The organism is Lactococcus sp. KTH0-1S (assembly GCF_052544945.1).
Genome location: NZ_CP195165.1, coordinates 461,371 through 519,041 on the forward strand (window position 1 = coordinate 461,371; position 57,671 = coordinate 519,041).

Consider the following 57,671-nt stretch of genomic DNA (forward strand, 5'->3'; position numbering starts at 1 on the left):
TATGGAAGCAGGAAGTATATATCTTGTAATAATGTCACTTCTTATCTTTGTACTATTCGTTGGAATGAGAAAGATACTTGGTGGAAAAGAAAAAACATGGGTATGGGTAAGTATAATTGTCGTTGTTCTTATATCAGCACTACTATTTGGGATTGGCTTTAATTTATCAAGATAATCCTGCGCCCTCCGGGGCGTTTTTCTTTTGCCATTATTATGATATAATTTTCGTAAAGAGAGGAACAGCTTATGAAAAAAGGTAGTGATGGATTAGGAATCGAAACAGGTTTGTGCTTAGGGGTGGCATTTGGGATTATTTTTCATAACTTAGCTATGGGTATTGGTATCGGATTGTTATTTGGTCTTGCTTTTGATTACAGGAAAAAGAAATAATATTGGCTCTAGGGCGTTTTTCTTTGCTCTCGTTAAGAAGTTTGCTATAATTAAATTTCTAACACTGATCCCCCTTAATTGGGGGTCTTTTTTTGTTAATAAATGTTACTGTTTTTCTTAAGATAAATTAGTATAATACCCTTATCGTAAATGCTATTCCAAATACAAGTACAAATAACTAAGTATTTCGGGAGAGATAAAGCGCCCTTTTCCAAAGCGAGGGCGTTTTTCTTTACAACGGAAATGGAAAGTTATATAATTTTTATATTCCAAAAATATACTTTTTCATAAAGACTCCTAAGCGTTCCTCTCCTAACTGGGGCGCTTTTTTCTTGACAAAAAATAATGATAGCGCTATAATAAATCATCCTGATATTTTATTTCCTTGAGCTTTCTTCATCCATGAGAAGCTTGTTATAAAATTTTTCTTAAATGCCTCTTCCCCCTTATGAGGCATTTTTTATATCAAAAAAGCACTAGCATAAGCCAGTGCCGAAAAGTGATTAGAGCAAGGTATGAATAATATAGTATAAAACTAGATTAACTTGCAATAACTTTTATAATATTATCAGAAAAAATAACAATAGTCAAATTTTTGAATACGTTTACCTATAATGTATTAAATCTATAATATGCTATAATATAAATGTCTCCGTTTAGTGTCTTAGCAAATATTTAAAGGGAGAAATCCCCAAAAAAGATTGAAACAGTAAATGTTGATCCCATTATAATTGAATAGGTAGTGAAAAAGTTCAAGGTTAAGCTTGATAACTTCACTAAGTTATCAAAAGCAAAATTTATGGGATTGGAATTATAATAAAACTTTACTACATAATTAGGTAATAAGGAGAGAAATTTGATGGATGATGATGATGTAAAAAGAAATATAATAGTATCAATTTTATTTTTATTTTTTGGTGTGGCATTTATTATTGTTGATATATTTTATTTAGATTCTACCGTAGATTTTTATCAATGCCTGGTGGTGTTGTGTGCAATGGTTATTTTCGGTCTCCTCTTAATAGAATCTTTTAAACAAAGAAATAAGAGAAGAAAACTTCTTCAAGAGCTTGATGATGAATTAGAAAATGCAAAAGAAAGTGATCAATAATACAGAGATTTGGTTCTTTAGCTCAGTTGGTCAGAGCTAACGGCTCATAACCGTTTGGTCGCTGGTTCGAGTCCAGCAAGAACCATAAAATAAAAGGGGCACAAAAGGGGCACAAGTCTTAAACTTCTATATAAATATGACGTTTTTTTGAAAATGTTCTAAATCTATTAAGGCTTATGTATCAATGTTTTAGGATACTTTATGAAAATCAAATATATTTATATCAGAAAGACGCAGTTAAATAATTAGAGCTATTAAGCATTAAACACCGTATTTTTACGGTGTTTTTTTCTTGTCTGTCATTAAAATAAAAAATATATCCCGGCATATGCTTTTTTAGATTTCCTTTGTAAAAAATGATTCAGTGATAATTTCCCCTAAATTTCCTTCCTTAACAATTCCTGTGTCAGAAAAACCAAGTTCCTTGTAAAAGTGAATGGCATTTTCATTGCTACTTAGTACCCACAGACCAACTTTTGGATAATTCTCTGTTGAAAGTTCTTCTAAGGCGAATTCAAGCATTTTTCGACCTATTTTATGCTTTTTATAGGAGTCAAGTAAGTATATTCCGTGAATTTCACCAAAGTTTTCTTCAAAAGAATTATTCCGAAGAGGACCCCAGCCGCAAAAACCAATAATTCTGCCTTCAACAATGGCAACCACTGTATTTGAACAAAGATTATTTTTAAAAATATTAATGCTTGATTCAAGCGTTCTGTTTTTTAAGAAACTTTCTGGGAGAAGTCCGGTGTAAGTTTCTAACCAGGCTTTATAATGAACAAAAGCAATTTGCTCATAATCATCTGGGAGTGCTTTGCTTAGTATTGCTTTCATTGTCAGACCCTTAATTTATTTTTTAATATTATATCATTTATCAAGAATGATATTCAAAAAATGAAAAAGCCAAATAGTGATGTTTTCTGCCTTATTTTTTTGTTATACTATTGAATATAAAAAGTCGGAACGAAGAGGAGGGAAAAATGTTAGCTAAAAAAAACTATCAGTCACCTTTAGGAGAAATAATGCTTTTAAGTGATGAAACTTTTTTATTAGGAGTGTGGTTTAAAGAGCAAAAATACTTTGCGGCCAATTATGATTTAAATCAGGCAAAAGAGGATAAGAGTCTTCCAATTATTAATACTATAGAATGGTTGGACGCTTATTTTAAAGGAGAAAACCCTGATTTTAAAAAAATAAAATTGAAACCAGAAGTAACGGAATTTAGAAAAAAAGTACTCAAAATATTAAGTGATGTTCCCTATGGTAGTCTAATTACTTATAAAGAAATATCAAATCTCCTTCAGACCAATGAAGAGAAAAAAAGAAATATGTCACAGGCAGTTGGTGGAGCAGTTGGACATAATCCACTTTCAATCATTATTCCTTGTCACCGAGTTGTGGGGACCGATGGTTCCTTGACAGGATACGCTGGTGGACTGGAGAAGAAAAAAGCTCTTTTGACACTTGAGCAAGCACATTTTAAAAAATAATTGGAGTTTTCATTTGGAAATTACTGACGAAACTTGGAAAATCATTAAAAATAATGATAAAAACTTTGATAATAAATTATGGTATGGCGTAACAACGACCAAAATATTTTGTCGACCTTCCTGTGTCTCTAGACTACCAAAAAGAGAGAATATCAGTATTTTTCAAGCAGCCGAGCAAGCCTTAGAAGAAGGTTATCGTCCTTGCAAAAGATGTCGACCAATGGATAAAATTGTACCAAATGAGGTTTGGGTAGAAGAGATTGATTTACTTTTAAAAAATCATTATGATGAGGATTTAAGTCTTGAGGAGCTTGGACAAAGACTTCATGGTTCTTCGTCTTATCTTCGCCATATTTATAAAAAAATAAAAGGACTAACTCCACGGCAAGAACTGACAAGAATAAGACTTGAGCAAGCAAGAATGCGATTGCTTGAAGGAAATGAAGCAATCTCTGAAATTGCGCGTGCCGTTGGAATGATGAATACTCCTTATTTTATAAAATCTTTTAAAAAACGCTATGGACTTGCTCCCAATCAATACCGTAAATCTTATAATATAAATTCCAAAAAATAGGAGAAAAACTCTTATTTTTTTTATCCCTAAAATTGCTTAATTTATCCCAGACTTTTGGTCAGTACTTTTGATAGATTGAGTTAAAATAGCAATATGAAAATAAAAAATATAAAAAAATCCTATGGTAACAATCAAGTGCTAAATGATATCAGTTTTGAATTAAAAGCTGGCGATAAGGTTGCTTTATTAGGTAATAATGGTGCTGGAAAATCAACATTAATGAATATTATTAATGGAAATGTCAAGGCTTCTTCAGGAAAAATTGAATATGGCAAAATGAAACCGACTTCCAATAATACTGGTTATATCATGCAAAATATGACCTTACCTCCGGATGCTTTAGTCAGTGAAGTTTTAGCTTTGTTTTCAAATGATGAACAATCTAAAGAATATGGCTTAAAACTGGTCAAAGAATTTAAAATGGAATCCTATTTAAAGCAAAGATTTTCAAATTTATCTGGTGGTCAAAAACAAAAACTCTTTTTGGTATCTGCACTACAAAATAGTCCTGAATATTTCTTTTTGGATGAAATTACAACGGGTCTTGACAGTGAGAGCAGAGGAGAGCTTTTTAAATTTTTATCTTCAAATTTGAAAGTGAAAAATTCAACTTTACTTTTGGTAACCCATTATTTAGAAGAAGCATTGCAATTATGCGACCGATTTATCATTCTTAAAGATGGAAAAATTATTGCAGATTTACAAAAATCAGATTTAATTCAAGAAGAATTTTCTTTTGTTGAATTTTTAGTAGAAGTTCCAGAATTTGAAGCCTATAAACTAAAAGAAAAACAGTACAAATTACCAAAGAAATTGGGAGAACAAGCCATCATTGAATTCAATAAAGAACTTGTTTTATATCAAAAGACTTACCGTATCAACTTGGAGGAACTATTATCATGAAATTTCTAAAATATTTTACATTTGAACTCCGTTTACGCTATCGGAATCCTTCACAAATTTTCTTTGTGTTTATCTTTCCCTTATTTTTAATGTTTGCTTTTTCATCAAGTTTTGGAAAAAGCATACCACATTATATTGAAAATAATATTGCATCAATATTATTATATAGTGTTCTCTCAGCTAGTTTGACTTCACTGTCAGTACAAATTGCTGACTATCAGTCTGGAAAAATTTATCAGTTATTTGTCCAAAGAGGAATAAAAAAATTATTTTATATTATTGCACAAATTGTTAGTTTTATGATTATTATTTTTTGCTCAACGCTTGTTATTCTAGTAGTTGCTCATTATGCTTATGATTATGAGTTTCCTAAGTTGAGTTTATTAATTCTTTTTTATCTAAAACTTTATTTATATTCAATTCCATTTTGTTTATTAGCAATGATTATTGGACTTCTTGCTAAAAACACGGCAACAGCAAGTGCGATTGCTATGCCTCTGATGTTTCTTTCCTTCTTCTTTTCAGGAATGATGATTCCGTTAGCACAACTTTCAGGAGGAATTCGTAAGATTGCTGACAATTTTTTCCTCACTCAGTTACTTTCTGATTTAAACCATACATTAACTTCCAACTATACAGTCGTTCCAAATTGGTCAAGAATATCTTTAAGTGTCGGTTTGATTTGTCTCTTAGCCCTATTAGTTTATCGAAGAAAGGCCTAAATACTTTAGCTTTTGTCAGTTAAATAATTGTTTAAGTGAGTATTTATTTATATAATGAAAAAGTGAAATTAAAAAAACAAATTGACCCTAATATAGAAGAAGCGGAAATTGTCATTGTTGCTCGAAGGCAAGAAGAATTTTCGGCTATTGTAAAAGAATATCATTTAGAAGATTTGTCTTCTATAGATAACGAAAAACTCTATTTGGCAACAAATAAAGGTTTTGAGATTGTTAATATCAGAGAAATTTTATATTTAAAATCAGAAAAAAATTATCTAGATTTCCATATGACGGATGGAGTGATAAGAGTAAGATCTCCTCTCTATTTTTATGAGAAAAAATTGGCTTTGAATTTTATTAAAATATCAAGAAATACTCTGGTTAATTTTGAACAAATAAGGCGCTTGGAAACAGACTTTGTTTACGGAGTATTGCTTTATATTGGAGATGAAAAGTTGCCTGTCAGTCGTAGATACTTGGCAAATATCAACAAGAAGTTGAAAGAAGGAGCTAAAAAATGAAATATGTAATTTCGGGACTCAAAGGTGCCTTCATTGCTATAGTATGTGGAGTCTTGCTTACTTTGTATTTTGGTGGAAAAATTAATTTTGAATCAATGACTCTAATTCTTGTTTATGGTTTTGTTCAGGGGGCCATGTCTAAATTGATAGATGAATATGTCACAATTGCCTTGCTTGAATTTATTAGTCAAGTTTTAGCGAGTTATTTGCTGGCCTGGGTTTACTTATTAGTTAATGCTTGGATTCTCGACAGTTCGTGGCAACATCATATTTGGAGTTTTACTATTACTTGGTTGCTCATTTTTATTTTGGTATATCTTTATTCAATCGTCAGAAATCGGCGAATTGTCAAAAGATTTAATAGACAGAAATAGCGAATGTCAAAAGTTTTTTATGGTAATTTAATCATCATTCTTATATTTTAGTCAAACTTTTCGGTATTTTTTGTGTTAAAATAAGATTGATTTTTAAATATTAAGGATAAAAAATGATATATTTTGATAATTCTGCTACAACAGCAGTTAATCCAATGGTTTTACGAACTTATACAGATGTTGCAACAAAAATTATGGGAAATCCGTCAAGTCTACATGGTTTGGGGACAACAGCGACGAGATTATTAGAGGCTTCTAGACGACAAATTGCTGAACTGTTGGGAGTCGATTCACGAGAAATATTTTTTACAAGTGGAGGGACTGAAGGAGATAATTGGATTTTAAAAGGTGTCGCTTTTGAAAAGCGTCCTTATGGTAATCACATCATTGTTTCTAATGTAGAGCATCCAGCTGTAAAAAATACAGCAGAATGGTTAAAAACGCAAGGTTTTGAAGTTGATTTTGCACCTGTTGATGGGGATGGTTTTGTTATTGTTTCTGAGCTTGAAAAATTGATTAGAGATGAAACGATTTTAGTTTCAATCATGGCAGTCAATAATGAGGTCGGAACCATTCAACCGATTGACGAAATTTCTGACCTACTTGCTGATAAGCCAACAATTTCTTTTCATGTAGATGCAGTACAGGCCATTGGTAAAATTCCAATAGAGGCTTGGTTGACAGAGCGGGTAGATTTCGCGGTTTTATCTGCTCATAAATTTCATGGGCCACGTGGTGTGGGAATTGTTGTTGCAAAAAAAGGGAAAAGATTGACTCCGCTTTTACATGGGGGAGGTCAAGAGCATAATTGGCGTTCGACTACAGAAAATTTAGCTGGAATTGCTGCGACTTCTAAAGCCCTTCGGTTAGCTTTAGATGATGATGACTTTAAACGTCAAAAAGTACGAGCAATGAAGCAGGTGATTTTAGAAGAGTTAGAAAAGCATCGAAAAGTACATGTTTTTAGTAAAGTGGAGAATTTTGCTCCTAACATTTTGACCTTTGGGATTCGTGGGGTTAGAGGTGAGGTTGTTGTTCACGCTTTTGAACAACATGAAATCTATATTTCGACAACCTCAGCTTGTTCTTCAAAGAAAAATGCGGCGGCTGGAACTTTAGTTGCGATGAATGTCCCTTCAAAATTAGCAACAAGTGCGGTCAGAATTTCTCTTGATTCAACAAATAATATGGCTGAAGTTGAACAATTTTTGACTGTTTTTCGACAAATTTATCAAGAATTAGAAAAAGTAAGTGGTTAAATATTTTATAAAAGTGATTTGAAGATAATTTCAAATCGCTTTTCTTATCCAAATCTTAAATTGTTATTATTAAGTTATCATTAAATTTGAAGTGGTATAAGTAGATATGGAAAAAAGAACAAGAGATTATAAAAAAAATGGCTCTAAAAAAATGAGTAAACAAGGGAAAGGACTTATTCTAGCTTTATTAGCATTTCTAATTTTCTTTGTTGGCTTTAAAATATATCATAGTAAAGATGTTCAGGCTTCAACGATTAAATTGGTTAATAAATCAAATGAGACTTATGCTTACTCTGGGTCAAAAAAATTAACGGGTCTTCAAAAAATTAATGGGAATAATTATTATTTTGATTCAACAACAGGTGTGATGAAGACAGGTTTGATGACTTTGGATGGTGGAATGGTTTATTTCAGTCCACAAACGGGAAAAATGGTTTATGGATTACAAAAAATTAATGGTTATTATTACTATTTCACAAAAAAGACGGGTAAAGATGATGTGGTTAAAGCTTATGAAGCGGTGGCCAGCCAATTGAAATCTGATAATTCAGTGATTGAAAAAACAATTTCATCAGGAATGAAACTGGTTGGGAAAAGTCCATATGTTTATGGTGGAGGGCGCACTGATGATTCGGTAGCTGCCAATGAATTTGATTGTTCGAGTTTTATTGCTCAAATGTTTCGGTTAGGCGGTCAATCTTTGGTTTATCAATTTGCGGCTTCAACCTCTTTGCTAGCTCAAACTGGCGAGGCTGAAGATTGGTCAGATAAAGCGCGTGGTGATTTATTAATTACATCTGACGATGCAAGTGAGGATGAGCAACATGCGGCTATCTATCTTGGCGGAGGATTTATTCTACATGACTCAACAAGTACTGATGGAGTGAGCATTAGTCGTTTAAATCAGGTCATCAATAAGAAAGTTTTAGGAACAATGACTTGGGGACAACTTTTTGAGCCAGGACATGTTCGTCGTGAAGTTTAAAATTTACTGACAGAATAAAAAAATTTACTGACAAAAATCTGTCAGTAAATTTTTTTATTATTTAGTGATTTCAGCATGACGTAAATCAAAAATCATGGCTGAGTTATAAGTTGAAATTCCTTTAAGTTTTGGATTTAATAATAAAGAAACAGATTCAGTGGCTAAGGGATTGACATTAGCGGCCTCATATAGTGCATTTTCAGCATCTTTATAATGAGCATAACGTTTATCAGCTGACAGAACGTCAGGAGCTGTTGTCGCTGCTTGATAGGCTTTATCAAAGTTAGGGTTTTTGACTAATCCATGATTCATTGTACTTCCTGATACAAAATTCATCAAGAAATCAGAGGGTTCATTGTAATCTGCACCCCAACTTGTCAGTAGAATTTGGAAATTATTATTTTGAGCATCTTTTTGACGTTGAGCTGAAGAAACGAGTTTCTCATTAATGGTTAAACCTGGTAAATCTTTTTCGAGATTGCCTTTAAGATAGTCAACCGCGGCCTTGGCAAAGGAATTGTCATTTGCTCCTTCAAGTTCAAGAGTAATGGATGTTTTTCCTAATTCTTTTAGACCTTCTTTAAAAAGTTCAGCGGCTTTTGTGGCATCATATTTATAAGGTTGGGCAGCGTAAGTTGCGAAATCTTCTCCATTTGGTGCTTGATCTAATTTTTTAGGAGTCACTGTATTCGTAATTGAAAAACTTGGCGCCGCAATTTCTAACAAGTTTTTTCTATTTGTCGCTAAGTTTAAAGCTTGACGAATTTTTAAGTTTGAAAGTTCGGGAACTTTACCAGATTGATTGTATTCTAAAACATCAATTCTTGGTGAAGTTAGTGCTTTGTAATCTTTATTTTTCTTATTTGCAGAAACTAATTCCGGAGTGGCCAAATTAGCGACGTCAAGTTTTCCAGATTTGAAAAGATTAACAGCGGTGTTAGGATTATTTACAATTTGATATGTTGCTCCAGAAAGTTTAACATTTTTGGCGTCATAGAATTGATCATTTTTTACAATTGAAAAAGTTTCATTTGAACCAGTCCAATTATTTTTTCCTTTGACAAATTTGAAAGCACCATTATAAAGACTGGTGTCTGAACTTGTTCCGTATTTATTTCCCATTTTTTTAACGAAAGCTTCATTGACAGGATAATAAGCTGGAAGTGTTAGCAATTTATTGAAGTAAGGAGTAGGTGTTGCTAAAGTGATGACTAATTTTTTATCAGATTCAGCTTTAATTCCAAGAGTATCAACTGGCTTTTTGCCAGTCATTATTTCGCTGGCATTAGCAACAGGTGTTAAGGCATAGGCGTATTGCGAACCAGTTTTTGGGTCAACGGTTCTTTGCCAACCATAAACAAAATCAGCAGCTCTTAATTTAGCACCGTTTGACCACTTTAAACCGTCACGCAAAGTTACATTATAAGTTTTGCCATCTTTTGAAATGTCAATTGATTTTGCCAAATCGTTGACAACTTGCGCTTTGGGATTCCAACGGACAAGTCCAGCATCAACATTGAGAAGAACATCAATGGAATTGACGTCAGCAGCCATGCTAGTGTCAAGGGTTAAAATATTGCTTGCAAAGCTGTATTTGGCTTCTTGAGCGGAATCTTCAGATTTACTGACAGAATTTCCACAGGCTGTCAGTAAAAGGGCAGCAGAAAGTGAAATTGCAGAGAAAGCAAAAATTTTTGATTTATTCATGAAATTGTTTTTTTCCTTATTAAAATTTTCCAAGAGCAAAGCGCTCCCAAAATAACTTTACCCTAAAATAGTGAAATATAAAAATATGTTGTTTGTATTTTAGATAAAAAATACTGACAGGAAAATCAGAAAATTTTGTCAACCTTTTTAGCTGATTTATCTTCTCAAATTTCTGTCAGTAACTTTTTTACTTTCTGTCAGTGAAAATTATTTATTTTTCAGACTCAAAATCATAAAGAGCCGTTGATAAGTAGCGTTCTCCATTATCAGGAGCAATCGCTAACACTTTTTTACCCTTACCTAATTTTTTAGCTACTTCAAGGGCAGCATAAATGGCTGCGCCCGAAGAAATTCCAACTAAAAATCCTTCTTTTCCTCCAAGATGACGAGCCGTTAAAATGGCATCATCTCCTTTGACCCGAATGATTTCATCATAAGATTTAGTGTCAAGATTCCCAGGAATAAAACCAGCAGAAATACCTTGGATTTTATGTGGGCCAGCAGCCTCACCCGAGAGAATAGCAGATTCATCAGCTTCGACAACATAAGTTTTGATAGTTGGATTTGCTTTTTTGAGGGCATGCGAAACTCCTGTTATCGTTCCACCAGTCCCTGCACCTGCCACAAAGGCATCAAGTCCAGTTGGCCCAAAAGCATCAATAATCTCAGCTCCTGTTGTTTTTTCATGAATTTCAGGATTTGCGGGATTTTCAAATTGCATGGCAAGAAAATAACCTTCTGTTTCTGAGAGTTCTTTTGCCTTAGCAATTGCAGCTTTCATTCCACCACTAGCGGGTGTTAAAACTAATTGAGCCCCGTAAGCTTGAATCAATTTGCGACGTTCAAGTGAGAATGACTCTGGCATGACAATGACAACTTTGTAACCCAAAGCAGAGCCAACGAAGGCGAGTCCAATTCCTGTATTTCCAGAAGTCGGTTCAACGATTGTTCCACCAGGTTTTAAACGTCCATCGGCCTCAGCCGCCCGAATCATTGCAAGGGCAATCCGATCTTTCACAGAACCACCAGGATTGAAAGCTTCAAGTTTGACATAGACATCAGCACTCTCTGCTGGAACATGTTGAAGTTTAACAATTGGAGTTTGTCCGATTAATTCAGTAATGTTATCATAAATTTTAGTCATTTTTTCGCTCCTTTTACTTTATTATAGCTCAAATAAAAAAATTTGCCTCCTAATATTATAATCATGGCTCTAAAAAAAATTTATGATGTGAAATTAAAAAAATAATAAAGAAAAGACTTTACAAATCGCCAGAAAATTTTTATACTAGTAAGTAACAATAAAAATACAATTGGCATATTTTAGTCAAAAAATTATCTAATATTAAAGAGGAGACTCGATGAAACAGAAACATAAATTAGCGCTTGGTGCGTCAATTGTTGCTTTGGCAAGTCTTGGTGGGATTAAAGCACAAGCTGCATCCGTTCAAGAAATTATTAACGCTGCGGTACCAGTGGCAAATGACTACGGACTTTATCCATCTGTAATGATTGCTCAAGGAATTTTAGAATCAAGTGGTGGACAAAGTGCCTTAGCAAGCAATTATAATAATATTTTTGGAGTTAAATACACTTCTGGTACACCTGTTTATCTACCAACACAAGAGTATTTGAATGGAACAATGACAAATGTTGTTGAACCCTTCCAAGCTTATAGCTCAGTTTATGACGCATGTGTTGCCCAAGCTAAAATGTTACGTGCTTCATCATATTATTCTGGGGCTTGGCGTGAAAATACAAGTTCTTACCTAGATGCGACAGCTTGGCTTGAAGGACGTTATGCCACAGATCCAACTTATGCTTCTAAATTGAATAGCGTGATTTCTGAACTTGGTTTAAGTGTTTATGACCAAGGAGGAGAAATATCAGGAGGAACTGCTGTTACAACTAGTTCATCAGCCTCAACAAATTCAGCTGGCACATACAAAGTACAAGAGGGTGATTCATTATCAGCAATCGCTGCTCAATACGGTACAACTGTTGATGCACTTGTGGCAGCAAATAGTCTAGAAAATGCAAACGATATTCATGTAGGAGAAGTTTTGCAAGTTGCTGGTGCTAGCACAACTACAACAAGTACTAATACAACTTCCAATGTATCGTCAAGTTCTACTTATACCGTCAAATCAGGAGATAGTTTATATTCGATTGCGGAACAATATGGAATGACTGTTTCATCACTGATGTCAGCCAATGGAATTTATGATGTTAATTCAATGCTTCAAGTTGGACAAGTATTGCAAGTAACTGTAGGTACTAGTGCAACAACTTCAAACACAACGACTTCAAACCGTTATACAATTCAAAATGGAGATAGTATTTATTCAATTGCCACAGCAAATGGTATGACAGCTGACCAATTAGCAGCCCTCAATGGATTTGGAATTAATGACATGATTCATCCAGGACAAACAATTAGAATTTAAATAAAAAAGTTACTGACAATAGAATCAGTAACTTTTTTTTATTGGAAAAAAGGATTATTTTGTTTTTCAGTACCAATACTTGTTTTTGGACCATGACCAGGAAAGACTTGAGTATTTTCATCAAGTGTGAAGAGTTGCTCACGAATTGATTTTAAAAGTTGCGCTTGATTTCCAGTAGGTAAATCCCAGCGTCCTATAGCATTCTTAAAAAGTGCATCCCCACTAAATACAAAAAACTCATTTTCCAATGTAAAAAGCAGACTTACTCCACCAATAGAATGTCCCGGCGTTTCGAGCACTTGAAACTTGAAAGCATCAATATCGTAAAACTGATTAATTTCATAAAAATAATCAGCTTCAGGGCCAGTCACAGCAGTTCCTAGGAAAAAGAGTGATGCATTTAATTTAGGATTTTTCATCCATTCTTTTTCTGCTGAATGAAGATAGATAGGAACATCAGGAAAATGTTCTCTCAGTTCATTCAGCCCCATAATGTGGTCGAAATGAGCGTGTGTCAGTAAAATGGCGGAGAGTGTTTTGTCAGTAATTTTAAGACGTTCAAGAAGTGCTGACGAATCACTTCCAGGATCAATAATGAGATGTGAAGTAGAATTGCTCAGGAGATATGTATTCTCCTGAGCAATTTTATTAACAATTTTTTCAATTTTCATTTAGTTACCATTAGCGGAGGATTGACTTATTGTTTGACCAGAACTATCTGTTTTGACAAGAGCAGTTCCTTCTTGACTAACACCCTCAGGCATTGTCCATGTCGCAACAGATGAAGGATCAGGAGTAAGTTGAGTCATCATAGATGAGAAAACTTTGGTTGCAATTCGAGTACTTGTACCATAAATCGGCGTCATTCGATTTGAATAACCGGTCCAAACAGCCATTGAATACTGAGGAGTATAACCAACAAAGTTTTCGTCTGGAGAAACCATTGAGCCAGCAAAACCTGGAACAGAACCATATTTTTCATTAATTTGAGTCATTTCACTATCTGTATAGTTAGATGTACCAGTTTTACCAGCAGCTGCTAAGCCGGGAACAGCAGCATAAGAACCAACAGATTCAGAAAGTGGCAAAGTTAAAACACTTTGAAGAATATTGGTCATGATATATGCTGTTGAAGATTGCATTGCTCGTGAGCGAACTGGTTTGTATTCAACTGTACGACCATCGGGAAAGACAACTTTGGAAACATAGTAAGGTTTAGTGTAAATCCCACCATTTGAGAAGGCGGCATAAGCAGCAGCCATTTGTTCGGAACTTGCTCCACCGTTTTTCGTGCTAGTATTACTAGAAATAGCATTAGAATATTGCATAGGGTCCAAATTAATCCCTAAACCGTTAACAAATTTACTAGAATTATCTAGTCCAACATTGATTAAAGTTTTAACAGCTGGGATGTTACGAGAAAGTGCTAAGGCACTTTTGACAGTCATTGAACCAAAATAAGTATTATCCCAGTTTTTTAAAGGCGTTCCATTTGGATAAGTAGTTGGGGAATCGGAAACATAATTATTAGTTGAAGTATAAATATTATTTTCAAAAGCTGGACCGTAGTCGACAATTGGCTTCATGGTCGAACCCCAATCTCGGTCTGTTTGCACGGCTTGGTTAAAGCCAAAAGTAACATTGCTTGGTTGATTACGACCGCCAATTTGTGCAATTACAGCACCTGTTTTGACATCGGTAACAGTTGAAGCAACTTGCATTGTATCATCTGGATAAGTGATATAGTCGCCAGTGTTAACAATATTATATAGATTTTGTTGGGCTGTTGTATCAAGAGTAGTATAAATTTTAGCTCCCTCAGTCAAAATATCATCTCCAGCCAAAGTTTTAGCTTGAGCAATTGCCTGTTTGAGGAAATTATCAGCATAACTTGGAATTGTTACACTTGGTTTTAAAGTTTGAAGCCCATCATCAATTGGGGTAGCCAGTGCTTTCTTTTCTTCTTCCGCTGTAATTTTATCATAACGACGCATTGCACGGATAACCATATCACGGCGCCATTTAGCAGAAGTAGGGTTAGTATATGGATTGTAAGTATTAGGAGCTTGCGGCATTCCAGCAAGTAGGGCAAGTTGAGCGATTGAAAGCTCAGTTAAATCTTTACCATAATAGGCTTGGGAAGCAGTTCCCATTCCATAATAACCGTTTGCCATATTAACTTTATTAACATACGCTGTAAAAATTTGCTCCTTGGTCCATTTTTGGTCTAATTTTAAGGCCATCCAAGCTTCTTGAATTTTAACACTTAAAGTTTGGTCTGATTCATCGGTTGAGAAGAACGATAGTTTAATGAGCTGCATATCAAGTGTAGAACCGCCGTTTAAAGAACCACCTTTAAAATTATTAACAAAAGCACCAGCAATCCGAATGGGGTCAATTCCACGAGTATTGAAGAAACGATGGTCTTCAATAGAAGTAACCGCATTAACCAACATTACTGGAATATTATCGGTTTTAACAAGATTTCTTTGTTCAGCTCCCAAAGTTGCCACTACTTTTTCGCTAGAGTCATAAACTTTAGTAGAAGGTTTAGATTCAAGTTTGTCCAAATTGAGCGCAGGTGCATCCTTAGCATAATAAACGAAAACGGCGCCCCCAGCGGCTAAGGCTAGGATAATTAATGAAAAGAAAGCAATTAAAAATAATTTTACTGCCGTCCACATTTTAGATTTGGCGGAACCGCGTTTTGTACGTTTTTTTTGTTTATTTTTCTTAGATTTAGTAGAAATTTTACTGTACCTCACAAAGTTTATTCACAATTTCTAGATAAGGAATTCTAGGAATGTGGTTCGTTTCAATTTTATAGCCATTTTCGCGAATATGAGAAAATGGAATTGACTTTAAACCGCCTTTTTCGTAATAAAAAGTAATCAAACACGAAGATGGAAGAAGATATGTTTCATTTAGCCTTGCAAAGTGCAAGAGGACAAAAGCAATTCCCCCTTGAGCGAGAACATTACTCATATGAACAATTTGATGCTCATGGAAATTCTTTAGAGGAAAAACAGTTTTTTGCTGTGTTTCTTTTGCTTCAAAATCGATGTAGTGACCTTTATAGACTCCAGAGTAGTCAGTAGTTGATGCTTGCCTAAAGTAAGCTTCTGTAATTTTTGCACGACTCCTTTGTGGATAATCTACTTTAACGATTTGGATTGGTGTTGGCTTTTTGTGGATAACTGCAAGTCCGCGCGAAAGATAATACTCATTTGTTGCATTAATTTCAGCTTCAAAATTCATTCCTCGCTTCCCAAAGGCAACCATCCCTTTGGCTTTTGAGGTGCTTTTTTTAGTTACTGATAGCTCTGTCAGTAATTTTTTTTTCTTAGGAACAGTGCTGTAAGCTCGCGACCTTCCATTAGGATAATTAACCATTCTGTCTTCTACCTTTATAAAATTCTCAGTTAGTTATATAATGTCTATTATAACATAAATTTTACAAGGGGAAAATATTTATGAATTCACTACTAATCATGGGTTATACAAGTTTTGACCTAGGTATTTTCAATGAAAAAGACATAAAAGTATCAATAATAAAAAAAACAATTAGAAGAAAATTAATCAATTTTTTGGAGGAAGGACTTCGTTGGATTATTTTTACAGGTAATTTGGGTTTTGAATACTGGGCGTTGGAAGTAGCAAAGGAACTTCAGACAGATTATGACTTTCAAATTGGGACAATTTTTTCTTTTGAAACACATGGCCAAAATTGGAACGAAAGTAATCAAGTTAAGTTGGCAGCTTTCAAGCAAGTAGATTTTGTGAAATACGCTTTTGAAACGTATGAAAGTCCAAGCCAATTCCGTCAGTACAATGATTTTATACTGGAAAACACCGAAGGAGCTTTTGTTTTTTACGATGAAGAAAATGAGACAAAATTAAAATATATGGTCGAAAAAATGAAACAAAGCACTAATTATGAAGTTTATTTGCTTGATTTTGAAGATTTACAAGAAACTTTTGAAGAAATGAATGAGTGATTTCGTAATTTTTAGAAGAAAATAATTACTAAAAATCATTACGTTACTTTTTTTGCGATATTAATTTTGATATAATACTTAGCAGATGTAAATTAGTTTTTATCCAATGAGGAGAAAAATAAACTTACTGATAATTTTAAAAGGATGGGAAATAGGACTGTGATTGATTTATATTTGTCGCCATCATGTACCAGTTGCCGTAAAGCGCGCGCTTGGTTGCAAAGCCATAAGGTTCCCTTTGTAGAGCACAACATTTTGACACAACCGATGACAACAAACGATTTGCGTCATATCTTGACGAAAACGGAAAATGGAACAGAAGATATTATTTCGACACGGTCAAAAGTTTTTCAAAAATTGGCTGTGGATGTTGATAATTTGACTATTAATGAATTATTAGACTTGGTAACAGAATTTCCAAATTTATTAAGACGTCCAATTATTACTGACTCAAAACACCTGCAAATTGGCTTTAACGAGGATGAAATTCGTGCATTTTTGCCACGTGAATATCGTCGAGCAGAAATGTTAAGTACAATAGATTAAGATTTAGGCAGCAAAATTTACTGACAACAATTCTGTCAGTGAATTTTGCTGAATTTTATAGATTTTTTAGCCTGAACGGGCGGGAGAAACATGAAAGAAAATTATAATTATCCTCTTGATTTAAGTTGGAGTACTACTGAAATGACAGAAGTGCTCTCTTTTTTCAATCAAGTTGAAAAATTTTATGAAAGCAAAGTTGAAAAAGAAGTTTTTCTAGAATCCTATAATGCTTTCAAAAAGATTGTTCCCTCAAAAATGCAAGAAAAACAGCTTGGACGTGATTTTGAACTAAGCAGTGGTTACTCACTTTATCATGCAGTCAAGGAGGTAAAAGCTAGTGGAAAAAGATTTGTCAGTGCTGACAAGGCTTGAATTAGCTAAAGATTGGGTAAGAGATGCTGGAAATTTCTTAAAAGAAAATATAGCTGCTCCGTTCGAAATTACTGAAAAGACTCGCTATGATGACTTAGTGACAAATTTTGACAAAGAAGTCCAAGAGCAAATTGTAGCCAATATTCTCCATCATTTCCCGGAAGATAAGATTTTAGCCGAAGAAGACGAAGAAAAAATAAAGTTCGATTCAGAAATTCCGCATCTCTGGGTCTTAGACCCAATTGATGGAACAACAAATTTTATTGTTCAAAAAGATAATTTTGCCGTGATGCTTGCTTATTATGAGTATGGTGTTGGTAAATTTGGTCTGATCCTAGATGTAATGAAGGATAAACTTTATTGGTGTGATAGCCACAAAGCCTTTTGTAATCAAAAAGAATTGGAACTCAAAGAAAGACCTTTGGCTCAAAGTTTGCTTGGAGTTAATAGTTACATGTATAGATCTAATAGTGGAGGCTTGTTAGATTTAAGCCATCAAACTTTAGGGGTTCGTATCATTGGTAGTGCAGGTATCAGCTATGGTCAGCTTCTGGAAGGGAAGATAATCGGTTATTTCAGTAGTCTTCAGCCTTGGGATTATGCAGCTGGAAGTATTATTGCTGAAAGAATTGGTTATGTTACATTGACTATATCGGGTGAAATCCCCCATTTTAACTGTAGAGAGCGAGTATTCACTGCTCCCTCATACTTAATTTCTGAAATACAAAAATACATCAAAAAATAAACAGAGTGAAATATTTCAGAAAAATGGAAAGTACTTTTATGTTATAATCTAAAAATATAAAATAAAATTTAGAGGAAAAATAGGATTTAAATGATGGATAAAATAATTGTAAAAGGTGGGCAAACAAAACTTCAAGGTGAAGTTGAAATAGAAGGAGCAAAGAACGCCGTTCTTCCTCTTCTTGCAGCAACATTACTTGCTAGTGAGGGTGAGGTTGTACTTACTAATGTCCCTATTTTAAGTGACGTTTTTATGATGAATAATTTGGTAAATCATCTTGGTACTGCGATTAGCTTTGACCAGGAAGCAAAGAAAATTATTGCTAAATCAAATTCAGAAATAAAAACAACTGCACCATATGAGTATGTCAGCAAAATGCGTGCCTCAATCGTTGTTATGGGACCAATCTTAGCCCGCAACGGACAAGCACGCGTATCAATGCCTGGTGGATGTTCCATTGGATCTCGACCAATTGATTTACATTTACGCGGTTTTGAACAAATGGGAGCAACGATTACTCAAAATGCTGGTTATATTGAAGCTAAAGCTGATAAATTAAAAGGAGCTCATATCTACCTTGATTTTCCATCAGTAGGAGCTACTCAAAATCTTATTCTTGCTGCGACACTAGCTGACGGAACAACAACACTTGAAAATGCAGCACGTGAACCAGAAATTGTTGACTTAGCAAACCTCCTAAATAAAATGGGAGCAAATGTTAAGGGGGCCGGAACAGATACAATTATTATTAAAGGTGTTGAAAAAATGCATGGGGCAAACCATTCGGTTGTTCAAGACCGAATTGAAGCAGGAACTTTCATGGTTGCGGCCGCAATGACACAAGGTGATGTTTTAATCAAAGATGCGATTGCTGAACATAACCGTCCATTGATTTCAAAACTTAGCGAAATGGGTGTAATTTTTACCCAAGAAGAGTCTGGTCTTCGAGTTGTTGGCCCTGAAAAACTAAAAGCAACAAGTGTTAAGACTTTACCACATCCAGGATTTCCTACAGATATGCAATCACAAATGACAGCTGCTCAAGCCGTTGCCGTGGGAGAATCAGTGATGGTAGAGACAGTATTTGAAAATCGTTTCCAACATTTGGAAGAAATGCGTCGTATGGGATTGGAAGTTGACATTACTAGAAATACAGCTCTTATTCAAGGAAATTCAAATTTACAAGGTGCTGCGGTAAAATCAACAGATTTACGGGCAAGTGCCGCATTGATCCTTTTGGGATTGGTTGCCAAAGGGCAAACAACTGTTAGAAGATTAAGTCATTTAGACCGAGGCTATTATAAATTCCATGAAAAATTAAAAGCTCTGGGAGCTGATATTATTCGTGTAGAAGTCAAAGACGGAGAAGGCTAATGTTTAAGAAAACCATAAAATTTTTAGGACTAAGACTCTCTATTATTATTTTTGTTATAGTTCTACTAGTTCTTGCAGCCGTTTTAGGACTTATGGTTGGTTATGGTTTTCTAGGTGGAGGAAATCCTTCCAACGTTTTCAACCATAATTTATGGAAAGAAGTTATGGATAAACTTAGCCCTGCAAAATAATAAAAGACTTGATTCGGAAGAATCAAGCCTTTTATTTTGCTAAAAAATTACGATTTATAAGTCAAAAAAGCTAGTCTTTCTTGAAATATAGCGGATTTTATGCTATTCTTGAAAGGTATGAATTTCTGAGCTCAGGCTCAAAATAAGGAGAAAAAAATGACTGTAAGTTTTGAAAAAACTAGTGATACTAAAGGTACACTCTCATTTTCAATTGACCAAGAAACAATTAAAACTGGGCTTGATAAAGCCTTTAATAAAGTAAAAGCAAACATTAGCGTTCCTGGTTTCCGTAAAGGTAAAATCAGCCGTCAAATGTTTAATAAAATGTACGGTGAAGAAGCGCTTTTTGAAGAAGCTTTAAACGCTGTTCTTCCAACTGCTTATGATGCAGCTGTAAAAGAAGCTGGTATCGAACCAGTTGCACAACCAAAAATTGATGTTGCAAAAATGGAAAAAGGTTCTGACTGGGAATTGACTGCAGAAGTTGTTGTAAAACCAACAGTTTCACTTGGTGACTACAAAGACCTTACAGTTGAAGTAGAAGCAACAAAAGAAGTTTCTGACGAAGAAGTTGAAACACGCTTGACTAACTCTCAAAACAATTTAGCTGAACTTGTAGTAAAAGAAACTGCTGCTGAAAATGGTGATACTGTTGTTATTGACTTCGTTGGTTCAGTTGATGGTGTTGAATTTGAAGGTGGAAAAGGTTCTAACCACAGCCTTGAACTTGGTTCAGGTCAATTCATTCCAGGATTTGAAGAACAACTTGTTGGAACTAAAGCGGGTGAAACTGTAGAAGTTAAAGTTACATTCCCAGAAAACTACCAAGCTGAAGACCTTGCTGGTAAAGAAGCACTTTTTGTTACAACTGTTAATGAAGTAAAAGCAAAAGAATTGCCAGAACTTGATGATGAACTTGCTAAAGATATTGACGAAGAAGTTGAAACTTTGGATGAGCTTAAAGCTAAATTCCGTAAAGAACTTGAAGAATCAAAAGCAGAAGCTTATGATGATGCTGTAGAAACTGCTGCAATCGAAGCTGCTGTTGCCAATGCTGAAATCAAAGAAATTCCAGAAGAAATGATTCACGAAGAAGTTCATCGCGCTATGAACGAATTCCTTGGTGGAATGCAACAACAAGGGATCTCTCCAGAAATGTACTTCCAAATTACTGGGACTTCTGAAGATGATCTTCATAAACAATATGAAGCAGACGCTGACAAACGCGTGCGTACAAACCTAGTAATCGAAGCAATCGCTGCTGCTGAAAACTTTACAACTTCAGATGAAGAAGTAAAAGCAGAAATTGAAGATCTTGCTGGTCAATACAACATGCCTATTGAACAAGTTGAAAAACTTCTTCCAGTTGATATGCTTAAACATGATATTGCAATGAAAAAAGCAGTAGAAGTTATTGCTACAACTGCAAAAGTAAAATAATTTCATATAATAATGATAAAAAAATAAGCGTCAGTAACTACTGGTGCTTATTTTTTTATCATTAATTTGAATTTTAAGTGAGATTTAGTTCATGGACTTATCATAATAAGCGAAGAATCGATCCGATTATGAATAGAAGTTATAAAAAATACACATTATAAAACATGACAACCGCGGGGTTTTCCGGACGTAAGATAAAAAAAGGGATAAAAGTCACAGTTAATTCTTGACAATGAGAAGTAGGTTTGATAGAATATAATAGTTGTCGCAAGAGACGAGGGTCTTGAAGCGATAAGCTAGACCATTGAAAACTGAATAAAGAAGAATGACTCATGTGATGTAGTAAGATACATCAAAAATCTGTCAATCAATAATGAAAGACAAGCCAGTCACCTAGGTGACTTAAATACTTTATTTGAGAGTTTGATCCTGGCTCAGGACGAACGCTGGCGGCGTGCCTAATACATGCAAGTTGAGCGCTGAAGGTTGGTACTTGTACCGACTGGATGAGCAGCGAACGGGTGAGTAACGCGTGGGGAATCTGCCTTTGAGCGGGGGACAACATTTGGAAACGAATGCTAATACCGCATAACAACTTTAAACACAAGTTTTAAGTTTGAAAGATGCAATTGCATCACTCAAAGATGATCCCGCGTTGTATTAGCTAGTTGGTGAGGTAAAGGCTCACCAAGGCGATGATACATAGCCGACCTGAGAGGGTGATCGGCCACATTGGGACTGAGACACGGCCCAAACTCCTACGGGAGGCAGCAGTAGGGAATCTTCGGCAATGGACGAAAGTCTGACCGAGCAACGCCGCGTGAGTGAAGAAGGTTTTCGGATCGTAAAACTCTGTTGGTAGAGAAGAACGTTGGTGAGAGTGGAAAGCTCATCAAGTGACGGTAACTACCCAGAAAGGGACGGCTAACTACGTGCCAGCAGCCGCGGTAATACGTAGGTCCCGAGCGTTGTCCGGATTTATTGGGCGTAAAGCGAGCGCAGGTGGTTTATTAAGTCTGGTGTAAAAGGCAGTGGCTCAACCATTGTATGCATTGGAAACTGGTAGACTTGAGTGCAGGAGAGGAGAGTGGAATTCCATGTGTAGCGGTGAAATGCGTAGATATATGGAGGAACACCGGTGGCGAAAGCGGCTCTCTGGCCTGTAACTGACACTGAGGCTCGAAAGCGTGGGGAGCAAACAGGATTAGATACCCTGGTAGTCCACGCCGTAAACGATGAGTGCTAGATGTAGGGAGCTATAAGTTCTCTGTATCGCAGCTAACGCAATAAGCACTCCGCCTGGGGAGTACGACCGCAAGGTTGAAACTCAAAGGAATTGACGGGGGCCCGCACAAGCGGTGGAGCATGTGGTTTAATTCGAAGCAACGCGAAGAACCTTACCAGGTCTTGACATACTCGTGCTATTCCTAGAGATAGGAAGTTCCTTCGGGACACGGGATACAGGTGGTGCATGGTTGTCGTCAGCTCGTGTCGTGAGATGTTGGGTTAAGTCCCGCAACGAGCGCAACCCCTATTGTTAGTTGCCATCATTAAGTTGGGCACTCTAACGAGACTGCCGGTGATAAACCGGAGGAAGGTGGGGATGACGTCAAATCATCATGCCCCTTATGACCTGGGCTACACACGTGCTACAATGGATGGTACAACGAGTCGCGAGACAGTGATGTTTAGCTAATCTCTTAAAACCATTCTCAGTTCGGATTGTAGGCTGCAACTCGCCTACATGAAGTCGGAATCGCTAGTAATCGCGGATCAGCACGCCGCGGTGAATACGTTCCCGGGCCTTGTACACACCGCCCGTCACACCACGGGAGTTGGGAGTACCCGAAGTAGGTTGCCTAACCGCAAGGAGGGCGCTTCCTAAGGTAAGACCGATGACTGGGGTGAAGTCGTAACAAGGTAGCCGTATCGGAAGGTGCGGCTGGATCACCTCCTTTCTAAGGAATATATACAAAGACGTGAGCATTCAACTTTATTCAGTTTTGAGGGGTTTAGTGATAAACCTAAGCAAGAATCAAATTCTTGATTGTGGGGCCTTAGCTCAGCTGGGAGAGCGCCTGCTTTGCACGCAGGAGGTCAGCGGTTCGATCCCGCTAGGCTCCATTGTCAGACAAGACGTTAAAATCACTTGAACATTGAAAACTAAATAACAATATCTAATAACGATAAATAAACCAAAAGCTGTGAATTTTAAAGAATTTACAAACTTATACTTGAAAAACGATGATTATAAATCATCATGGCAAAGTTAATAAGGGCGCACGGTGGATGCCTTGGCACTAAGAGCCGATGAAGGACGTGACTAACGACGATATTCTAGGGGGAGCAGTAAGTACGCCTTGATCCCTAGGTCTCCGAATGGGGAAACCCAGCTGCTACTAGCAGTTATTCATGAGTGAATACATAGCTCATGTAAAGGTAACGCAGAGAACTGAAACATCTAAGTACCTGCAGGAAGAGAAAGTAAAAACGATTTCGTAAGTAGCGGCGAGCGAACGCGAAGAAGGGCAAACCAAGAAGCTTGCTTCTTGGGGTTGTAGGACTGCAACGTGGACTTAAGCATTATAGTCGAATAACCTGGGAAGGTTAATCAAAGAGGGTAATAATCCCGTAGACGAAATAGCGCTTATACCTAGCAGTATCCTGAGTAGGGCTGGACACGCGAAATCCAGTTTGAATCCGGGAGGACCATCTCCCAACCCTAAATACTCCTTAGTGACCGATAGTGAACCAGTACCGTGAGGGAAAGGTGAAAAGAACCCCGAGAGGGGAGTGAAATAGCACCTGAAACCGTGTGCCTACAAGAAGTTCGAGCCCGTTAATGGGTGAGAGCGTGCCTTTTGTAGAATGAACCGGCGAGTTACGTTATGATGCGAGGTTAAGTTGAAGAGACGGAGCCGTAGGGAAACCGAGTCTGAATAGGGCGACTTAGTATCATGATGTAGACCCGAAACCTAGTGACCTATCCATGAGCAGGGTGAAGGTGTGGTAAGACGCACTGGAGGCCCGAACCAGGACACGTTGAAAAGTGTTTGGATGACTTGTGGATAGCGGAGAAATTCCAAACGAACTGGGAGATAGCTGGTTCTCTCCGAAATAGCTTTAGGGCTAGCGTCGAAATGTAAGTGTATTGGAGGTAGAGCACTGTTTGGGTGAGGGGTCCGTCTAGGATTACCAATCTCAGATAAACTCCGAATGCTAATACACATGTTCGGCAGTCAGACTGCGAGTGCTAAGATCCGTAGTCGAAAGGGAAACAGCCCAGACCAACAGCTAAGGTCCCAAAATATATGTTAAGTGGAAAAGGATGTGGGGTTGCACAGACAACTAGGATGTTAGCTCAGAAGCAGCTATCATTCAAAGAGTGCGTAATAGCTCACTAGTCGAGTGACCCTGCGCCGAAAATGTACCGGGGCTAAACATATTACCGAAGCTTTGGATTGATATTTTATCAATGGTAGGAGAGCGTTCTTAACCGCGATGAAGGTATACCGTGAGGAGTGCTGGAGCGTTAAGAAGTGAGAATGCCGGTATGAGTAGCGCAAGATAAGTGAGAATCTTATCCACCGTAAGACTAAGGTTTCCAGGGGAAGGCTCGTCCGCCCTGGGTTAGTCGGGACCTAAGGCGAGGCCGAAAGGCGTAGTCGATGGACAACTGGTTGATATTCCAGTACTAGATATGATCGTGATGGAGGGACGCAGTAGGCTAAGAGATGCCAGTTAATGGATTCTGGTCTAAGCAGTGAGGTGTGAGATGTGTCAAATGCATTTCTCTTTAACATTGAGCTGTGATGGGGAAGCAACTACGGTTGCGAACTCTCTGATGTCACACTGCCAAGAAAAGCTTCTAGCGTAAAGTCATATCTACCCGTACCGCAAACCGACACAGGTAGTCGAGGCGAGTAGCCTCAGGTGATCGAGAGAACTCTCGTTAAGGAACTCGGCAAAATAGCCCCGTAACTTCGGGAGAAGGGGTGCTGGTGTAAAAGCCAGCCGCAGTGAATAGGCCCAAGCAACTGTTTATCAAAAACACAGCTCTCTGCTAAACCGCAAGGTGATGTATAGGGGGTGACGCCTGCCCGGTGCTGGAAGGTTAAGAGGAGTGCTTAGACGTAAGTCGAAGGTATGAATTGAAGCCCCAGTAAACGGCGGCCGTAACTATAACGGTCCTAAGGTAGCGAAATTCCTTGTCGGGTAAGTTCCGACCCGCACGAAAGGCGTAATGATTTGGGCACTGTCTCAACGAGAGACTCGGTGAAATTTTAGTACCTGTGAAGATGCAGGTTACCCGCGACAGGACGGAAAGACCCCATGGAGCTTTACTGTAGTTTGATATTGAGTACCTGTAAGTCATGTACAGGATAGGTAGGAGCCATTGAAATAGGGACGCTAGTTTCTATTGAGGCGTTGTTGGGATACTACCCTTGACTTATGGTTACTCTAACCCGCTGGCATAATCGGCCAGGGAGACAGTGTCTGACGGACAGTTTGACTGGGGCGGTCGCCTCCTAAAGAGTAACGGAGGCGCTCAAAGGTTGGCTCAGATTGGTTGGAAATCAATCGTAGAGTGTAAAGGTAAAAGCCAGCTTGACTGCGAGAGCTACAACTCGAGCAGGTAGGAAACTAGGACTTAGTGATCCGGTGGTACCGCATGGAAGGGCCATCGCTCAACGGATAAAAGCTACCCTGGGGATAACAGGCTTATCTCCCCCAAGAGTTCACATCGACGGGGAGGTTTGGCACCTCGATGTCGGCTCGTCGCATCCTGGGGCTGTAGTCGGTCCCAAGGGTTGGGCTGTTCGCCCATTAAAGCGGCACGCGAGCTGGGTTCAGAACGTCGTGAGACAGTTCGGTCCCTATCCGTCGCGGGCGTAGGTAATTTGAGAGGATCTGTCCTTAGTACGAGAGGACCGGGATGGACTTACCGCTGGTGTACCAGTTGTTCCGCCAGGAGCACGGCTGGATAGCTATGTAGGGAAGGGATAAGCGCTGAAAGCATCTAAGTGCGAAGCCCACCTCAAGATGAGATTACCCATTCGTAAGAATTAAGAGCCCAGAGAGATGATCTGGTAGATAGGCTGGAAGTGGAAGAGTTGCGAGACTTGGAGCGGACCAGTACTAATCGCTCGAGGACTTTACCAAAAGAGTCAAATATAATAGGCTTATGGTTTAAAAGTTAGAAGAATTGTTATTTAGTTTTGAATGTTCAAGGTAACATTTAATGATTTGGTCATCATTGCGATGGAGATACACCTGTTCCCATGTCGAACACAGAAGTTAAGTCCATCTACGGCGGAAGTACTTGGGGGTTGCCCCCTGGGAGATAGGCGAGTGGCCAAGTTTTGGGAGTTTAGCTCAGCTGGGAGAGCATCTGCCTTACAAGCAGAGGGTCAGCGGTTCGATCCCGTTAACTCCCATTGGTTGTTTCAGCCATTAAGTGAATAAAGGTTCTGTAGTGTAGCGGTTATCACGTCGCCCTGTCACGGCGAAGATCGCGGGTTCGATTCCCGTCAGAACCGTTAGTAGAAATACTAATGACTCGTTAGCTCAGTTGGTAGAGCATTTGACTTTTAATCAAAGGGTCGCTGGTTCGAGCCCAGCACGGGTCATAATCCTAGCGGATGTGGCGGAATTGGCAGACGCACTAGATTTAGGATCTAGCGCTTAACGGCGTGGGGGTTCAAGTCCCTTCATCCGCATACTAGGTATTAGCCGACTTAGCTCAGTTGGTAGAGCATCTGATTTGTAATCAGAGGGTCGCGTGTTCGAATCATGTAGTCGGCATTGTCGGAAGACACAAAGTTTAAGTGCGAACGTAGTTCAGGGGTAGAACACAACCTTGCCATGGTTGGGGTCGCGAGTTCGAATCTCGTCGTTCGCTTACTAGTATTATTACTAGTTATTTATAAAAATGTTATTTGCAGGCGTGGCTCAACTGGATAGAGTACCTGACTACGAATCAGGCGGTTGTAGGTTCGAATCCTACCGCTTGCATATAACGGGAAGTAGCTCAGCTTGGTAGAGTACTTGGTTTGGGACCAAGGTGTCGCAGGTTCGAATCCTGTCTTCCCGATTGATGTTTTTACATCAATTTGACTTAGGTCAAAAATGGCGGTGTAGCTCAGCTGGCTAGAGCGTTCGGTTCATACCCGAGAGGTCGGGGGTTCGATCCCCTTCGCCGCTATATTTATCAGCTGGATCTTTAGCTCAGTTGGTTAGAGCTATCGGCTCATAACCGATCGGTCGCTGGTTCGAATCCAGCAAGATCCATATCTTTGGCTCGGTAGCTCAGTTGGTAGAGCAATGGATTGAAGCTCCATGTGTCGGCGGTTCGATTCCGTCTCGCGCCATTCTTTGTTAGCGGATGTAGTTTAATGGTAGAACCCCAGCCTTCCAAGCTGGCTACGCGAGTTCGATTCTCGTCATCCGCTTAGTTTTCAATTGAAAACAATAAATTGGGAGTTTAGCTCAGTTGGTTAGAGCACTGTGTTGATAACGCAGGGGTCCCAGGTTCGAATCCTGGAATTCCCATAATGGATATGTAAAGTATCTATTCATTGTTAATAAGCCTATGGGGGGTTACTCAAGAGGCTGAAGAGGACGGTTTGCTAAATCGTTAGGTCGGGAAACCGGCGCGAGGGTTCGAATCCCTTACCCCCCTTTGTTCGACGTCTATTCTTTAATAGGCGTCTTTTAGACTTTAAAGCCATAAAATCAGTAAAATTTCGTAAGTTATATTTATTTTAGAAAATGAATGATGATTAAGAACCTTTCTGAAGTGTTATACTTATTTTATGAGATTACTTTTATGATTAATCGTAGGGAAGAAGGGGGAGATTATGGTTTCACTTGACACTGAGGTTGTTAATGATTTAAAGTCAAAAGTTAATATAGCTGATTTAATTTCACAGTATGTTGCTTTAAGTCGTACAGGTAAGAATTATATTGGTTTATGCCCTTTTCATGGTGAGAAAACTCCTTCTTTCAATGTAAATGCTGAAAAAGGTTTTTATCATTGTTTTGGCTGTGGGCGCTCTGGGGATGCGATTGAGTTTTTAAAAGAATACAATCAAGTTGGATTCGTTGATGCTGTTAAGGAACTGGCTGATTTTGCAGGAGTTACTCTTAACATTTCTGATGATAGAGAAGAAAAAAATAATCCAAATGCTCCATTGTTTGGAATCAATAACCAGGCTGCTCGTTTATACAATATTCTATTGATGTCAACGGAGTTGGGTGAACGGGCTAGGAAATATCTTGAGGAGCGGGGGATTACTGATGATGTGATCAAGAGATTTAATATTGGTTTAGCGCCTGAAGAAAATGATTTTATTTTTAAAAATTTATCAAATAAGTTTGATGAAGAAATTATGGCAAAGTCTGGTTTATTTCATTTCTCAAATAATAAAGTTTTTGATGCTTTTACGAATCGAATCATGTTTCCAATCACCAACGAATACGGACAGACAATTGGTTTTTCTGGACGTAAATGGCAGGAAAATGATGATTCTAAAGCCAAATATATTAATACTTCAGCAACAACTATATTTGATAAATCTTATGAACTTTGGAATTTAGATAAAGCAAAACCAACAATTTCTAAGCAGCATGAAGTTTATTTAATGGAAGGTTTTATGGATGTTATTGCGGCTTATAAAGCTGGAATAAATAATGTTGTTGCCTCAATGGGGACGGCATTAACCGAAAAACACGTGCGCCGTTTGAAACAAATGGCAAAAAAATTCGTATTAGTTTATGATGGAGATTCTGCTGGGCAAAATGCAATTTATAAGGCCATTGATTTGATTGGTGAATCTGCTGTGCAGATTGTGAAGGTTCCAGAAGGACTTGATCCAGATGAGTATTCTAAAAATTATGGTTTGAAGGGATTATCTGCCTTAATGGAAACGGGGCGTATTCAACCCATTGAATTTTTAATTGATTATTTGAGACCTGAAAACCTTGCTAATTTACAAACGCAACTTGATTTTATTGAACAGATTTCACCAATGATTGCAAAGCTTCCATCGATTACGGCTCAGGATGCTTATATAAGAAAATTAGTTGAGATTTTGCCTGATTTCGAGTATAATCAAGTGGAGCAGGCTGTAAATTTACGGCGTGAAAATATGACAATTACTGACCATCCTGTCAGTAATTTAGATGCTTCAAGTTTGACCGAAAGTTTTACTGACGAAAATGATTATTCTAGTCTTGAATCGGTCATGCCTGTAGATTTTGAGGAACATTATTATGAGAATAATGTTAAAACTCAACAAACTTACAGAAGAAGTGAATCGGCTCAAGTTGTTCAACCATCTGTTCAGGTTCCTAAGTTGTCACGTTCGGAAAAAGCCGAAGAAATGCTACTCCATCGAATGATTTATCATTCATCAGTTTTGAAAAAATTTTCTCAAGATGAAAATTTTAGATTCGTCCATAAACGTTATCAGGATTTATTTGATAAAATCTTGCTTGAAGCAATGGTTTATGAGCAAATTGATGAATCACACTTAGCAAGTGAGCTGTCAGACGAAGAACGTAGTCTGTTTTACCAGATTATAAGTTTAGATTTGCCTGATACAGCATCAAGTCAGGAAATCAATGACTTAGTTTCCATTTTTTCTAATGAAATGGAACAAATAAAATTTGAAGAACTCATTCAACAGTTGGCAACTGCTGAGAAAGCAGGAAACAAAGAACGTGTCTTAGAGTTAACCCTTCAGATTATTAACCAAAAGAAAAAATTATGATAATTTTTTACTGACAATTGGCTAGTCTATTTAATGACAGTTTTGTCAGTAGTTTTACCCAAAGAGGAGGAGCGAATTGGCAGCAAATAAAAAAAGAATAAGTCAAATTTCAAAAGAAACTGGCGTTCAAAACCGTGTTTTGGTTGAGAAGGCTCAAGAAATTGGCTTACTTGTAAAATCACATTCAAGTTCAGTTGGACCTGGTGAAGAACGTCGTCTTCTTGAAGCATTAAATGTTAAACCTGTTGTTGTTGAAAAGATGGATAGTCCTAAGACATTAGCAAGAGTTGAAGTCAAAGAAAATGGTGATACTTTTAACGTAAAAGCTTATGAAAAAGCAGTTAAAAGCTATATTACCAAACGTAAACCTTTGGGTGAAGCACTTGATGAAGAAATCATGGATGAACTTTCTGTTAAATTTGGGATTGTTGATGATGCGCTTGAAGATTTGTTTAAACAAATTCAAGATGCAGGAATTTCAATTGTGGATAAAGATGGAAATCCAAGTCCTTTGGCTCTTGTCACTGATGAAATTGAAAAAGAAGAAGTTTCAGATACTGCAATGGATGAAATTGTTACGAATGTTCGTATCGATGATCCTGTTCGCATGTATCTTAAAGAAATCGGTCGTTATCCATTGATTTCTCTTGATGAAGAAACAAAACTTGCTGAAGCAATTATTGCTGGTGGTGAAGGGGCAGAATTTGCGAAACAAATGCTTGCCGAAGCCAACTTGCGTTTGGTTGTTTCAATTGCAAAACGTTATTCTGGACGTGGAATGCAATTTTTGGACTTGATTCAAGAAGGAAATATGGGCTTGATGAAGGCTGTGGATAAATTTGACCATACAAAAGGATTCAAGTTCTCGACTTATGCCACATGGTGGATTCGCCAAGCAATTACACGTGCGATTGCTGACCAAGCCCGCACGATTCGTATTCCAGTGCATATGGTTGAAACAATCAATAAATTGATTCGTGTTCAACGTAATCTTTTGCAAGAACTTGGACGCGATCCTTCACCAGAAGAAATTGGTAAAGAGTTGCACATGGCGCCAGATAAAGTTCGTGAAGTTCTGAAAATTGCTCAAGAACCAGTCTCACTCGAAACACCTATCGGTGAAGAAGATGATTCACATCTTGGTGACTTCATTGAGGATGATGTAATCGAATCACCTGTTGATTATACAAACCGTATTCTTTTACGTGAACAGTTAGATGAAGTTATGGACACTTTGACTGACCGTGAAGAAAATGTTTTGAGAATGCGTTTTGGTCTTGATGATGGACGCATGCATACTTTGGAAGATGTTGGTAAACAATTCAAAGTGACACGTGAACGTATTCGTCAGATTGAAGCAAAAGCAATCAAAAAACTTCGTCACCCACGTCGTTCTAAACCGTTGCGTGACTTTATGTAATTTAAAAACTTACTGATGAAACTGTCAGTAAGTTTTTTTATATTTTTTTAGAGATAATATGTATTATGATTAAGTTTGTATTATATAAAATTAGTTTTATTCAGAGGAGTTTTATGAACCATTTAACTAGTGTCGAAATTTATATTTGGAATTATTTAGAAGAAAATAAAGCAAAAATAATTCAAATGACGGTTGCTCAAATTGCTGAATCTGCCCATGTCAGTCCTTCATCAATTATTCGAACTTTGAAAAAGAAAAATTTTTCTGGATTTTCTGAATACAAAAATATGGAAAAACAAAAATTAAATAGACATGATTGGATTTATGGGCTGACAAAAGCTGCAAATCAAGTTGTCTCTGAAAATATTGAAGAATTATTAATGACAGTAAGGCTGCTAGAGAGTGAAAACTTAGCTAAAGTTGTTGAAAATATTTTTCATGCAGCTTCAGTCGTGATTATTTCAAGAGGATTATCTGTTCGGATAGCGGACTCATTTGCGAGAGATTTGCAATTTTTAGATGTTAAAGCTGTCAGCTTATATCAAGATAATATGCAAGCATATCTTGAAAAATTGCCTAGAAATACGTTTGTAATTGGTCTTAGCTTATCAGGTGAAACAGATTTGATTGTGGCAACAGCACAAAAGGCCAAAAGAGATGGAAAAAAGGTTTTAGCTATTACTGGTAACTATAAGAGTAGGCTGGTTGAACAAAGTGATTTGCTTTTGCTTGCTTATCAAAAGAACCTGTCAGGGAAAATCCTTGTTGATTATAATAATATGCTCCCCTTAGAATTAATTATTCACCTTTTAATCCAACTTTACAAACAGTATAAAGAATACGGTGCAATTGTTTGAGTGCTAGAGATTTACTGACAGATTGCAATGGAAGCTGACGATGATATTCTGTCAGTAAATTTTTTTGATTTAAAAATAAATTCCTGAAATTATGGCTTAATCAGGAATTTATTTCAAATGGGAGTGGGTTATAATTAATTCATCAAAATGAAAGGGGATTCAAAATGTTTGGATTCTTAAAACCCGCTCCAGATGCGGAGCAAAAAATATCAGAGAAAAAAGTTCCCCGGTTGTATAAAATGTGGCAAACTCGAGTTTTAATTTCGACAGCAATCGTTTATATTGGTTATTATATTATTCGATTGATTTTTACTGTTCAGCAAAATGATATTTCCAAGGCTTATGGTTTTTCGATGGGACAAATTGGGACAATTCTCTCCATGTTTGGGATTGGCTATGGGATTTCAAAGCTGATTATGGGGACTTTAGCTGACCGGGCCAATCCAAACCGTTATGTAGCAACAGGATTGATTGTGTCAGCGATTATCAATGCGCTTTATGGAACAACCCAAAGTTTTGGGATGATTGTCTTTCTGATGTTGCTTAACTCGGTTATGCAAGGCATGGGAGCTGCGGCTTGTCAGCGTTTAGTCGGTTTATGGTTTGGCCGCAAAGCAAAAGGTTCGATTATGGCGCGTGGGACAGCATTTTCAATCTGATCATCAGCTCATAATGCTGGAGCTTTCATGTGTGTGGCTGTTATTAATTTATCTGCTTTCTTTTTCGGCGCTTCGCTTCAATGGAGTTTTTGGACAGCATCAATTGTTTCGATTGTCATTGCTATTATCGTTTTATTTCTGGGTTCTGACCGTCCAACGACGAAAGGATTACCGACAATTGAAGAATATTCTGGCGATAAAGTGGTCATTAAAGACGGAGAAATTGTTGAAGGCGATGTTTCTAATGACAATGTTTTTAAAATATTTTTTGAATACATTGTCAAAAATAAACTCGTGTGGGCGGTCATTTTGACCTCATTGTCAATCTATGTCGTTCGTTATGGAATTATGAGTTGGATTCCAAACTATCTGGTTAATGTCAAAGGATTTGATAATTCAACAGCAAAATGGCTGACAGGAATTTTTGAACTTGCAGCTGTACCTGGGGTTATTATCATCGGATTTATCACTGATTTACTTAAAGGCCGTCGGGCCATTATGGTTTTGGTTTCATTGATTACCATGCTTGTCTGCCTGATTACTTATTTTGCAGCGACCAATCATACTTTGATTATTATTGTGTTATTAATTATGGGAACTTTCATTTATGCTCCAGCAACGATTGTCGGGCTGATGGTCAATGAAGCTGTCCCAAAATTTGCCAACGGAATGTCAACGGGTACGATGGGGTTCTGTCAGTACATTATTGGTGAAGTGACAGCTACTCTGATTATTGGTTGGCTTGTTCAAGCATACGGCTGGTCAGCAGGAAATATCCTTGTTTATATTTTTGCTGGCATTGCCATTCTTGCTTCAATTTATATCTTGGTTCATCAAAATCGCTTATATAAGAAAATTGATGATGCAGGTTAACTGACAAAATAAAAAAATTACTGACAAATCTATGAACGAAAAGCTAAATTATTTATATTATATTTTGGCTCTACTGACAGCTTTGTTAGTATTTTTTATTAAAAATTTATTTATAAAGTTCAAAAGACTTGCTAAATTTTCCTAAAATGATTATAATAAATTTATCAATGGTCAAATATGGTCAAACTTTTTATTTTAAAAGGGAGAAATGATTTATTGATTTTTTAAATTTGATGTAAAATGAAAGTAACCGTTATCACTTAAATTATAAATAAGGAGAGAAAATGACGACTACTATCTATTTTGAAAAAAATGGTGGCATTGATATTGAACTTAGAGGGGCAAGAAAAGTTCTTTCTTTAAGAAAACATATCAAGATTGACCCGGAAAATTTGGAATCTGTTCAGCTTGTTTCTGATATGAAAAAACCAAAATTCTATAAAAAAGTAGCAGGAACTAACGCTTGGTACTATGGCGGTTGGTTCAGAGAAAACGGTGAAAATGAGTTTTGGGATGTCCGAAATAATGAGCGAGTTCTAGTCATCACCACAAGAAATTTCAAATATAAAAAACTTTACATCGAAGTTGGTCCTGATTTTAAATTAACTCCTTCCAAACTGTGAAGTGAAAATTAGTTTAAAATTAATTACTGAGAATTAAGAGGAGGAAAGCGATGCTTTGTCAAAATTGTAATATTAATGAAGCGACGATTCACCTTTACACAAGTGTAAATGGTCAGAAAAAACAAATTGATTTGTGCCAAAACTGTTATCAAATTATGAAATCTGGCGGTCAAGAAGCTTTATTTGGCGCAGGAAATGCCTCAAATGGAAATTCTGATGAACCATTTAATCCATTTAATGATATCTTCAGTGCCTTGCACGGTCAAGATTTTAATGGAGCAGCAAGCACTCAAACTCCACCAACACAAACAGGTGGACGTGGTCCGCGCGGTCCACAAAATCCTCGGGCAAAACAACCTAAAGGAATGTTAGAAGAATTTGGAATTAACATCACAGAGTCAGCTCGTCGTGGCGAAATTGACCCAGTGATTGGGCGTGATGAAGAAATTAAACGTGTCATTGAGATTTTAAATCGTAGGACTAAGAATAATCCTGTATTAATTGGTGAACCTGGTGTTGGTAAAACAGCAGTTGTTGAAGGTTTAGCGCAAAAAATTGTGGACGGAGATGTGCCACAAAAACTACAAAATAAAGAAGTGATTCGTCTTGATGTTGTTTCTCTTGTTCAAGGAACAGGAATTCGTGGACAATTTGAAGAACGGATGCAAAAATTAATGGATGAAATCAGAAAACGTAATGATGTGATTATGTTTATTGATGAAATTCATGAAATTGTTGGTGCTGGTTCTGCCGGTGATGGCAATATGGATGCAGGAAATATCCTAAAACCTGCGCTTGCGCGTGGTGAGCTTCAATTGGTCGGAGCAACAACGCTCAATGAATATCGCATCATTGAAAAAGATGCTGCGCTTGAACGTCGGATGCAACCAGTTAAAGTCGATGAACCATCAGTTGATGAAACAATTACTATTTTGCGAGGCATTCAAGCACGTTATGAAGATTATCATCACGTGAAATACACTGATGAGGCTATTGAAGCAGCCGCTCATTTGTCAAATCGTTACATTCAAGACCGTTTCTTACCAGATAAAGCCATTGACCTTTTGGATGAGTCTGGTTCTAAGAAAAATCTAACCTTGAAATTTGTTGATCCTGAAGATATTAATCGTCGGATTGCGGATGCAGAAACGAAGAAAAATGAAGCAACACAGGCTGAAGATTTTGAAAAAGCCGCTCATTTCCGTGACCAAATCACTAAACTTCGTGAATTACAAAATCATGAAGTTTCAGATGATGAAATTCCTGTCATTACTGAAAAAGATATTGAACAAATTGTTGAGCAAAAAACACATATTCCAGTTGGTGATTTGAAAGAAAAAGAACAAACCCAATTGATTAATTTGGCTGATGATTTGAAAGCACATGTGATTGGTCAGGATGAAGCAGTGGATAAGATTGCTAAAGCTATCCGCCGTTCTCGTGTGGGACTTGGTAAACCTAATCGTCCAATTGGTTCTTTCCTTTTCGTTGGTCCAACAGGTGTTGGTAAAACAGAACTTGCTAAACAATTGGCTAAAGAATTATTTGGCTCAAGCGAAAGTATGATTCGTTTTGACATGTCGGAATACATGGAAAAACATTCGGTGGCCAAATTGATTGGAGCCCCTCCAGGATATGTGGGTTATGAAGAAGCTGGTCAATTGACTGAACGTGTTCGTCGTAATCCTTACAGCTTGATTTTATTAGATGAAATCGAAAAAGCACATCCAGATGTGATGCACATGTTCTTGCAAATTCTTGAAGATGGACGTCTGACAGACGCACAAGGACGGACAGTATCCTTTAAAGATAGTTTGATTATTATGACTTCTAATGCCGGAACTGGTAAAGTTGAAGCTTCTGTCGGATTTGGTGCTGCTCGTGAGGGACGAACTAAATCAGTGCTTGGTCAACTTGGCGATTTCTTTAGCCCTGAATTCATGAACCGTTTTGACGGAATTATTGAATTCTCTGCTTTGAGCAAAGAAAATCTCCTTAAAATTGTTGATTTGATGCTTGATGAAGTCAACGAACAAATTGGACGTAATGATATTCATCTTAGTGTCACTCAAGCAGCAAAAGAAAAATTAGTTGATTTAGGTTATAATCCAGCAATGGGTGCAAGACCACTTCGTAGAACAATTCAAGAAAATATCGAAGATTCAATTGCTGACTTCTATATTGAACACCCTGAATACAAAGAATTGGTTGCTGATTTGATTGATGATAAAATTGTTATCTCTAATCAAGCTCAAGAAGCAGCAGAAACGACTGATGAAGAAATTCCCGCTGAATAAAAAATCTCTGTCAGTAGAATTTTTAGTGACAGAAAAAATAAAATAAGAAACAATGAAATAAAGAAATAATGAAAAATTGCTGACATGAATCTTGTCAGCAATTTTTTCTATCCCCAACTTCAATGCTCCCCTTGGTCGCATTGAACTGACATGAATCTTGTCAGCAATTTTTCTATTTGTAACTTCATTGTTCGTAATGAATTGCAGCTCTGTCAGTAAATTCTTTAATCCATTTCATCAATCCATTCATCAAGATAACCAAGATTATAATTATATTGAGTTTCGTCAGCAACTTGGGCTAGTGAAACATTTGATAGTGTTCTGACAAGTGTATTTTCAATTTCATCAAGAGCGCTTGTAATGGCACAACGCTTTGCTTTGCCAGACTCTGAACCAATAAAATTTTGCAAAAGACCTTGACTTTGAAAAATTCGACCCCGTCCTTCGATGGCCAAAAAAACATCGTAAAAACTAATATCATGAAGATCTTTATTGAGTGAAAAACCGCCATTTTTTCCTGGCGTAGAGCGTAAAAGTCCCTCATCAACTAAAGATTTAATAATTTTTTTGAGATATGAAGGCGAAACTTTGAGACGATTGGCAAGTGCAATTGATGACATGGTCCGATTTTCAGGAAGTCTTGCCAAAATAAGTAATACATAAACAGATTGTTCCCAACCAGATGATAATTTCATGATGAAGCTCCTTAAACATTTTAAATTAAAAAAGATTGACACTAGGGTAAAAAAGTAGTATCATTTGTATTAGAGATAAGAGATATCTCTAATAGCTATAATTATTAATTCCTATTATAGCAAAAAAAGAGAAGAATCTCATCATCTAAATAAAAAAACGGAGGACTACATCATGGTAGTTAAAGTTGGTATTAACGGTTTTGGTCGTATTGGACGTTTGGCATTACGTCGAATTCAAGAAGTCGAAGGAGTTGAAGTTGCGCATATCAACGATTTGACAGACCCAGCAATGCTTGCACATTTGCTAAAATATGATACAACTCAAGGACGTTTTAAAGGGACTGTTGAAGTCAAAGAAGATGGTTTTGATGTCAACGGAAAATTTGTGAAAGTTACAGCTGAACGTAATCCGGAAGACATTCAATGGGCTGATTCTGGTGTTGAAATTGTGCTTGAAGCTACAGGTTTCTTTGCAACTAAAGAAAAAGCTGAAAAACATTTGCATCCTGGTGGAGCTAAGAAAGTTTTGATTACAGCACCTGGTGGAAATGATGTTAAAACTGTTGTCTTCAATACAAACCACACAATTCTTGATGGAACTGAAACAGTTATTTCTGCCGGTTCTTGTACTACAAATAGTTTAGCACCAATGGCGGATGCCTTAAATAAAAACTTTGGTGTTAAAGGTGGAACAATGACTACTGTTCACTCTTATACTGGTGACCAAATGACCCTTGATGGTCCACATCGTGGTGGAGACTTCCGTCGTGCGCGTGCTGCTGCCGAAAACATTGTTCCAGCATCAAGTGGAGCGGCTAAAGCAATTGGTCTTGTTTTGCCTGAACTTTCTGGTTTGATGAAAGGTCATGCTCAACGTGTTTCAACTCCAACAGGCTCAATTACCGAACTTGTTACTGTACTTGAGAAACACGTTACAGTTGACGAAATCAATGAAGCAATGAAAGCTGCCGCTGATGAAAGCTTTGGCTATAATGTTGATGAAATTGTTTCATCTGATATTATCGGTATGGCTTACGGTTCACTTTTTGATGCTACATTAACGGAAGTGACTGACCTAAAAGACGGTGGACAATTAGTTAAAACAGCTGCTTGGTATGATAATGAAATGAGTTTCACTGCTCAATTGATTCGTACTCTTGAATATTTTGCAAAAATTGCTAAATAATAGTTTACCTTTATCATTTTCTAAAAACTTGTCAGTAACTTTTACTGACAAGAATTGAAAAGTAGAAAATGAAATAAAAAATTACTGACGGAAATTCTGTCAGTAATTTTTCTATTCATAAATTCATCAGTAAATTTGGCGATTATTTAACAATAATCATACCATCTTTAATTTCCCAAGGGTCATTCATATTGATGTGGTCATAGAACATAACACCATTAGTGTGGTCAATCTCATGTTGAACACAAATTGCTGGGAAATCTTTTAAGCGAATTTTTTTCTTTTCGCCTTCCTTGTTGTAGTATTCCACAGTTACACGAGCATGGCGAACGACGTAACCTGGAACTTCACGGTCAACAGAAAGACAACCTTCGCCACCTTCAACAGCCGCATCTTGAACAGAGTGACTAACCACTTTTGCATTATACATGATTTCACGCATTTTGTAAGCTTCTTTAGGTGGAATTTCATTTCCATCTTCATCAACTTCAGGTTCATTTGGAATCAAAACGGCGATGACTTTTTTGAGCAAACCAAGTTGGTTTGCTGCAAGTCCAACTCCACCACGGAGTCCCATTTTTTCAGCCATGACAGGATCTTGAGAATTATGCAAGAATTGCAACATTTTTTCTCCTAAGATAATGTCTTCATCTGACAATGGCAAGGTTACATCATTTGCCACTTCACGTAAAGTTGGATAACCTTCACGAATAATATCGTCCATGCTAATCATGTGACTTGCTTTGATTAAATTTGCTTGAATTTCATCACGATTCATTATTAATAAAACTTCCTTATCTTTTTTTGAATATAGATTAATTATAGCATATTTTTAGCGATGAAAATGGTAAAATTATATTAGAAGATTAATAATAAGACAAATTTTACATCTATAGAATTCAGTAAACCTAATCCTAAAAAGAGGATAAAAATGAAAGAATACAGACAAAATGTTGCAGCCATTATTCTCAATAAAGAAAACAAAATTTGGCTAGGTAAACGAGCAGACGGGATGAGCTGGGGCTTCCCACAAGGTGGAATTGAAGCTGGTGAAAAACCAGAGACAGCCATTATTCGAGAACTCTCAGAAGAAATTGGCACAAAAGAGTTTGAAATCATTGAACAATATCCAGGAACTTTAAAATATGATTTTCCTAAAGAGATGAAATTTCCAACTTGGACTTATGCTGGCCAAGAACAACATTATTTTCTTGTCCGATTGCATGAAGAAGCAAAAATTAATCTTGAAAGCCATCCTGAAGAAATTGAATTTTCAACTTATCAATTTTTAGGACTTTCTGAAATTCGTAAAATGGATTTTGGCTTTAAAAATGATGTTTATCATCAAGCATTAGATTATTTTTCAAAGATAATAGAAAAGAATTAAAGGAAAAAGAATGGCTATAGAAAGAATAACAGATAATAAATTTGAACTTGTTTCAAAATATGAGCCAGCCGGTGACCAAGGTGAGGCGATTGCTGAGTTAGTAGATAATATTGAGAATGGGGAAAAAGCTCAAATTTTACGTGGAGCAACAGGAACAGGGAAAACTTACACCATGAGTCAAGTGATTGCACGGACAGGTAAACCTACTCTTGTTATGGCTCATAATAAAACACTGGCTGGTCAATTATACAGTGAATTTAAAGAATTTTTCCCAAATAATGCAGTCGAGTATTTCGTATCCTACTATGATTATTATCAACCCGAAGCCTATGTGCCAAGTTCTGACACCTATATTGAAAAAGACAGTTCGGTCAATGATGAAATTGACAAATTGCGTCACAGTGCGACCTCAAGCTTATTGGAACGTAATGATGTGATTGTTGTGGCCTCAGTTTCTTGTATTTATGGTTTGGGTTCACCCAAAGAGTATCAAGATTCGGTGGTTTCATTGCGCCCAGGTCAAGAAATTTCTCGTGACCAACTTTTAAATGATTTGGTAGGAATTCAATTTGAGCGAAATGATATTGACTTTCAACGGGGCTGTTTCCGAGTTCGTGGGGATGTTGTAGAAGTTTTTCCAGCCTCTCGTGATGAACATGCCTTTCGTGTTGAATTTTTCGGTGATGAAATTGACCGTATCCGTGAAATTGAAGTTTTGACCGGACAAGTTTTAGGTGAAGTGGACCATTTGGCAATTTTCCCAGCGACACATTTCATGACAAATGATGACCGTATGGAAGAATCAATTGCCAAGATAGAAGCAGAATTAGAAGAGCAATTAAAAGTTTTCCGCTCAGAAGGAAAACTTCTTGAGGCTCAACGTTTAGAACAAAGAACCAACTACGATATTGAAATGCTCCGTGAAATGGGCTATTGTAATGGGGTCGAAAACTATTCACGTCATATGGATGGGCGCGAGGAAGGAGAACCTCCTTATACTTTGCTTGATTTCTTTCCTGATGATTTCATGATTATGATCGATGAATCACACATGACAATGGGGCAAGTAAAAGGGATGTATAACGGTGACAGAGCCCGTAAAGAAATGCTTTGTAATTATGGATTCCGCCTGCCTTCAGCCCTCGATAACCGTCCTTTAAAAAGAGAAGAATTTGAAAGTCATGTGCATCAAATAGTTTATGTTTCAGCAACCCCTGGGGATTATGAGATGGAGCAGACCGATACCATTGTTGAACAAATTATTCGTCCAACGGGTCTGTTAGATCCTGTCGTAGAAGTTCGACCAATGATGGGACAAATCGATGATTTAGTTGGTGAAATTCATAAACGAGCTGAGAAAAATGAACGAGTATTTGTTACGACTTTGACTAAAAAGATGTCAGAAGATTTGACTGCCTATTTCAAGGAAATGGGGATAAAAGTTAAATATATGCACTCGGATATCAAAACATTAGAACGAACCGAAATTATTCGGGATTTGCGTTTAGGAGTCTTTGATGTTCTGGTGGGAATTAATTTGCTTCGTGAAGGGATAGACGTGCCAGAAGTTTCTTTAGTAGCGATTTTGGATGCTGATAAAGAAGGATTTTTACGTAATGAGCGTGGCTTGATTCAGACCATTGGTCGCGCAGCACGTAATAGTGAAGGTCATGTTATTCTTTATTCTGATATGGCTAAAGCCCTTGATGAAAATGATCCTGCGGATAAAGAAATCTTAGACAGTGGTTATTATACAGAATACGAGGGTCAAAAGTATAAAATAACGCGTTCAATGAAACATGCGATGGATGAAACGGCCCGCCGGCGTGAAATTCAAATGGCTTATAATGAAGAACATGGAATCACACCTCAAACGATCAAAAAAGAAATTCGTGATTTGATTGCCATTACTAAGAAAACTGATTCTGGTGAGATTGAAGAAGTTGATGCAAGTGCAATGACTAAGAAAGAACGTAAAGCATTAGTCAAAAAACTTGAAAAAGAAATGCAACAAGCGGCTAGCGCCCTCGACTTTGAAGGAGCTGCTCAGTTACGTGATATGGTATTAGAATTACGTGCAATGGATTGATTAATAATTAATAAAAATTCACTCATTGAGTGAATTTTTATTTTGCATCAAGTATAAAAGTACAGTTTTTATCTAAAAATCTTTGTTTATTAAATAATTATAATATAAATATGCAAAAATTCTTGACAAAATAATTTTAAAATGTATAATTATACTTATTCTATTTATGAAAGAGGTTTAAGGATGAACAAGAAGATGAAAAAATTAGCATTGGGAATGGTCGGTTTGGCCGCAGTAGCAACATTAGCAGCTTGCGGAAATGGAAAATCGGCTACTAATCAAGTGGATAAAGTAAAAAAAGCTGGCGTATTGAAAGTTGCTTTATCTCCAGATTATCCACCCTTTGAATTCCAAATTATTAAAGATGGCAAGAATACAATCGTGGGTTCTGATGTTGATTTGGCCAATGCTATTGGTAAAAAACTAGGGGTTAAAGTGAAAATTGAAAGCATGGACTTTAACAATGTTTTAGCTAGTTTAAATACAGGAAAAGCAGATATTGCGATTTCGGGAATTTCAAAAGAACCTAGTCGTGAAAAATCTGTCAATTTCTCAGATGTATATTATACAGCAAGTAATTATTTAGTTGTGAAAAAATCTGATTTAAGTAAATATCGTTCAGTAGATGATTTCAAAGGTAAAAAAGTAGCGGCACAAAAAGGGTCAACTCAAGAAGGCATTGTAACCAGTCAATTCAAAGGAGCAACAGAGATTGCCTTGCCACAAATTGGCGATGAAATCAATGAAGTCAAAGGGGGGCAGGTTCAAGGAGCCGTGATTGAAAATCTTATTGCTAAGAGTTACGTCGCAGCTAATTCAGATTTAGCGATTGCTAATGTGGACGTAAAAACGCCAAAAGATAGTTATGGTTCAGCGGTTGCACTTCCTAAAGGTTCAGATGAATTAACAAAGGTTGTCAATTCTGTCATTAAAGAAGAATTGAAGAATGGACAAATTAATAAAGATATTCAAAAGAACTACACGCTTTCTAAAAATAATAAATAGTTTGGTGGAAATTTATGGAAAAAGCTGTAGACTTATTAAAAAGTTTGGTTAATATTCCGTCAAGTTCAGGAAATGAAGAAGAGATTTTATTATTTCTTGAAAAATGGTTTATTGAGAAGCAATTTGATTTTGTTATTCGCAAAGAAACTTTTGTCGCCGGACAAATTAAAGCAAAAGGTAAAAAAGAACAAAAAAAAGAAGCCATTATCTTAACTGGGCATGTTGATACTGTTGTTTCAGGTCATTTAGCTGACTGGAAATTTTCGCCTATCGATGCAAGAGTAGAGGAGGGAAAACTCTTTGGACTTGGTGCGAGTGATATGAAAGGTGGCGATGTTGGAAACTTACTTGCTGCTGCAAGTTTTATTGGTAAAGATTTAAGTCAAGATATTTGGGTCGTGGGGACGGCTAACGAAGAACTTGATGGTAAGGGTTCAGAAGATTTTGCTCGTTATTTTAGTGAGAATTGGAGCTATGACTCAGCTTGTTGCATTATTGCAGAACCTACTGATTTAGAGAAGATTTATATTGGGCAACGTGGTAATCATTTTATGAAACTACATTTTTCTGGGAAGGCTGGTCATGCTTCGGTACAAGAACATTTTCAGCAAAGCGCATTAGGGGAGGTTACTTATTTTCTAGAAAATATTGAGCAAATCGTTGAAGACTTGAAAATTTACAAAAATAGTCAACTTGGTCTGCCAACTTTTGTAGTGACATCAATTCTCTCTGGGGATGAAAATTCTCCTAATAAAACAGCCGACTTCGCTGAACTTGTGGTTGACTGCCGTTTAACTCCTGAATTGGAAGAGGTATTTGAGCAAGTCATGAGTGAGTTAGCTGTGCAGTATCATTTTACTTATGAAGATATTGTGACACCTGTTTTATCAACTTTGACCGATAATCAAGCTCCATTCATTCAGTTACTGACAGACTTATCTGGAGCGAAAACAACGGCGGCTTCGGGTTCTAATGATCAAGGCTTTTTTGAAAATGTTGGGATTAGAACGGTTGTTTTTGGACCAGGACAGCATGAACAATGCCACATTGCAAATGAATCTATTATTCTTGAAAAATTGGAAGAACATATTGAAATTTTACAATCTTTTATAAAAAAAATGCAAGAGAGTTAGGATATTTACTGACAAATCCTGCATTTAATAAAAAAATTTACTGACAAAGACTGTCAGTAAATTTTTTTATTAGTTTGTTTGTTCAGCTGCTTCATCAACGATGAAAGTGAACTGACAAGTGGTTACTTTTTTACCATCAACATAAGCTGCGGCATCAGCAGTTCCTACTTTTCCACGGAATTTTGTAATCTCAAATTCAAGTTTCATTACATCACCAGGAGTGACTTTTTGACGGAATTTTGCTTTATCAATTCCACCAATATAAGCCATTTTTCCTTGAAATTCTTCTTTTTTGAGAATCAAAATTGAACCAGCTTGAGCGAGTGATTCAAGAATCAAAACACCAGGGAAAGTTGGATTACCAGGGAAATGTCCATTAAAAACTTCTTCGTTAATCGTTACATTTTTCGTTGCAACAATTTTATTTTCAGAAATTTCATCAACGTAGTCAATAAACATGATAGGATAGCGGTTCGGAATAACTTCCATCACTTCTGTAGCAGTCATAGCGTATTTTTTAGTCATTTTTTATTCCTTTTCTTATTAAAAATTAATGAAAAGCCCGAGTAATCAGGGAAAAAGAGCCATCACTCTAACTTGACAGTTCAACATTTTTAAGTTAAAATTTTATGTATCAAGTATTTTGATATACAAAACCTTTTACAATTAATATTATCAATTTCTTGTGAGAGTGTCAACTTTTTTATATGACTTGTAAAGGTAAAGTGATTAAATTTATTTTTTTTTATTTGCTAGTCGCTTAAACCTGATTATTTTAAAGAAAAGGACTTATTTTATTTATGTTTTTAGAAGGTAAAAAAATTGTTATCATGGGTGTTGCTAACAATAAATCTATTGCTTGGGGCTGTGCTAAAGCAATGAAAGATCAAGGTGCAACATTAATTTATACTTACCAAAATGAACGAATGGAAAAACAATTAGCTAAATTGGCTGAACCAGAAGATTTGCTCATTGAATGTGATGTAACTTCTGATGAATCTATTCGCCGTGCTTTTGGTACAATTGAGGCACGTGTCGGTAAAATTGACGGACTTGTTCATGCTATTGCTTACTCTAAAAAAGAAGAGCTTGGTGGAAATGTTACAGATATCTCTCGCGATGGTTATGCCCTTGCTCAAGATATTTCAGCTTACAGCTTGCTTGCTGTTGCTAAAGCAGCAAAACCATTGCTTAAAAAAGGTTCTGGTATCGTAACTTTGACTTACATGGGTTCAGTTCGTGCCATTCCTAACTACAATGTTATGGGAATTGCTAAAGCAGCTCTTGAATCTACAGTTCGTTATCTTGCTGCTGAAATGGCACATGTAGGTGTTCATGTGAACGGAATTTCTGCAGGAGCAATTAAAACACTTGCGGTTTCTGGAGTTTCAGGTTACAAAGATTTGATTAAAGAATCTGACAGCCGTACAGCTGACGGTGTTGGTGTAACAATTGATGAAGTTGGTCAAACTGCCGCTTTCCTTGTTAGCCCACTTGCCTCAGGTGTCATTGGTGATATTGTTTATGTTGATAAAGGTGTTCATTTAACATAAGAATAAAGAGAAAAATACTGATTATTTTTATCTAGATTGATAAAAATAATCAGTATTTTTTTGACTTCAAGTAACAGAAAAGGAACTTAATGTTAACAAAAAATATATTGAAGTAAATTATTTAAAGCGCTATCATTGTTTTAACGAATGATTGTTATTATCCAGAATATTTTTGAATATAGTGGATTATCTCTTGCTTTTGTAGAAAAATTGGATTAAAGAAGAAATGTCAATTTAATGATTTAATATGGAGGTATAAATATGAAACTCATGAAGAAAACTCTTGTAACTCTCGCAGTAACCCTGGGAATATCAGGTGCTCTAAGTCCGGCTGTAAATGCAGCAACTAAAACAACTAATGCTTCTATTTCTGTTTTAAATATTATCACAATGGCGGATCGTGTCTATTTTCAGTATAATGGAAAAGCGATTAGTACAGCTACAGCTTTTCAGAGTGCTCATAGCTTTACTCCGACAAACTGGGTCACTCAAAATGGAATTTCACTTATTAATAAAAATGGTTCTTGGGAACGAATTTATCAAGGAAAATATACTGTGGGCTCAGGTATAAATGCTGGAAAATTTGGACATGTGGGAGTTAGTTTTAATAAGTATATACGGACAACTATTCTTGGAAATGGTCAATGGACCTATTCTACATTTAATTGATAATATTAGTGAGAATATGTACATGATTAAAATTTAGTTGTGTACATATTTTTTATAAAGGAGAATAAATGGAAATTGACATTCAAAATTTATCTTTTAATTTTAAAACACAAAATATTTTTGAGAATACAACAGTTTCTTTCACAGAGGGTAAAATCTCGTTTATTATGGCACCAAACGGTAGAGGGAAGACAACACTCTTGAAACTTATTTTAGGAAGTCTGAATGCGAGCCAAGGTCTTATAAATAATTCAGCTAAAAATAATGATACATATGTCCTATTTGATAATTTAGAACTCTATAAAAATCTAACTGGAATGGACAATATTCTTTTTTTTACAAATTTTAGATATTCTAAATTGACAATTGAAAAGAGAGCTCAACGGTATCTTTCAGAAGAAAGACTGTCAAAACGGGTATCAACCTATTCTCTTGGTGAAGGGAAAAGATTATCATTGATTATATGGAACTTATTAGAACCTTCTTTAACGATGATGGATGAAGTGACAAACGGATTGGATTATGAGAGTTTAAATATTCTTAAGGAAGAGCTTATCGGGGCAAAAAACGAGAAAATTATTTTATTAACAGGTCATCAATTTGAGTTTTATGAAGAGATTATTGATGATTTATATGTGATAAAAAATAAAAAAATTTTAAAGGTGGATAAAGGAGGCTTGAAAAAAATTTATGAAAGTAACTTTAACTAAAGAACTTTTCTATCTTACCAAATCCAAAATTTATCTAGTAATTTTTGGAATAATAATCGGTTTATTGATTTTAGGCACATTCCAAGCAAGCCTTAATTTAAAAGGAGCTGAGAGTCTTTTTATGGAGGACAAACAATCAGATATTAATTTTCAAAAAAATATTCATAAAGATTATTCTATTTCTAATAATGGCAATCAATCTATACTTAATAATGCCACTCGCTATGATTATGAGCAATTAAATCAAGCCAATCAAGCAATCAGTTTTGTAGGATTTCCACAATTCATATTTAAATCTTATGGTATGACAATTATTTCTTTACTTGCTGGTTTCTTTGGAGTACTTGTTGCAAACTATGATTATAAATTTGGAACCTTCAAAAGGAGACTTGGGAAACAGAGTTGGAAGATAATTTTATTAGGAAAATCTGTTGGATTAGTTGTATCATTAATTGTAATGTATTTGCTTATTTTTAGTTTGGCAGCTTGTTCTGGTGAAATTTTACACTTATTCTTTAAGTCTGAAAATGCTGGAGAATATGGGCAATCATTGTATCCACTTATTAATTCAGATAGTTTTTATTTACTATTTTTTAGCTTTATGATTGGATTAGCATTAGCAATGATGTGTTTTGCGTTAACTTTAGCCAGTAAACGAGCAAACCTGATAGGGAGTGCTTTTATGATTTATTTATTTATCTTACCAAACACTGGTTGCCTCGATTGGAGTAATATGACATTAAATATTTTTGCACCATTTGGTAACCATTTAGGTGTGCCACCTCTTTCAATGACCCAAATCTCTCCTTTATTTATTTTAGTGCTATTTGTGACTTATCTTTTAATTATTCTTACTGGAGGAATGTTGATATTTTTTAAGCATACACGCTATAATATATAAGAAAAGTTACTGACAGAACTCTCATTTTAATCTGAACAAGAAATTATTGATTCAATAAATAAAAAAATCACTGACAGAAATTCTATCAGTGATTTTTTATTTTTTTAATATCTTGTCAGTAAAAATTACTTACGATTTTGTTTACCGGCATTTCGTCCGCCAGATTTACGTTCCTTTTCATTGCGTTCACTTGTGATTTCTTTGAAATTTTCTTGAACAGAAGTAGGTGTAACATCTTTGAGGCCTTCATTATTGATTTTTGGAGGATTTTTTGTAAATTCTTCATCAATACGACGGCGCATTCTTGGTTTCATGATGAAGGTAATGATGATTTGTTGGATAACAATAACAAAACCACCAACTGCCCAGTAAAGTGCTACTCCAGCAGGTGACATGAATGAGAAGACAACAATCATTGCCGGACTCATAATCAACATTGCCATTCCTGATTTCTTTTGTTCAGGGGTCATTGACAAAGTTGAAATCCAGGTTTGGATGAAGTAAAGCACCCCAGAGATAATAACCAAGACCACACTTGGATGTCCTAAAGGAATCCCATAAAATGTTGAACTTGAAATTCCTGTTGTATAAGCCGCTGCATTATAAAGAGCGATAAAGAAAGGCCATTGAATCAACATTGGTAAGCAACCAATTGATGAAAGCATGTTAATTCCATTATCTTTTTGGGCTGCCATCAATGCTTGTTGAGCTGCCATTTTTTCTTCAGGAGTTTGTGCTTTTTTGAGTCGTTCTTGCAAAGGAGCAAATACGGGAGCAAGATAAGCCATTTTTTCTTGCATATAAGTTGATTTGTAGGCTTGATTCAAACCTAAAGGCAAGATGAGAAAACGAATAATCAGAGTAACAAAAATAATTCCCCAACCATAACCCATGTGCAAGTTATTAGCGAATAAGTCAACAAAAGCAGACATTGGACGAACCAAAAAATTATAGGTAATTCCATGAGTAGCTGCTTCGGTTGGAACGCGGACTCCATCAACAACGTGTGTTTGAACACAGCCAGATAGGAGTAACAATCCGGCTGTCATTAAACCAGTCAATGTTAATTTCTTTTTCAAATTTTTCAATATAAGTTCACCTTCTATAAATTAAACATACTCATCTATTTTACCTAAAATTCAGATGAATTTCAATAGGACTAAAGGATGAAAAGACATTCTGTAGTTTAAAATCTTCAATAATATTTTCTGTCAGCAAAAGAAAAAAGCTGTCAGTAGTGACAGCTTTTTATCAGTGGAAAATTAAGCTTCTTCCATCGCAATAATTGCTTTTAGAATAGCTGCAGTTTCTTTCCAGTCACGAACAGTGATTGTTTCAATTCCCATTTGAACAACAGGGTAATCATTTCCGCCAGATTGAGTCATGTCACCAAAGTAAAGAATTTCTTCTTTAGTAACATTAAGTTCTTCCATCAAATGATTCATCCCAAATTCTTTATTTTGACCTGGAACAAAACCGTTAATAGTTGTTGTTCCAGCAACTTCAAATTCAAATTCTGGAGCATATTGACTAGCCAATTTAGCAATTTCATTACGTTTTGTCATGTCTGGGTCCCAAGCTTGTTTAGCTTCAACACCAGCTTTTTGACCGATTGCTGAGTAAGCAATCATCGATTCACGATTTTCATTAATTTCATCACCAGGGGCAAGAACAGATTCATCCCAATGTCCAAGCTCTTTAGCAGCTTTTTCAAGCGCACCCATAATTGCGTTAGCTTGTTCATCAGTCAGAGCGTAATTGAAGACCTGTTTCCATTCGCCATCTTTGTGAGCATAATATTGAGTCCCTTGGGCAACAAACAAATGGAAATTATCCAGATTTGCAGATTCAGGCAAATTATTAATAATTTGAATCAAAAATTGATCATATTTTTGACCAGAAATTGGCGCAATGATATATTTTTGAGACAAAGTAGCCAACAATTCAGCCATCTCAGGGAAAATCGGCATTTTTGGTTCATTGAGTGTGTTGTCAATGTCGAAACTTAATATTTTTTTCATAAGTTTTCTCCTATTTTTTTCTTATCAACGCTTACATTATAACATTTTTTTAATAAAAAAAACAATCTAATAAAAATAGATTGTTTTTTTTCAATTATGAATTGCCTCTTGCTTTACTTAAAGCAGGGACAATTGCCATTGTTAAAATCACAGCGATGATCACTTCTGCAATAGAATTTCCTGTGATAATTGAAGCAAGCAAAGCTCCGAAGGTTTGTTTGGTTACATCATGAAAGAAGAGGAAGATGAAACTTAAAACCAAAAGTGTATTAGTTGCTGTTCCAACAAAAGCGGCTAAACCAGCTCCAAAACGATTTTGTGCCAAACGATAAACGAGGGCAGGAAGAATTCCGACTAGAACACGCGGAACGATGGCAATAACCAATGCCCAGATAGAACCATGATTTGTTCCAGGAACAGGCTGTAAGGGACTAAACATAAAGCTAGAAGGCAGGGTTACGATTGTTGAATTAATAACACTAATCAATCCCATCACTAGACCTAGAAATGCTCCTTTACGAACTCCAAGAACAATTGAACCAATGATTACTGGGATATGGAGCAAAGTTGGAACGATTGGCAAAGGCCAAACGCTATAGATAATTTGACTCAAAAGTTGGACAACAACCATAATTGCAATAAAAATGGACAAGATTGCCACATCAGACGCTTTTGATTTTTTCATAAATACCTCATTTATTTTATAAAGAATTTTTTAAATCCGATAGAATATCAGGTAAGTCGGCGAGTGCTCCCTCACCAAAATCTCCACAAGCGAGCAAAGATTTTTTCGGTTGAATCATATTATAATCTATTTTCTTAAGAATCTCAATGTTTTTTTGCGTCAAAGGATGTTGATACATTTTAGTATTCATTGCAGGGGCAAAATATTTTGGTACAGAAGGTTCAAGAGCAAGGGCTACAGAAGTGACAATATCATCAGCTCGGCCTTGCGCCAAACGGCTAATTGTATCAGCAGTTGCAGGCGCAACAAGGAAAAGCTCAGTATTTTTAGCTAAATCAATATGATTAACCAATTCAGGACGTTCTTCGTCCATAATATCCAAGTGAACCTTATTTTTGGACAAAACTTGTAGAGTTAAAGGAGTGATGAACTGAGTAGCACTTCTTGTCATTAAGACTGTCACATCATGTCCCTCTTTTGTCAGTAAAGAAGTTAAATCTGCTGCTTTGTAAGCTGCAATTGAACCTGTTACCGCAAGTGTAATTTTAGTCATTTTTTAATTCCTCCGAGGTTTTTAAAAGTCTGTCAGCAATTTCAGCCTTTGTTTTTAAAGTAATTTCATGATTTTTACTGACCAAAAATGCTTGATGGTCATTTCCATGAATATTTTCTAAATCATTCGCTAAAATAAAATCAGCATGATTTGTCAGTAATTTTTCTCTGGCCACAGAAAGAAGCTCAGATTTTTCTACACCAACCAATAATTTAAAACCAAAAAGTAAAACATTTGGATTCCATTCTTTAATATAAGAAATAATTTTTGGCGTTTTTTCTAGGAGCATGATTTGATAATCAGATTTTGAAGAAATTTTCCCAACTTTCTCAGGACGAAAATTTAAAAGCTCCTCTTTAGAAAACTTGTCAGTAAAATTTTCAAGACCTGTCATATAAATAGGACGATAATCACTGACAGCCATACTATGGATAACAACATCCATGTCAGGGACTAAGTTTTTCATCTGTTCATAAAGGTCATGAGTTCCTTCAATCGGAATATAGGTCAGTCTGTCAGTAAATTCAGGAAGTTTAGCCTGAAGTCCAGCTAATAAATAGACTTCATGACCAGCATTTAAAAATTTTTCAGCAGTCACTTTCCCGAGACTTCCTGTTGCAAAATTACTGATGCCACGAACGTTGTCAATAGATTCCGTTGTTCCACCAGAAGTAATCAAAACTTTCATTTTTCACCAGTTTCTTTTAGAGTTGCTTTCATTTTATCCTAATAAAAATATTTTTTCAAGAGAAGTTTATCTACTAAAAATTTACTGACAGCTTAAATAAAAAAGCCATCAATTACTGACAGCTTTGATTGGCTCAAATGAAAACTTATTTCTTCTTTTTCATTTCTCCGCCTTGATAGAGCATTCCTTCTGGAAGGTCATTAAAGATGACATGAATTGCTGAAGTAGGTGCTCCAGCATGTTTTGAAATTGATTCAGTAATTTCTTTAGCAATTATAGCTTTTTGCTCAACTGTACGACCTTCAAAAAGTTCAACATGGACATATGGCATAATAAATTCTCTTTTCTATATGATTATGAGCATATTTTATCATATTTAATTAGAAAAAAGTTTAACGAATCAAAAATAACATTTTTACCGTTTGCAGGACTTCTCAGAACTATGTTAAGATAGAACAAAGTATTCTTAAAAATACTATATAATTGAAATCAAAAATTGAAATTGAGAAGAAATAGAGAGTAAAAAAGATGACTTTAAAAGGATTAACAAGTTTTGAGGTTGAGGAACGGATTCGCCAAGGAAAGATAAATAAAAATATAGATGAGACAGATCGTCCTGTTTGGGAAATTGTAAAACGAAATACTTTTACATTTTTCAACTTAATATTTGCAGTCATTGCGATTCTAATCAGTTTAGTTCAAGCATGGAATCAGCTTATTTTCCTTCCAATAATTGTCATTAATACAATTGTCGGAATTTATCAAGAAATCAAAGCCAAACGCTATTTGGACCAAATGACTCTCCTGCACGCTCCGCAATCCACAGTGATAAGGAATGGTAAACAAGAAAAAATTGCTTCAGATGATTTGGTTGAAGAAGATATTATTATTCTTAAAACAGGGAATCAAATTGTCGCTGACGCTCGCATTGTCGAAGGAAGTATTTTTGTCAATGAATCACTTTTAACAGGTGAAGCTGACGAAATTGAAAAAAATGTTGATGACAAACTTCTGTCAGGAAGTTTTGTTGTGTCAGGAGAAGCCAAAGTCATTTTGGAAAAAGTCGGAAAAGATTCCTACATTTCCAAATTAACAGAACAAGCCAAATTAGTTGACCATGGGGAAGACTCTGAGATGTTACGGGCCCTCAATAAATTATTAAAGTGGGTCAGCTTTATTATTCTTCCGATAGCAGTCATTTTATTTACCCAAAATTACTTTGTCAATCATAATACACTTCAAACCAGTGTTGTAGCAATGGTGGCAGCGGTTATTGGAATGATTCCAGAGGGATTGTATCTTTTAACAACCATTGCCTTAACCCTCAGTAGTGTGAAATTGGCTCGTAATCAAGTGCTATTGCACAATATGAAAAGTATTGAGTCCTTAGCGCGTGTTGACGTTTTATGTGTCGATAAAACAGGAACAATCACAGAACCCAGAATGTCAGTTGAGCAAGTATTTGTTAGCCCAAGTAGTAATATAAGCGAAGTGAAATTTATGTCTCTTTTATCTGACTACATTTCAGCAAATACTGATGACAATGACACCATGAAAGCAATTCGAGAGTTTATGCTTGCAAAAGGTGACCTTCAAAATCAAATGACCGGTGTAAAAAAAATTATTCCATTTTCATCAAAAGTAAAATATAGTGCTGTTTGTTTTGAAAATGAAAGTTATCTTTTAGGCGCACCAGAAATTGTTTTAGGGAAAACTTATGAGAAAATTAGCTCTGAAATCAATCATCTCTTAGAAGAAGGCTTTCGTGTCCTAGTTTTAGCGGGAACAAAAGAAAAAAATTATGACCAACTTAATTTGGGGGCTTACGCACTTGGCTACGTTGTGTTAGCCAATCCCATCAGAGAAAATGCTAAATCGACATTTAACTACTTTGCAGAGCAAGGAGTCAATATCAAAGTTATTTCAGGTGATAACCCTCAAACCGTGTCGGCAGTTGCAAAAAGAGCCGGAATTACTGGAGCTGAACGTTTCATTGATGCAAATTTATTGAAAACGAAAGAAGATTTAGACCAAGCGGTTGAATCATATACCGTTTTTGGACGTGTGACGCCTGACCAAAAACGCCGTCTCGTTCAAGCCCTCAAACGTAAAGATCATACTGTCGCAATGACCGGAGATGGTGTTAATGATATTTTAGCCATGAAAAGTGCTGATTGTAGCATTGCCATGGCTTCCGGGAGTGATGCCGCGACCCAAGTTGCACAAGTTGTCTTATTAGATTCAGATTTTGGGCATATGACACAAGTAGTCACAGAAGGACGTCGAGTCGTCAATAATGTTCAACGTTCAGCCATTCTTTTCCTTGTAAAAAATCTCTTTTCAATCATCTTGGCAATTATCTCAGCAATCTTTGTCTTCACCTATCCCTTACAAGCTTCACAACTTTCACTTATCAGTTTATTCACTATTGGGATTCCAGGATTCTTACTCTCTTTAGAAGAAAATGACAAACGAATTGAAAAAGATTTTATTAAAAATGTTATCTTAAAAGCATTACCAGCCAGCTTGACTGAAATTACGGCCGTTTTAGGAGTCGTTATTGCTGGAGCTGCCTTCAAATTGACGGCATCAGAAATTTCAACTTCAGCAGTTATCTTACTAGCTGTTGTTGGATTTATGATTTTAACTAAAATCAGTGCACCACTCAACCGTTTTAAAATGGGAATAATCATTTTTAATATTGTTGGGATAATTATCTCAGGTTTCATGTTCAATTCCCTCTTCTCTATCAGCAAAATTTCGTTGGACAGTTTTGTTCTGGTTGCACTGCTTTCCCTCTTTTCTGAATCACTTTTCAGAAACTTTGATTCTCTTCTAAAAAAATATTTCAAATAACAAATAATAATTAAATAGAAAGATTAAATGAACGAAATAAGTAAAGTAAAAAGAAGCCAAGTTCTTATTGAAAAATTGGTAAACTTGTGGGAAAATTCGGTTAAAGCCAGTCATTTATTTTTATCAAACAAAGAGATAGAAGAAATAAAAAAATATGTTCCTCAAGCCCTAAGAGAAATTGAACATTTGATAGTTGAAACAGATAAGACAGAAAATCCGATAGCCTTCATGGGAATTTATAAAAACAAACTTGAAATGTTATTTATTAGCCCTGCACACATGAAAACAGGATTAGGCAGAAAGTTAATTGAAGAAGCAATTGAAAATTATTCGGTAAATGAACTTGTAGTGAATGAACAAAATCCGAAAGCCAAAGGATTTTATGAGTATTTAGGCTTTAAAGTTTATAAAAGAAATCCAATTGATGAACAAGGAAATCAATATCCAATTCTTTTTATGCATTTGGGTTGATAAACAAAAATCTCACATTTGAACAGTGGGATTTTTTTAATACATGCAAAGAGATTAGGATAGAAGGCTATGTTATAATAGAATAGATTAAACACAAGGAGTTTGAATGGCTTTTTTAATAATATCCCTGATTATCATGCTAATTGGCCTGCTAAGATTAAAAATCAATAAACGCAGTATAATAGGAGGAATTTTTCTAGCCTCAGGTCTGATATTGAGCTTAGCCTCTCTGTTTTTTGAATTATTAAACCTTATTTATCTTTATCTTCCGTCGGGTGATTATGCAACCTTGATCATTGCTTATGGAATCCTTCCCTTAATATTTTTATTGGTCTGTGGATATTTCATTTTTAACTCAAAAACAATGAGAACTAAAGAAGGTAAAAGTGCCACTGCAAAATTATCTGCTCTATTTGGCTTAAATCTACTCATTGCTTTTCCAGCTCTCTTTATGTTATTAGCTTTTTCAACAAAAACAATACCACAAATAATCTGGTACATTCTTCTTTATATTTTACTTATTGATATAATTCTCTGTTTTTTGTTTGCAGCCTACATTTTATATTCATGGATGAGCCAAATGATTCCTTTACAAAAAAAGATAGATTATATTATCATTTTGGGTTCAGGTGTTAGAAGTGAAGAAGTTCCCCCCTTGTTGAAGAGTCGATTGGACAAAGGAATTGAATACTACCAGAAAAATCCTACAGCCAAATTTGTTGTTAGTGGCGGACAGGGATCGGATGAGCCTGTATCAGAGGCCTTCGCCATGCGAAAACACCTTCAATCACAAAACATTCCTAATCATCAAATTCTTTTTGAAGATAAATCCACCACTACTTATGAGAATATGTTATTTTCTAAAAGGATAATTAATGAGGATTGGTCAGATAAAGAAATGCCCCCTTCAATCATTTTTTCAACCAATAATTATCATGTTCTCAGAGGAAGTTTATATGCGCAAAGAGTAAAATTAAAAGCCCAAGGAGTAGGGGCACCCACAGCACTTTATTTCTTACCTACGGCCTTAATTCGTGAATATATCGCATTACTCTTACATAGAAAAATTATCCTTTTTAGTGTATTGGGAGGTGTTTTAATGCTTATTGTTATCTCCCTTCTTCCTATTTAAAAAATATTAGCAAACCTCAAGAAAAAAATGTCTTTCTTGAGGTTTTTAGCACTCGTTTTTTCATTACAAAAACGTAAGAAGGAGTCATAGGACTTGATGTTAGAATGAAAGAGTAGCTAAATTGTAAAAAGAAAAAAAGGAAAGATATAGAATGAAGAAAATACTAATAGCGCTAATTATCATGGTACCAATTGCCATTACCGGATTTCTCGGTTATGACTTTTTCAAAAAAAATTTTGCTCATGTTCACGGTATAATCATGTATAGTGATAATAAGGATGAAGCAGATACTATATTAGAAAATAATAAAAAATATATTGATAAAAGTTTAACTGTAGAAGGTAAATACAGTTCAAAATCAGATGTTTTAGTCTTGAATACTCAAGCTGCTAATAAATTAATAAATGAAAAAGTTTTTAATAATGTAACCAAAAAAGGAGATAAGTTTAAATTTAAGACAGTAGAAAACTTATCAGCTGAGCCAGCTTTGTGGACAGGAAAGGAAGATAAAACAATAACTGATGATAAAGGACAGTCAGTGAAACCTAAAAGTACAAAATATATTGTTCTAGGAGAATATAGTGCCACTTCTAAGCTATTGATTCTTAATGATGAAGATTATCAAAAATTTGATGCAAAAGCTAAATTTGTAAGTGTAATAAAAGAAAAACGAGATGCTGATAAAGTCCTTAAAAGCTACATTACGAGTGGTTCAATTCCCTCACAGATATTCACTTACAAATAATAAAAACGACTAAAAATAACTCTTATAAAATGTTACTGGAAATTTTCCAGTACATTTTTATTTTTTAACAAATTAGAGATGATTATACTAAGTTATAAAGTTATCAAGCGAATAAACCAGCTTGACTAACTATTTATGTAATAATATAAGTATGGTAATCAAAAGAACGCATTCATTATGAAAGGGAGAGAAATTATGACTAGTAAAAAACTAAAATCATTGGGACAACTAATATTATTTATTGTAGGAATTGAGCTAATTGGTGGCCTGTCTGGCCTCTTGGCGGGGGATATTAAGGGGATTTATAATAATCTTAGACTCCCACCCCTCGCCCCACCAGACTATCTTTTTGGGATTGTTTGGCCTGTATTATATGCTCTTATCGCCATTTCCGCCTATTTGATTTTTTATAAGCTGAAAACTCAAAGAAGTGAGGGCCAAAATGCTTTATTCTATTTTGGAATACAACTTATCTTAAACTTTATTTGGAGTATTATTTTTTTCAAAGGCTATTTTTGGTTAGGAGTTATAATTATTCTC

At 36.0% G+C, this 57,671-nt stretch carries 53 protein-coding genes, 16 tRNA genes, 3 rRNA genes and 1 pseudogene (2 of these 73 only partly in view); 58 read left to right on the plus strand and 15 right to left on the minus strand.

The genetic code is table 11. The features are described from left to right. The 4 genes from ACRYLU_RS02300 to ACRYLU_RS02315 all read left to right on the plus strand — a co-directional run. A protein-coding gene (locus tag ACRYLU_RS02300; protein WP_445081143.1) for a hypothetical protein crosses the window boundary here: on the plus strand, positions 1-175 show its 3' portion. It extends 548 nt beyond the left edge of the window; only the last 175 of its 723 coding nucleotides appear in the window; its start codon lies off the left edge, out of view; the stop codon is at positions 173-175. A gap of 71 nt (positions 176-246) precedes the next feature. Continuing rightward, the gene (locus ACRYLU_RS02305) at positions 247-390 is read left to right on the plus strand and encodes a hypothetical protein (protein ID WP_014573124.1); all 144 of its coding nucleotides are present in this window, start codon (positions 247-249) and stop codon (positions 388-390) included. Positions 391-1,249: 859 nt separating this feature from the next. Next, positions 1,250-1,501, plus strand: coding sequence for a hypothetical protein (locus ACRYLU_RS02310; protein ID WP_143459244.1), 252 nt, complete (start codon positions 1,250-1,252; stop codon positions 1,499-1,501). 11 nt (positions 1,502-1,512) lie between these two features. Then, positions 1,513-1,586: transfer RNA gene (locus tag ACRYLU_RS02315), tRNA-Ile, on the plus strand. A gap of 251 nt (positions 1,587-1,837) precedes the next feature. Here the strand turns inward: ACRYLU_RS02315 and ACRYLU_RS02320 are convergent. After that, a complete protein-coding gene (locus ACRYLU_RS02320; RefSeq protein ID WP_058206032.1) occupies positions 1,838-2,335 on the minus strand; it encodes a GNAT family N-acetyltransferase in 498 nt (165 codons plus the stop codon). A 146-nt stretch (positions 2,336-2,481) separates the two neighbouring features. On the opposite strand from ACRYLU_RS02320, the gene ACRYLU_RS02325 reads away from it, so the two are divergent. From ACRYLU_RS02325 to ACRYLU_RS02360, 8 genes are all read left to right on the plus strand, one after another. Then, on the plus strand, positions 2,482-2,991 hold the full coding sequence (locus ACRYLU_RS02325; protein ID WP_445081144.1) for a methylated-DNA--[protein]-cysteine S-methyltransferase: 510 nt from the start codon (positions 2,482-2,484) through the stop codon (positions 2,989-2,991). 13 nt (positions 2,992-3,004) lie between these two features. Beyond that, positions 3,005-3,565 (plus strand): bifunctional transcriptional activator/DNA repair enzyme AdaA, encoded by a 561-nt coding sequence (locus ACRYLU_RS02330; protein ID WP_445081145.1) that lies wholly within the window; start codon positions 3,005-3,007, stop codon positions 3,563-3,565. A gap of 93 nt (positions 3,566-3,658) precedes the next feature. Then, on the plus strand, positions 3,659-4,468 hold the full coding sequence (locus ACRYLU_RS02335; RefSeq protein WP_445081146.1) for an ABC transporter ATP-binding protein: 810 nt from the start codon (positions 3,659-3,661) through the stop codon (positions 4,466-4,468). Next, positions 4,465-5,190, plus strand: coding sequence for an ABC transporter permease (locus tag ACRYLU_RS02340; RefSeq protein WP_023163807.1), 726 nt, complete (start codon positions 4,465-4,467; stop codon positions 5,188-5,190). Before ACRYLU_RS02335 ends, ACRYLU_RS02340 begins: the two co-directional genes overlap by 4 nt. 62 nt (positions 5,191-5,252) lie before the next feature. Further along, complete coding sequence (locus ACRYLU_RS02345; protein ID WP_038599337.1) at positions 5,253-5,711, plus strand: LytTR family DNA-binding domain-containing protein; 459 nt, start codon at positions 5,253-5,255, stop codon at positions 5,709-5,711. Continuing rightward, a complete protein-coding gene (locus ACRYLU_RS02350) occupies positions 5,708-6,085 on the plus strand; it encodes a hypothetical protein (protein WP_445081147.1) in 378 nt (125 codons plus the stop codon). Before ACRYLU_RS02345 ends, ACRYLU_RS02350 begins: the two co-directional genes overlap by 4 nt. A gap of 113 nt (positions 6,086-6,198) precedes the next feature. After that, positions 6,199-7,344: a cysteine desulfurase family protein gene (locus ACRYLU_RS02355; protein ID WP_038599342.1), complete on the plus strand. Its 1,146-nt coding sequence runs from the start codon at positions 6,199-6,201 to the stop codon at positions 7,342-7,344. 106 nt (positions 7,345-7,450) lie between these two features. Then, positions 7,451-8,329, plus strand: coding sequence for a C40 family peptidase (locus tag ACRYLU_RS02360; RefSeq protein ID WP_098393202.1), 879 nt, complete (start codon positions 7,451-7,453; stop codon positions 8,327-8,329). 57 nt (positions 8,330-8,386) lie between these two features. On the opposite strand, the gene ACRYLU_RS02365 is transcribed toward ACRYLU_RS02360, so the two are convergent. Both ACRYLU_RS02365 and cysK read right to left on the minus strand, forming a co-directional pair. Beyond that, entirely contained in the window at positions 8,387-10,036 is a 1,650-nt protein-coding gene (locus ACRYLU_RS02365; protein WP_098393203.1) for a peptide ABC transporter substrate-binding protein, read from the minus strand. Positions 10,037-10,247: 211 nt separating this feature from the next. Beyond that, on the minus strand, positions 10,248-11,180 hold the full coding sequence (cysK, locus tag ACRYLU_RS02370) for a cysteine synthase A (protein ID WP_003131750.1): 933 nt from the start codon (positions 11,178-11,180) through the stop codon (positions 10,248-10,250). A gap of 217 nt (positions 11,181-11,397) precedes the next feature. On the opposite strand from cysK, the gene ACRYLU_RS02375 reads away from it, so the two are divergent. Further along, positions 11,398-12,483, plus strand: coding sequence for a LysM peptidoglycan-binding domain-containing protein (locus ACRYLU_RS02375; protein ID WP_038599351.1), 1,086 nt, complete (start codon positions 11,398-11,400; stop codon positions 12,481-12,483). 38 nt (positions 12,484-12,521) lie between these two features. Here ACRYLU_RS02375 and ACRYLU_RS02380 read toward each other — a convergent pair whose 3' ends face one another. The 3 genes from ACRYLU_RS02380 to recU form a co-directional block, all read right to left on the minus strand. Next, the gene (locus ACRYLU_RS02380; protein WP_038599353.1) at positions 12,522-13,154 is read right to left on the minus strand and encodes an MBL fold metallo-hydrolase; all 633 of its coding nucleotides are present in this window, start codon (positions 13,152-13,154) and stop codon (positions 12,522-12,524) included. Next, complete coding sequence (locus tag ACRYLU_RS02385) at positions 13,155-15,167, minus strand: transglycosylase domain-containing protein (protein WP_445081366.1); 2,013 nt, start codon at positions 15,165-15,167, stop codon at positions 13,155-13,157. Between the two features lie 67 nt (positions 15,168-15,234). Further along, on the minus strand, positions 15,235-15,876 hold the full coding sequence (recU, locus tag ACRYLU_RS02390; protein WP_445081148.1) for a Holliday junction resolvase RecU: 642 nt from the start codon (positions 15,874-15,876) through the stop codon (positions 15,235-15,237). A gap of 80 nt (positions 15,877-15,956) precedes the next feature. Between recU and ACRYLU_RS02395 the strand changes: the two genes are divergently transcribed. The 31 genes and pseudogenes from ACRYLU_RS02395 to ACRYLU_RS02545 all read left to right on the plus strand — a co-directional run bounded on the left by ACRYLU_RS02395 (position 15,957) and on the right by ACRYLU_RS02545 (position 36,652). After that, a complete protein-coding gene (locus ACRYLU_RS02395; RefSeq protein WP_445081149.1) occupies positions 15,957-16,481 on the plus strand; it encodes a DUF1273 domain-containing protein in 525 nt (174 codons plus the stop codon). Between the two features lie 159 nt (positions 16,482-16,640). Next, entirely contained in the window at positions 16,641-17,027 is a 387-nt protein-coding gene (gene spx, locus ACRYLU_RS02400) for a transcriptional regulator Spx (protein ID WP_010905435.1), read from the plus strand. A gap of 90 nt (positions 17,028-17,117) precedes the next feature. After that, positions 17,118-17,399 (plus strand): UPF0223 family protein, encoded by a 282-nt coding sequence (locus ACRYLU_RS02405; RefSeq protein WP_003131743.1) that lies wholly within the window; start codon positions 17,118-17,120, stop codon positions 17,397-17,399. Next, positions 17,365-18,144, plus strand: a complete 780-nt coding sequence (locus tag ACRYLU_RS02410; RefSeq protein ID WP_445081150.1) for an inositol monophosphatase family protein — start codon at positions 17,365-17,367, stop codon at positions 18,142-18,144. The genes ACRYLU_RS02405 and ACRYLU_RS02410 overlap by 35 nt, the downstream gene beginning before the upstream one ends. A 93-nt stretch (positions 18,145-18,237) precedes the next feature. Continuing rightward, a complete protein-coding gene (gene murA / locus ACRYLU_RS02415) occupies positions 18,238-19,518 on the plus strand; it encodes a UDP-N-acetylglucosamine 1-carboxyvinyltransferase (RefSeq protein ID WP_445081367.1) in 1,281 nt (426 codons plus the stop codon). Continuing rightward, entirely contained in the window at positions 19,518-19,709 is a 192-nt protein-coding gene (locus tag ACRYLU_RS02420; RefSeq protein WP_003131739.1) for a DNA-directed RNA polymerase subunit beta, read from the plus strand. The genes murA and ACRYLU_RS02420 overlap by 1 nt, the downstream gene beginning before the upstream one ends. Positions 19,710-19,865: 156 nt before the next feature. Beyond that, positions 19,866-21,149: a trigger factor gene (gene tig / locus ACRYLU_RS02425; RefSeq protein WP_038599359.1), complete on the plus strand. Its 1,284-nt coding sequence runs from the start codon at positions 19,866-19,868 to the stop codon at positions 21,147-21,149. Between the two features lie 411 nt (positions 21,150-21,560). Continuing rightward, positions 21,561-23,107: ribosomal RNA gene (locus ACRYLU_RS02430) — 16S ribosomal RNA — on the plus strand. Positions 23,108-23,200: 93 nt separating this feature from the next. Beyond that, positions 23,201-23,273, plus strand: a tRNA-Ala gene (locus tag ACRYLU_RS02435). Positions 23,274-23,411: 138 nt separating this feature from the next. Continuing rightward, positions 23,412-26,312, plus strand: a 23S ribosomal RNA gene (locus tag ACRYLU_RS02440). Between the two features lie 83 nt (positions 26,313-26,395). Then, positions 26,396-26,511: ribosomal RNA gene (gene rrf, locus ACRYLU_RS02445) — 5S ribosomal RNA — on the plus strand. Together the 16S, 23S and 5S rRNA genes with 15 tRNA genes alongside form the textbook arrangement of a ribosomal RNA operon. Positions 26,512-26,514: 3 nt before the next feature. Then, positions 26,515-26,587 (plus strand) — tRNA-Val (locus tag ACRYLU_RS02450). Positions 26,588-26,616: 29 nt separating this feature from the next. Continuing rightward, positions 26,617-26,689, plus strand: a tRNA-Asp gene (locus tag ACRYLU_RS02455). Between the two features lie 17 nt (positions 26,690-26,706). Continuing rightward, positions 26,707-26,779: transfer RNA gene (locus tag ACRYLU_RS02460), tRNA-Lys, on the plus strand. Positions 26,780-26,787: 8 nt separating this feature from the next. Next, positions 26,788-26,869 (plus strand) — tRNA-Leu (locus ACRYLU_RS02465). Between the two features lie 12 nt (positions 26,870-26,881). Beyond that, a tRNA-Thr gene (locus ACRYLU_RS02470) sits at positions 26,882-26,954 on the plus strand. A 25-nt stretch (positions 26,955-26,979) separates the two neighbouring features. Continuing rightward, positions 26,980-27,051 (plus strand) — tRNA-Gly (locus ACRYLU_RS02475). Between the two features lie 39 nt (positions 27,052-27,090). After that, positions 27,091-27,164 (plus strand) — tRNA-Arg (locus tag ACRYLU_RS02480). A 5-nt stretch (positions 27,165-27,169) separates the two neighbouring features. Next, positions 27,170-27,243, plus strand: a tRNA-Pro gene (locus ACRYLU_RS02485). A gap of 37 nt (positions 27,244-27,280) precedes the next feature. After that, positions 27,281-27,354, plus strand: a tRNA-Met gene (locus ACRYLU_RS02490). 12 nt (positions 27,355-27,366) lie between these two features. Then, positions 27,367-27,440: transfer RNA gene (locus ACRYLU_RS02495), tRNA-Ile, on the plus strand. A 7-nt stretch (positions 27,441-27,447) separates the two neighbouring features. Further along, positions 27,448-27,520: transfer RNA gene (locus tag ACRYLU_RS02500), tRNA-Phe, on the plus strand. A gap of 10 nt (positions 27,521-27,530) precedes the next feature. Continuing rightward, a tRNA-Gly gene (locus tag ACRYLU_RS02505) sits at positions 27,531-27,601 on the plus strand. Between the two features lie 26 nt (positions 27,602-27,627). After that, positions 27,628-27,701 (plus strand) — tRNA-Ile (locus ACRYLU_RS02510). Between the two features lie 42 nt (positions 27,702-27,743). Beyond that, positions 27,744-27,831 (plus strand) — tRNA-Ser (locus ACRYLU_RS02515). 178 nt (positions 27,832-28,009) lie between these two features. Beyond that, entirely contained in the window at positions 28,010-29,923 is a 1,914-nt protein-coding gene (gene dnaG, locus ACRYLU_RS02520; RefSeq protein WP_445081151.1) for a DNA primase, read from the plus strand. A 76-nt stretch (positions 29,924-29,999) separates the two neighbouring features. Continuing rightward, a complete protein-coding gene (gene rpoD / locus ACRYLU_RS02525) occupies positions 30,000-31,343 on the plus strand; it encodes an RNA polymerase sigma factor RpoD (RefSeq protein WP_003130829.1) in 1,344 nt (447 codons plus the stop codon). Positions 31,344-31,456: 113 nt separating this feature from the next. Then, positions 31,457-32,200 (plus strand): MurR/RpiR family transcriptional regulator, encoded by a 744-nt coding sequence (locus ACRYLU_RS02530; RefSeq protein WP_228248911.1) that lies wholly within the window; start codon positions 31,457-31,459, stop codon positions 32,198-32,200. A 164-nt stretch (positions 32,201-32,364) separates the two neighbouring features. Then, positions 32,365-33,732: pseudogene (locus ACRYLU_RS02535) on the plus strand (MFS transporter). Positions 33,733-34,016: 284 nt separating this feature from the next. After that, entirely contained in the window at positions 34,017-34,355 is a 339-nt protein-coding gene (locus tag ACRYLU_RS02540) for a hypothetical protein (RefSeq protein WP_445081152.1), read from the plus strand. A gap of 50 nt (positions 34,356-34,405) precedes the next feature. Next, positions 34,406-36,652, plus strand: coding sequence for an ATP-dependent Clp protease ATP-binding subunit (locus ACRYLU_RS02545; RefSeq protein WP_038599374.1), 2,247 nt, complete (start codon positions 34,406-34,408; stop codon positions 36,650-36,652). A 224-nt stretch (positions 36,653-36,876) separates the two neighbouring features. Here ACRYLU_RS02545 and ACRYLU_RS02550 read toward each other — a convergent pair whose 3' ends face one another. Continuing rightward, complete coding sequence (locus ACRYLU_RS02550; protein ID WP_003130820.1) at positions 36,877-37,347, minus strand: Rrf2 family transcriptional regulator; 471 nt, start codon at positions 37,345-37,347, stop codon at positions 36,877-36,879. A gap of 172 nt (positions 37,348-37,519) precedes the next feature. On the opposite strand from ACRYLU_RS02550, the gene gap reads away from it, so the two are divergent. Further along, positions 37,520-38,533 carry a type I glyceraldehyde-3-phosphate dehydrogenase gene (gene gap, locus ACRYLU_RS02555; RefSeq protein ID WP_003130818.1) on the plus strand — a complete coding sequence of 338 codons (1,014 nt, stop codon included), beginning with the start codon at positions 37,520-37,522 and terminating at the stop codon, positions 38,531-38,533. A 142-nt stretch (positions 38,534-38,675) separates the two neighbouring features. Here the strand turns inward: gap and def are convergent, their stop codons facing one another. Next, positions 38,676-39,311, minus strand: a complete 636-nt coding sequence (gene def, locus ACRYLU_RS02560; protein ID WP_003130816.1) for a peptide deformylase — start codon at positions 39,309-39,311, stop codon at positions 38,676-38,678. 153 nt (positions 39,312-39,464) lie between these two features. On the opposite strand from def, the gene ACRYLU_RS02565 reads away from it, so the two are divergent. The 4 genes from ACRYLU_RS02565 to ACRYLU_RS02580 all read left to right on the plus strand — a co-directional run bounded on the left by ACRYLU_RS02565 (position 39,465) and on the right by ACRYLU_RS02580 (position 44,147). After that, positions 39,465-39,920, plus strand: coding sequence for an RNA pyrophosphohydrolase (locus ACRYLU_RS02565; RefSeq protein WP_260310528.1), 456 nt, complete (start codon positions 39,465-39,467; stop codon positions 39,918-39,920). A gap of 10 nt (positions 39,921-39,930) precedes the next feature. Then, the gene (uvrB, locus tag ACRYLU_RS02570; protein WP_023189444.1) at positions 39,931-42,009 is read left to right on the plus strand and encodes an excinuclease ABC subunit UvrB; all 2,079 of its coding nucleotides are present in this window, start codon (positions 39,931-39,933) and stop codon (positions 42,007-42,009) included. Between the two features lie 195 nt (positions 42,010-42,204). Beyond that, positions 42,205-43,014 (plus strand): ABC transporter substrate-binding protein, encoded by an 810-nt coding sequence (locus ACRYLU_RS02575; protein WP_012897288.1) that lies wholly within the window; start codon positions 42,205-42,207, stop codon positions 43,012-43,014. A 14-nt stretch (positions 43,015-43,028) separates the two neighbouring features. Continuing rightward, complete coding sequence (locus tag ACRYLU_RS02580) at positions 43,029-44,147, plus strand: M20 family metallopeptidase (protein ID WP_445081153.1); 1,119 nt, start codon at positions 43,029-43,031, stop codon at positions 44,145-44,147. 69 nt (positions 44,148-44,216) lie between these two features. Here ACRYLU_RS02580 and fabZ read toward each other — a convergent pair whose 3' ends face one another. Then, positions 44,217-44,672: a 3-hydroxyacyl-ACP dehydratase FabZ gene (fabZ, locus tag ACRYLU_RS02585; RefSeq protein ID WP_003130498.1), complete on the minus strand. Its 456-nt coding sequence runs from the start codon at positions 44,670-44,672 to the stop codon at positions 44,217-44,219. A 275-nt stretch (positions 44,673-44,947) separates the two neighbouring features. Between fabZ and fabI the strand changes: the two genes are divergently transcribed. The 4 genes from fabI (at position 44,948) to ACRYLU_RS02605 (ending at position 47,980) form a co-directional block, all read left to right on the plus strand. Then, positions 44,948-45,700, plus strand: a complete 753-nt coding sequence (gene fabI, locus ACRYLU_RS02590; RefSeq protein ID WP_012897290.1) for an enoyl-ACP reductase FabI — start codon at positions 44,948-44,950, stop codon at positions 45,698-45,700. A 261-nt stretch (positions 45,701-45,961) separates the two neighbouring features. Further along, positions 45,962-46,369 carry a hypothetical protein gene (locus ACRYLU_RS02595; RefSeq protein ID WP_305774424.1) on the plus strand — a complete coding sequence of 136 codons (408 nt, stop codon included), beginning with the start codon at positions 45,962-45,964 and terminating at the stop codon, positions 46,367-46,369. Between the two features lie 68 nt (positions 46,370-46,437). Continuing rightward, positions 46,438-47,079 carry an ATP-binding cassette domain-containing protein gene (locus tag ACRYLU_RS02600; protein WP_445081154.1) on the plus strand — a complete coding sequence of 214 codons (642 nt, stop codon included), beginning with the start codon at positions 46,438-46,440 and terminating at the stop codon, positions 47,077-47,079. After that, positions 47,060-47,980 carry an ABC transporter permease gene (locus ACRYLU_RS02605; protein ID WP_445081155.1) on the plus strand — a complete coding sequence of 307 codons (921 nt, stop codon included), beginning with the start codon at positions 47,060-47,062 and terminating at the stop codon, positions 47,978-47,980. The genes ACRYLU_RS02600 and ACRYLU_RS02605 overlap by 20 nt, the downstream gene beginning before the upstream one ends. 125 nt (positions 47,981-48,105) lie before the next feature. On the opposite strand, the gene yidC is transcribed toward ACRYLU_RS02605, so the two are convergent. The 6 genes from yidC to ACRYLU_RS02635 form a co-directional block, all read right to left on the minus strand. Continuing rightward, positions 48,106-49,068 (minus strand): membrane protein insertase YidC, encoded by a 963-nt coding sequence (gene yidC, locus ACRYLU_RS02610; RefSeq protein WP_260310524.1) that lies wholly within the window; start codon positions 49,066-49,068, stop codon positions 48,106-48,108. A 174-nt stretch (positions 49,069-49,242) separates the two neighbouring features. Beyond that, a complete protein-coding gene (locus ACRYLU_RS02615; RefSeq protein ID WP_445081156.1) occupies positions 49,243-50,001 on the minus strand; it encodes an HAD-IIB family hydrolase in 759 nt (252 codons plus the stop codon). Between the two features lie 94 nt (positions 50,002-50,095). Beyond that, on the minus strand, positions 50,096-50,686 hold the full coding sequence (locus tag ACRYLU_RS02620) for an ECF transporter S component (RefSeq protein WP_003130510.1): 591 nt from the start codon (positions 50,684-50,686) through the stop codon (positions 50,096-50,098). 16 nt (positions 50,687-50,702) lie between these two features. Further along, the gene (gene coaC, locus ACRYLU_RS02625; protein ID WP_038599406.1) at positions 50,703-51,239 is read right to left on the minus strand and encodes a phosphopantothenoylcysteine decarboxylase; all 537 of its coding nucleotides are present in this window, start codon (positions 51,237-51,239) and stop codon (positions 50,703-50,705) included. Then, a complete protein-coding gene (locus ACRYLU_RS02630; RefSeq protein ID WP_104143517.1) occupies positions 51,232-51,927 on the minus strand; it encodes a phosphopantothenate--cysteine ligase in 696 nt (231 codons plus the stop codon). Before ACRYLU_RS02630 ends, coaC begins: the two co-directional genes overlap by 8 nt. 145 nt (positions 51,928-52,072) lie before the next feature. Then, positions 52,073-52,258, minus strand: a complete 186-nt coding sequence (locus ACRYLU_RS02635; protein WP_003130513.1) for a 2-hydroxymuconate tautomerase — start codon at positions 52,256-52,258, stop codon at positions 52,073-52,075. A gap of 197 nt (positions 52,259-52,455) precedes the next feature. Between ACRYLU_RS02635 and ACRYLU_RS02640 the strand changes: the two genes are divergently transcribed. The 5 genes from ACRYLU_RS02640 to ACRYLU_RS02660 form a co-directional block, all read left to right on the plus strand. Next, positions 52,456-54,783 (plus strand): cation-translocating P-type ATPase, encoded by a 2,328-nt coding sequence (locus ACRYLU_RS02640; RefSeq protein ID WP_445081157.1) that lies wholly within the window; start codon positions 52,456-52,458, stop codon positions 54,781-54,783. A gap of 27 nt (positions 54,784-54,810) precedes the next feature. Further along, positions 54,811-55,254, plus strand: a complete 444-nt coding sequence (locus ACRYLU_RS02645; RefSeq protein WP_445081158.1) for a GNAT family N-acetyltransferase — start codon at positions 54,811-54,813, stop codon at positions 55,252-55,254. A gap of 106 nt (positions 55,255-55,360) precedes the next feature. Next, entirely contained in the window at positions 55,361-56,386 is a 1,026-nt protein-coding gene (locus ACRYLU_RS02650; protein ID WP_445081159.1) for a YdcF family protein, read from the plus strand. A gap of 151 nt (positions 56,387-56,537) precedes the next feature. Next, positions 56,538-57,131 carry a lipoprotein BA_5634 family protein gene (locus ACRYLU_RS02655; protein WP_098394103.1) on the plus strand — a complete coding sequence of 198 codons (594 nt, stop codon included), beginning with the start codon at positions 56,538-56,540 and terminating at the stop codon, positions 57,129-57,131. Between the two features lie 195 nt (positions 57,132-57,326). Then, positions 57,327-57,671, plus strand: the 5' portion of a protein-coding gene (locus tag ACRYLU_RS02660) for a TspO/MBR family protein (protein ID WP_334201916.1). 138 nt of this gene lie beyond the right edge of the window; only the first 345 of its 483 coding nucleotides appear in the window; it begins with the start codon at positions 57,327-57,329; the stop codon falls past the right edge of the window.

What these genes read in the sequence shown, in the direction of transcription:
- ACRYLU_RS02305 (WP_014573124.1), top strand. Translation starts at nt 247, where the DNA reads ATGAAAAAAGGTAGTGATGGATTAGGAATCGAAACAGGTTTGTGCTTA.
- ACRYLU_RS02310 (WP_143459244.1), top strand. Translation starts at nt 1,250, where the DNA reads ATGGATGATGATGATGTAAAAAGAAATATAATAGTATCAATTTTATTT.
- ACRYLU_RS02320 (WP_058206032.1), bottom strand. Translation starts at nt 2,335, where the DNA reads ATGAAAGCAATACTAAGCAAAGCACTCCCAGATGATTATGAGCAAATT.
- ACRYLU_RS02325 (WP_445081144.1), top strand. Translation starts at nt 2,482, where the DNA reads ATGTTAGCTAAAAAAAACTATCAGTCACCTTTAGGAGAAATAATGCTT.
- ACRYLU_RS02335 (WP_445081146.1), top strand. Translation starts at nt 3,659, where the DNA reads ATGAAAATAAAAAATATAAAAAAATCCTATGGTAACAATCAAGTGCTA.
- ACRYLU_RS02340 (WP_023163807.1), top strand. Translation starts at nt 4,465, where the DNA reads ATGAAATTTCTAAAATATTTTACATTTGAACTCCGTTTACGCTATCGG.
- ACRYLU_RS02350 (WP_445081147.1), top strand. Translation starts at nt 5,708, where the DNA reads ATGAAATATGTAATTTCGGGACTCAAAGGTGCCTTCATTGCTATAGTA.
- ACRYLU_RS02355 (WP_038599342.1), top strand. Translation starts at nt 6,199, where the DNA reads ATGATATATTTTGATAATTCTGCTACAACAGCAGTTAATCCAATGGTT.
- ACRYLU_RS02360 (WP_098393202.1), top strand. Translation starts at nt 7,451, where the DNA reads ATGGAAAAAAGAACAAGAGATTATAAAAAAAATGGCTCTAAAAAAATG.
- ACRYLU_RS02365 (WP_098393203.1), bottom strand. Translation starts at nt 10,036, where the DNA reads ATGAATAAATCAAAAATTTTTGCTTTCTCTGCAATTTCACTTTCTGCT.
- cysK (WP_003131750.1), bottom strand. Translation starts at nt 11,180, where the DNA reads ATGACTAAAATTTATGATAACATTACTGAATTAATCGGACAAACTCCA.
- ACRYLU_RS02375 (WP_038599351.1), top strand. Translation starts at nt 11,398, where the DNA reads ATGAAACAGAAACATAAATTAGCGCTTGGTGCGTCAATTGTTGCTTTG.
- ACRYLU_RS02380 (WP_038599353.1), bottom strand. Translation starts at nt 13,154, where the DNA reads ATGAAAATTGAAAAAATTGTTAATAAAATTGCTCAGGAGAATACATAT.
- ACRYLU_RS02385 (WP_445081366.1), bottom strand. Translation starts at nt 15,167, where the DNA reads ATGTGGACGGCAGTAAAATTATTTTTAATTGCTTTCTTTTCATTAATT.
- recU (WP_445081148.1), bottom strand. Translation starts at nt 15,876, where the DNA reads ATGGTTAATTATCCTAATGGAAGGTCGCGAGCTTACAGCACTGTTCCT.
- ACRYLU_RS02395 (WP_445081149.1), top strand. Translation starts at nt 15,957, where the DNA reads ATGAATTCACTACTAATCATGGGTTATACAAGTTTTGACCTAGGTATT.
- ACRYLU_RS02405 (WP_003131743.1), top strand. Translation starts at nt 17,118, where the DNA reads ATGAAAGAAAATTATAATTATCCTCTTGATTTAAGTTGGAGTACTACT.
- murA (WP_445081367.1), top strand. Translation starts at nt 18,238, where the DNA reads ATGGATAAAATAATTGTAAAAGGTGGGCAAACAAAACTTCAAGGTGAA.
- ACRYLU_RS02420 (WP_003131739.1), top strand. Translation starts at nt 19,518, where the DNA reads ATGTTTAAGAAAACCATAAAATTTTTAGGACTAAGACTCTCTATTATT.
- tig (WP_038599359.1), top strand. Translation starts at nt 19,866, where the DNA reads ATGACTGTAAGTTTTGAAAAAACTAGTGATACTAAAGGTACACTCTCA.
- dnaG (WP_445081151.1), top strand. Translation starts at nt 28,010, where the DNA reads ATGGTTTCACTTGACACTGAGGTTGTTAATGATTTAAAGTCAAAAGTT.
- ACRYLU_RS02530 (WP_228248911.1), top strand. Translation starts at nt 31,457, where the DNA reads ATGAACCATTTAACTAGTGTCGAAATTTATATTTGGAATTATTTAGAA.
- ACRYLU_RS02540 (WP_445081152.1), top strand. Translation starts at nt 34,017, where the DNA reads ATGACGACTACTATCTATTTTGAAAAAAATGGTGGCATTGATATTGAA.
- ACRYLU_RS02545 (WP_038599374.1), top strand. Translation starts at nt 34,406, where the DNA reads ATGCTTTGTCAAAATTGTAATATTAATGAAGCGACGATTCACCTTTAC.
- ACRYLU_RS02550 (WP_003130820.1), bottom strand. Translation starts at nt 37,347, where the DNA reads ATGAAATTATCATCTGGTTGGGAACAATCTGTTTATGTATTACTTATT.
- gap (WP_003130818.1), top strand. Translation starts at nt 37,520, where the DNA reads ATGGTAGTTAAAGTTGGTATTAACGGTTTTGGTCGTATTGGACGTTTG.
- def (WP_003130816.1), bottom strand. Translation starts at nt 39,311, where the DNA reads ATGAATCGTGATGAAATTCAAGCAAATTTAATCAAAGCAAGTCACATG.
- ACRYLU_RS02565 (WP_260310528.1), top strand. Translation starts at nt 39,465, where the DNA reads ATGAAAGAATACAGACAAAATGTTGCAGCCATTATTCTCAATAAAGAA.
- uvrB (WP_023189444.1), top strand. Translation starts at nt 39,931, where the DNA reads ATGGCTATAGAAAGAATAACAGATAATAAATTTGAACTTGTTTCAAAA.
- ACRYLU_RS02575 (WP_012897288.1), top strand. Translation starts at nt 42,205, where the DNA reads ATGAAAAAATTAGCATTGGGAATGGTCGGTTTGGCCGCAGTAGCAACA.
- ACRYLU_RS02580 (WP_445081153.1), top strand. Translation starts at nt 43,029, where the DNA reads ATGGAAAAAGCTGTAGACTTATTAAAAAGTTTGGTTAATATTCCGTCA.
- fabZ (WP_003130498.1), bottom strand. Translation starts at nt 44,672, where the DNA reads ATGACTAAAAAATACGCTATGACTGCTACAGAAGTGATGGAAGTTATT.
- fabI (WP_012897290.1), top strand. Translation starts at nt 44,948, where the DNA reads ATGTTTTTAGAAGGTAAAAAAATTGTTATCATGGGTGTTGCTAACAAT.
- ACRYLU_RS02595 (WP_305774424.1), top strand. Translation starts at nt 45,962, where the DNA reads ATGAAACTCATGAAGAAAACTCTTGTAACTCTCGCAGTAACCCTGGGA.
- ACRYLU_RS02600 (WP_445081154.1), top strand. Translation starts at nt 46,438, where the DNA reads ATGGAAATTGACATTCAAAATTTATCTTTTAATTTTAAAACACAAAAT.
- ACRYLU_RS02605 (WP_445081155.1), top strand. Translation starts at nt 47,060, where the DNA reads ATGAAAGTAACTTTAACTAAAGAACTTTTCTATCTTACCAAATCCAAA.
- ACRYLU_RS02615 (WP_445081156.1), bottom strand. Translation starts at nt 50,001, where the DNA reads ATGAAAAAAATATTAAGTTTCGACATTGACAACACACTCAATGAACCA.
- ACRYLU_RS02620 (WP_003130510.1), bottom strand. Translation starts at nt 50,686, where the DNA reads ATGAAAAAATCAAAAGCGTCTGATGTGGCAATCTTGTCCATTTTTATT.
- coaC (WP_038599406.1), bottom strand. Translation starts at nt 51,239, where the DNA reads ATGACTAAAATTACACTTGCGGTAACAGGTTCAATTGCAGCTTACAAA.
- ACRYLU_RS02630 (WP_104143517.1), bottom strand. Translation starts at nt 51,927, where the DNA reads ATGAAAGTTTTGATTACTTCTGGTGGAACAACGGAATCTATTGACAAC.
- ACRYLU_RS02635 (WP_003130513.1), bottom strand. Translation starts at nt 52,258, where the DNA reads ATGCCATATGTCCATGTTGAACTTTTTGAAGGTCGTACAGTTGAGCAA.
- ACRYLU_RS02640 (WP_445081157.1), top strand. Translation starts at nt 52,456, where the DNA reads ATGACTTTAAAAGGATTAACAAGTTTTGAGGTTGAGGAACGGATTCGC.
- ACRYLU_RS02645 (WP_445081158.1), top strand. Translation starts at nt 54,811, where the DNA reads ATGAACGAAATAAGTAAAGTAAAAAGAAGCCAAGTTCTTATTGAAAAA.
- ACRYLU_RS02650 (WP_445081159.1), top strand. Translation starts at nt 55,361, where the DNA reads ATGGCTTTTTTAATAATATCCCTGATTATCATGCTAATTGGCCTGCTA.
- ACRYLU_RS02655 (WP_098394103.1), top strand. Translation starts at nt 56,538, where the DNA reads ATGAAGAAAATACTAATAGCGCTAATTATCATGGTACCAATTGCCATT.